Origin of the sequence: Vibrio sp. 1641, assembly GCF_033339995.1 — a bacterium.
In the GTDB taxonomy this organism is placed as follows: Bacteria; Pseudomonadota; Gammaproteobacteria; order Enterobacterales; family Vibrionaceae; genus Vibrio; species Vibrio alginolyticus.
The window spans coordinates 725,786-783,456 of sequence record NZ_JAWOVP010000002.1 but is presented as its reverse complement, the minus strand read 5'-3'; the positions used below and the strand labels follow the sequence as shown (position 1 = coordinate 783,456).

55 protein-coding genes (2 of these 55 running past the window's edge) are annotated in these 57,671 nt (G+C 43.4%); 25 read left to right on the top strand and 30 right to left on the bottom strand.

Annotated elements, in window-relative coordinates; translation table 11 throughout:
• The 6 genes in view from R7Z47_RS07400 to R7Z47_RS07375 are tightly spaced (at most 13 nt apart) and all read left to right on the top strand, a layout consistent with a single transcriptional unit that may run on beyond the window.
• Positions 1 to 42 carry the 3' end of a hypothetical protein gene (locus tag R7Z47_RS07400; RefSeq protein ID WP_005389725.1) on the top strand. 453 nt of this gene lie to the left of the window's left edge, so 42 of the gene's 495 nt are visible here — the last part of the coding sequence; its start codon lies beyond the left edge, outside the window; it ends in the stop codon at positions 40 to 42.
• Entirely contained in the window at positions 39 to 755 is a 717-nt protein-coding gene (locus R7Z47_RS07395; RefSeq protein ID WP_203526793.1) for a hypothetical protein, read from the top strand. The genes R7Z47_RS07400 and R7Z47_RS07395 overlap by 4 nt, the downstream gene beginning before the upstream one ends.
• A gap of 3 nt (positions 756 to 758) precedes the next feature.
• Positions 759 to 1,874 carry a hypothetical protein gene (locus R7Z47_RS07390; protein WP_203526792.1) on the top strand — a complete coding sequence of 372 codons (1,116 nt, stop codon included), beginning with the start codon at positions 759 to 761 and terminating at the stop codon, positions 1,872 to 1,874.
• A 2-nt stretch (positions 1,875 to 1,876) separates the two neighbouring features.
• Complete coding sequence (locus R7Z47_RS07385; protein WP_140109380.1) at positions 1,877 to 2,347, top strand: structural protein; 471 nt, start codon at positions 1,877 to 1,879, stop codon at positions 2,345 to 2,347.
• Between the two features lie 13 nt (positions 2,348 to 2,360).
• A complete protein-coding gene (locus tag R7Z47_RS07380) occupies positions 2,361 to 2,588 on the top strand; it encodes a hypothetical protein (RefSeq protein ID WP_021448529.1) in 228 nt (75 codons plus the stop codon).
• Positions 2,569 to 2,754 (top strand): hypothetical protein, encoded by a 186-nt coding sequence (locus R7Z47_RS07375; protein ID WP_025630574.1) that lies wholly within the window; start codon positions 2,569 to 2,571, stop codon positions 2,752 to 2,754. Before R7Z47_RS07380 ends, R7Z47_RS07375 begins: the two co-directional genes overlap by 20 nt.
• Before the next feature lie 181 nt (positions 2,755 to 2,935).
• Here the strand turns inward: R7Z47_RS07375 and R7Z47_RS07370 are convergent, their stop codons facing one another.
• The 6 genes from R7Z47_RS07370 to R7Z47_RS07345 all read right to left on the bottom strand — a co-directional run bounded on the left by R7Z47_RS07370 (position 2,936) and on the right by R7Z47_RS07345 (position 7,220).
• Positions 2,936 to 3,673 (bottom strand): hypothetical protein, encoded by a 738-nt coding sequence (locus R7Z47_RS07370; RefSeq protein WP_318129928.1) that lies wholly within the window; start codon positions 3,671 to 3,673, stop codon positions 2,936 to 2,938.
• A 92-nt stretch (positions 3,674 to 3,765) separates the two neighbouring features.
• The gene (locus R7Z47_RS07365; protein ID WP_193280849.1) at positions 3,766 to 4,188 is read right to left on the bottom strand and encodes a phage protein; all 423 of its coding nucleotides are present in this window, start codon (positions 4,186 to 4,188) and stop codon (positions 3,766 to 3,768) included.
• Between the two features lie 495 nt (positions 4,189 to 4,683).
• The gene (gene yciH / locus R7Z47_RS07360; RefSeq protein WP_005376292.1) at positions 4,684 to 4,995 is read right to left on the bottom strand and encodes a stress response translation initiation inhibitor YciH; all 312 of its coding nucleotides are present in this window, start codon (positions 4,993 to 4,995) and stop codon (positions 4,684 to 4,686) included.
• A 1-nt stretch (position 4,996) separates the two neighbouring features.
• The gene (locus R7Z47_RS07355; protein ID WP_005376294.1) at positions 4,997 to 5,383 is read right to left on the bottom strand and encodes a DUF3319 domain-containing protein; all 387 of its coding nucleotides are present in this window, start codon (positions 5,381 to 5,383) and stop codon (positions 4,997 to 4,999) included.
• Positions 5,384 to 5,511: 128 nt separating this feature from the next.
• A complete protein-coding gene (locus tag R7Z47_RS07350; RefSeq protein ID WP_017821896.1) occupies positions 5,512 to 6,501 on the bottom strand; it encodes a D-alanine--D-alanine ligase in 990 nt (329 codons plus the stop codon).
• A 149-nt stretch (positions 6,502 to 6,650) separates the two neighbouring features.
• Complete coding sequence (locus R7Z47_RS07345; RefSeq protein WP_262606742.1) at positions 6,651 to 7,220, bottom strand: SPOR domain-containing protein; 570 nt, start codon at positions 7,218 to 7,220, stop codon at positions 6,651 to 6,653.
• Between the two features lie 236 nt (positions 7,221 to 7,456).
• Here R7Z47_RS07345 and R7Z47_RS07340 point away from each other — a divergent pair, with 236 nt between their 5' ends.
• Positions 7,457 to 10,090 (top strand): bifunctional acetate--CoA ligase family protein/GNAT family N-acetyltransferase, encoded by a 2,634-nt coding sequence (locus R7Z47_RS07340; RefSeq protein ID WP_262606743.1) that lies wholly within the window; start codon positions 7,457 to 7,459, stop codon positions 10,088 to 10,090.
• A gap of 77 nt (positions 10,091 to 10,167) precedes the next feature.
• On the opposite strand, the gene R7Z47_RS07335 is transcribed toward R7Z47_RS07340, so the two are convergent.
• Positions 10,168 to 11,055: a LysR family transcriptional regulator gene (locus R7Z47_RS07335; RefSeq protein WP_017634152.1), complete on the bottom strand. Its 888-nt coding sequence runs from the start codon at positions 11,053 to 11,055 to the stop codon at positions 10,168 to 10,170.
• Between the two features lie 231 nt (positions 11,056 to 11,286).
• On the opposite strand from R7Z47_RS07335, the gene R7Z47_RS07330 reads away from it, so the two are divergent.
• On the top strand, positions 11,287 to 13,425 hold the full coding sequence (locus R7Z47_RS07330; protein ID WP_053303617.1) for a TonB-dependent hemoglobin/transferrin/lactoferrin family receptor: 2,139 nt from the start codon (positions 11,287 to 11,289) through the stop codon (positions 13,423 to 13,425).
• Positions 13,426 to 13,759: 334 nt separating this feature from the next.
• On the opposite strand, the gene galE is transcribed toward R7Z47_RS07330, so the two are convergent.
• Entirely contained in the window at positions 13,760 to 14,776 is a 1,017-nt protein-coding gene (gene galE / locus R7Z47_RS07325) for a UDP-glucose 4-epimerase GalE (protein ID WP_005376309.1), read from the bottom strand.
• A gap of 54 nt (positions 14,777 to 14,830) precedes the next feature.
• Positions 14,831 to 16,789, bottom strand: coding sequence for a diguanylate cyclase domain-containing protein (locus R7Z47_RS07320; protein WP_258485505.1), 1,959 nt, complete (start codon positions 16,787 to 16,789; stop codon positions 14,831 to 14,833).
• A gap of 319 nt (positions 16,790 to 17,108) precedes the next feature.
• On the opposite strand from R7Z47_RS07320, the gene R7Z47_RS07315 reads away from it, so the two are divergent.
• From R7Z47_RS07315 to R7Z47_RS07305, 3 genes are read left to right on the top strand one after another with little or no spacing between them, the layout of a single operon-like run.
• Entirely contained in the window at positions 17,109 to 17,864 is a 756-nt protein-coding gene (locus tag R7Z47_RS07315) for a 5-oxoprolinase subunit PxpA (protein ID WP_258485504.1), read from the top strand.
• A complete protein-coding gene (locus tag R7Z47_RS07310; RefSeq protein ID WP_167416031.1) occupies positions 17,864 to 18,547 on the top strand; it encodes a 5-oxoprolinase subunit B family protein in 684 nt (227 codons plus the stop codon). The genes R7Z47_RS07315 and R7Z47_RS07310 overlap by 1 nt, the downstream gene beginning before the upstream one ends.
• On the top strand, positions 18,544 to 19,479 hold the full coding sequence (locus R7Z47_RS07305; protein WP_138940265.1) for a biotin-dependent carboxyltransferase family protein: 936 nt from the start codon (positions 18,544 to 18,546) through the stop codon (positions 19,477 to 19,479). The genes R7Z47_RS07310 and R7Z47_RS07305 overlap by 4 nt, the downstream gene beginning before the upstream one ends.
• 28 nt (positions 19,480 to 19,507) lie before the next feature.
• Here the strand turns inward: R7Z47_RS07305 and R7Z47_RS07300 are convergent, their stop codons facing one another.
• The 3 genes from R7Z47_RS07300 to R7Z47_RS07290 form a co-directional block, all read right to left on the bottom strand.
• Positions 19,508 to 20,947: an FAD-dependent oxidoreductase gene (locus R7Z47_RS07300; RefSeq protein WP_054728965.1), complete on the bottom strand. Its 1,440-nt coding sequence runs from the start codon at positions 20,945 to 20,947 to the stop codon at positions 19,508 to 19,510.
• A gap of 352 nt (positions 20,948 to 21,299) precedes the next feature.
• A complete protein-coding gene (locus R7Z47_RS07295) occupies positions 21,300 to 23,756 on the bottom strand; it encodes an ABC transporter permease (protein ID WP_262606744.1) in 2,457 nt (818 codons plus the stop codon).
• Positions 23,756 to 24,448 (bottom strand): ABC transporter ATP-binding protein, encoded by a 693-nt coding sequence (locus tag R7Z47_RS07290; RefSeq protein WP_005376323.1) that lies wholly within the window; start codon positions 24,446 to 24,448, stop codon positions 23,756 to 23,758. The genes R7Z47_RS07295 and R7Z47_RS07290 overlap by 1 nt, the downstream gene beginning before the upstream one ends.
• On the opposite strand from R7Z47_RS07290, the gene tesA reads away from it, so the two are divergent.
• From tesA to R7Z47_RS07270, 4 genes are all read left to right on the top strand, one after another.
• On the top strand, positions 24,447 to 25,049 hold the full coding sequence (gene tesA, locus R7Z47_RS07285; protein WP_005376324.1) for a multifunctional acyl-CoA thioesterase I/protease I/lysophospholipase L1: 603 nt from the start codon (positions 24,447 to 24,449) through the stop codon (positions 25,047 to 25,049). The two genes, R7Z47_RS07290 and tesA, sit on opposite strands and share 2 nt — an antisense overlap.
• Before the next feature lie 82 nt (positions 25,050 to 25,131).
• Positions 25,132 to 26,331, top strand: a complete 1,200-nt coding sequence (gene fabV / locus R7Z47_RS07280; protein WP_318129926.1) for an enoyl-ACP reductase FabV — start codon at positions 25,132 to 25,134, stop codon at positions 26,329 to 26,331.
• 180 nt (positions 26,332 to 26,511) lie between these two features.
• Entirely contained in the window at positions 26,512 to 28,422 is a 1,911-nt protein-coding gene (locus R7Z47_RS07275) for an EAL domain-containing protein (protein WP_213960962.1), read from the top strand.
• 71 nt (positions 28,423 to 28,493) lie between these two features.
• Entirely contained in the window at positions 28,494 to 30,149 is a 1,656-nt protein-coding gene (locus tag R7Z47_RS07270) for an ABC-ATPase domain-containing protein (protein WP_104976093.1), read from the top strand.
• Positions 30,150 to 30,228: 79 nt separating this feature from the next.
• On the opposite strand, the gene R7Z47_RS07265 is transcribed toward R7Z47_RS07270, so the two are convergent.
• Both R7Z47_RS07265 and R7Z47_RS07260 read right to left on the bottom strand, forming a co-directional pair.
• Positions 30,229 to 30,849: a DNA-J related domain-containing protein gene (locus tag R7Z47_RS07265; RefSeq protein WP_256902698.1), complete on the bottom strand. Its 621-nt coding sequence runs from the start codon at positions 30,847 to 30,849 to the stop codon at positions 30,229 to 30,231.
• Positions 30,850 to 30,977: 128 nt separating this feature from the next.
• Positions 30,978 to 31,817: an isopenicillin N synthase family dioxygenase gene (locus tag R7Z47_RS07260; RefSeq protein ID WP_005376329.1), complete on the bottom strand. Its 840-nt coding sequence runs from the start codon at positions 31,815 to 31,817 to the stop codon at positions 30,978 to 30,980.
• 242 nt (positions 31,818 to 32,059) lie between these two features.
• On the opposite strand from R7Z47_RS07260, the gene R7Z47_RS07255 reads away from it, so the two are divergent.
• Positions 32,060 to 32,656: a DUF2238 domain-containing protein gene (locus R7Z47_RS07255; RefSeq protein ID WP_017821932.1), complete on the top strand. Its 597-nt coding sequence runs from the start codon at positions 32,060 to 32,062 to the stop codon at positions 32,654 to 32,656.
• On the opposite strand, the gene cutA is transcribed toward R7Z47_RS07255, so the two are convergent.
• The 5 genes from cutA to R7Z47_RS07230 form a co-directional block, all read right to left on the bottom strand.
• Positions 32,618 to 32,950 (bottom strand): divalent-cation tolerance protein CutA, encoded by a 333-nt coding sequence (gene cutA, locus R7Z47_RS07250; RefSeq protein ID WP_017634166.1) that lies wholly within the window; start codon positions 32,948 to 32,950, stop codon positions 32,618 to 32,620. The genes R7Z47_RS07255 and cutA overlap by 39 nt on opposite strands.
• Before the next feature lie 14 nt (positions 32,951 to 32,964).
• A complete protein-coding gene (locus tag R7Z47_RS07245; RefSeq protein ID WP_005376334.1) occupies positions 32,965 to 33,216 on the bottom strand; it encodes a hypothetical protein in 252 nt (83 codons plus the stop codon).
• Positions 33,200 to 34,909, bottom strand: coding sequence for an SgrR family transcriptional regulator (locus R7Z47_RS07240; protein WP_053307684.1), 1,710 nt, complete (start codon positions 34,907 to 34,909; stop codon positions 33,200 to 33,202). The genes R7Z47_RS07245 and R7Z47_RS07240 overlap by 17 nt, the downstream gene beginning before the upstream one ends.
• Before the next feature lie 79 nt (positions 34,910 to 34,988).
• Positions 34,989 to 35,222, bottom strand: coding sequence for a DUF3389 domain-containing protein (locus tag R7Z47_RS07235; protein WP_054575175.1), 234 nt, complete (start codon positions 35,220 to 35,222; stop codon positions 34,989 to 34,991).
• A gap of 6 nt (positions 35,223 to 35,228) precedes the next feature.
• Positions 35,229 to 35,663, bottom strand: coding sequence for a hotdog fold thioesterase (locus tag R7Z47_RS07230; RefSeq protein ID WP_005376340.1), 435 nt, complete (start codon positions 35,661 to 35,663; stop codon positions 35,229 to 35,231).
• A 201-nt stretch (positions 35,664 to 35,864) separates the two neighbouring features.
• Between R7Z47_RS07230 and R7Z47_RS07225 the strand changes: the two genes are divergently transcribed.
• The gene (locus R7Z47_RS07225; RefSeq protein WP_258481504.1) at positions 35,865 to 36,653 is read left to right on the top strand and encodes a M48 family metallopeptidase; all 789 of its coding nucleotides are present in this window, start codon (positions 35,865 to 35,867) and stop codon (positions 36,651 to 36,653) included.
• A gap of 75 nt (positions 36,654 to 36,728) precedes the next feature.
• Here R7Z47_RS07225 and R7Z47_RS07220 read toward each other — a convergent pair whose 3' ends face one another.
• A complete protein-coding gene (locus R7Z47_RS07220; RefSeq protein ID WP_054575173.1) occupies positions 36,729 to 37,757 on the bottom strand; it encodes a site-2 protease family protein in 1,029 nt (342 codons plus the stop codon).
• Between the two features lie 422 nt (positions 37,758 to 38,179).
• On the opposite strand from R7Z47_RS07220, the gene R7Z47_RS07215 reads away from it, so the two are divergent.
• The 4 genes from R7Z47_RS07215 to R7Z47_RS07200 all read left to right on the top strand — a co-directional run bounded on the left by R7Z47_RS07215 (position 38,180) and on the right by R7Z47_RS07200 (position 43,046).
• Positions 38,180 to 39,424, top strand: coding sequence for an outer membrane protein transport protein (locus R7Z47_RS07215; RefSeq protein WP_262606746.1), 1,245 nt, complete (start codon positions 38,180 to 38,182; stop codon positions 39,422 to 39,424).
• A 20-nt stretch (positions 39,425 to 39,444) separates the two neighbouring features.
• Positions 39,445 to 41,853 carry a VolA/Pla-1 family phospholipase gene (locus tag R7Z47_RS07210; RefSeq protein ID WP_262606747.1) on the top strand — a complete coding sequence of 803 codons (2,409 nt, stop codon included), beginning with the start codon at positions 39,445 to 39,447 and terminating at the stop codon, positions 41,851 to 41,853.
• 136 nt (positions 41,854 to 41,989) lie between these two features.
• On the top strand, positions 41,990 to 42,199 hold the full coding sequence (locus R7Z47_RS07205) for a YgdI/YgdR family lipoprotein (protein WP_017634171.1): 210 nt from the start codon (positions 41,990 to 41,992) through the stop codon (positions 42,197 to 42,199).
• A 289-nt stretch (positions 42,200 to 42,488) separates the two neighbouring features.
• Positions 42,489 to 43,046, top strand: coding sequence for a PhnA domain-containing protein (locus R7Z47_RS07200; protein ID WP_005376350.1), 558 nt, complete (start codon positions 42,489 to 42,491; stop codon positions 43,044 to 43,046).
• 186 nt (positions 43,047 to 43,232) lie between these two features.
• On the opposite strand, the gene R7Z47_RS07195 is transcribed toward R7Z47_RS07200, so the two are convergent.
• From R7Z47_RS07195 to R7Z47_RS07185, 3 genes are all read right to left on the bottom strand, one after another.
• Complete coding sequence (locus tag R7Z47_RS07195; protein WP_005376351.1) at positions 43,233 to 43,424, bottom strand: hypothetical protein; 192 nt, start codon at positions 43,422 to 43,424, stop codon at positions 43,233 to 43,235.
• 279 nt (positions 43,425 to 43,703) lie between these two features.
• Positions 43,704 to 44,723: a TerC/Alx family metal homeostasis membrane protein gene (locus tag R7Z47_RS07190; RefSeq protein ID WP_154204355.1), complete on the bottom strand. Its 1,020-nt coding sequence runs from the start codon at positions 44,721 to 44,723 to the stop codon at positions 43,704 to 43,706.
• Between the two features lie 622 nt (positions 44,724 to 45,345).
• The gene (locus R7Z47_RS07185; RefSeq protein WP_262606748.1) at positions 45,346 to 47,088 is read right to left on the bottom strand and encodes a bifunctional metallophosphatase/5'-nucleotidase; all 1,743 of its coding nucleotides are present in this window, start codon (positions 47,086 to 47,088) and stop codon (positions 45,346 to 45,348) included.
• A gap of 268 nt (positions 47,089 to 47,356) precedes the next feature.
• Here R7Z47_RS07185 and R7Z47_RS07180 point away from each other — a divergent pair, with 268 nt between their 5' ends.
• Positions 47,357 to 48,991, top strand: a complete 1,635-nt coding sequence (locus R7Z47_RS07180; protein WP_047103581.1) for an ATP-dependent endonuclease — start codon at positions 47,357 to 47,359, stop codon at positions 48,989 to 48,991.
• A gap of 153 nt (positions 48,992 to 49,144) precedes the next feature.
• On the opposite strand, the gene R7Z47_RS07175 is transcribed toward R7Z47_RS07180, so the two are convergent.
• Both R7Z47_RS07175 and R7Z47_RS07170 read right to left on the bottom strand, forming a co-directional pair.
• Positions 49,145 to 49,627: a DUF1097 domain-containing protein gene (locus tag R7Z47_RS07175; protein WP_017634175.1), complete on the bottom strand. Its 483-nt coding sequence runs from the start codon at positions 49,625 to 49,627 to the stop codon at positions 49,145 to 49,147.
• Positions 49,628 to 49,855: 228 nt separating this feature from the next.
• A complete protein-coding gene (locus tag R7Z47_RS07170) occupies positions 49,856 to 50,761 on the bottom strand; it encodes a LysR substrate-binding domain-containing protein (protein ID WP_005376369.1) in 906 nt (301 codons plus the stop codon).
• Positions 50,762 to 51,062: 301 nt separating this feature from the next.
• On the opposite strand from R7Z47_RS07170, the gene focA reads away from it, so the two are divergent.
• Positions 51,063 to 52,514 (top strand): formate transporter FocA, encoded by a 1,452-nt coding sequence (gene focA / locus R7Z47_RS07165; protein WP_262606749.1) that lies wholly within the window; start codon positions 51,063 to 51,065, stop codon positions 52,512 to 52,514.
• A 137-nt stretch (positions 52,515 to 52,651) separates the two neighbouring features.
• Here the strand turns inward: focA and R7Z47_RS07160 are convergent, their stop codons facing one another.
• From R7Z47_RS07160 to R7Z47_RS07150, 3 genes are all read right to left on the bottom strand, one after another.
• On the bottom strand, positions 52,652 to 53,221 hold the full coding sequence (locus R7Z47_RS07160; protein WP_017634178.1) for a YceI family protein: 570 nt from the start codon (positions 53,219 to 53,221) through the stop codon (positions 52,652 to 52,654).
• On the bottom strand, positions 53,218 to 53,757 hold the full coding sequence (locus R7Z47_RS07155) for a cytochrome b (RefSeq protein WP_025767789.1): 540 nt from the start codon (positions 53,755 to 53,757) through the stop codon (positions 53,218 to 53,220). The genes R7Z47_RS07160 and R7Z47_RS07155 overlap by 4 nt, the downstream gene beginning before the upstream one ends.
• A gap of 174 nt (positions 53,758 to 53,931) precedes the next feature.
• Positions 53,932 to 54,174, bottom strand: coding sequence for a DUF2164 domain-containing protein (locus R7Z47_RS07150; RefSeq protein ID WP_005390155.1), 243 nt, complete (start codon positions 54,172 to 54,174; stop codon positions 53,932 to 53,934).
• Between the two features lie 183 nt (positions 54,175 to 54,357).
• Between R7Z47_RS07150 and R7Z47_RS07145 the strand changes: the two genes are divergently transcribed.
• Together R7Z47_RS07145 and R7Z47_RS07140 are read left to right on the top strand one after the other, a co-directional pair.
• Positions 54,358 to 54,990, top strand: coding sequence for a hypothetical protein (locus R7Z47_RS07145; RefSeq protein WP_005376385.1), 633 nt, complete (start codon positions 54,358 to 54,360; stop codon positions 54,988 to 54,990).
• Positions 54,991 to 55,177: 187 nt separating this feature from the next.
• On the top strand, positions 55,178 to 55,966 hold the full coding sequence (locus R7Z47_RS07140; RefSeq protein WP_262606750.1) for an EAL domain-containing protein: 789 nt from the start codon (positions 55,178 to 55,180) through the stop codon (positions 55,964 to 55,966).
• A gap of 27 nt (positions 55,967 to 55,993) precedes the next feature.
• Here the strand turns inward: R7Z47_RS07140 and R7Z47_RS07135 are convergent, their stop codons facing one another.
• Both R7Z47_RS07135 and R7Z47_RS07130 read right to left on the bottom strand, forming a co-directional pair.
• Positions 55,994 to 57,253, bottom strand: coding sequence for a DEAD/DEAH box helicase (locus R7Z47_RS07135; protein WP_005376383.1), 1,260 nt, complete (start codon positions 57,251 to 57,253; stop codon positions 55,994 to 55,996).
• 67 nt (positions 57,254 to 57,320) lie between these two features.
• A protein-coding gene (locus R7Z47_RS07130; protein WP_213867702.1) for an ACP phosphodiesterase crosses the window boundary here: on the bottom strand, positions 57,321 to 57,671 show its 3' portion. It continues 252 nt past the right edge of the window; only the last 351 of its 603 coding nucleotides appear in the window; its start codon lies off the right edge, out of view; it ends in the stop codon at positions 57,321 to 57,323.

Sequence of the window (57,671 nt, the reverse complement as noted above, 5' to 3'; positions counted from 1 at the left end):
CTTGTGTTGGTGCTTGGCTACGTAATGGTGAAGAAACGATGAACACGCAACTTATCGCGGGTCAACCCATCCCGCTGACGCCGGATGGTAATTGGCTGTATCTGAAAGCGGCGCAAGCTGAAATTGAAATCTATCGTGAATCGTCCGGTGAGCGCGTCACGCTTGGCAAGTCGTCGGTGTTTAACGTGGGCGAGGGTAAACACCTTGGGCGTTTGCTTATCTCTAGCCGCACCGACAACGAAATCGAAATTCAGTTTGGTTATGGATCATTTATGCCGCCTGTTGAGGGTCAAAGCGTGGTGGTTCAAGCCTTGCCGAGTGTGGTGATTGAACAGTTGCCCGCGGTGGAAATCGCACCCAATCAACAATTGGCAGTGAATCAGCTTCCCGCGGTTGAATTGGCCGCGAATCAACAGCTCGGCGTCACCACTTTGCCGCCTGTTGAGTTCAAAGCGCCGCAACCCGTGAATGTTCAATCGTTGCCTGCGGTCACGCTCGAAGCGACGCAAGTGGTCAAAGTGGATGAGCAAGTCAGTAGCAACCTTATCACCGAAGCCGTGAGCGTGTTTCCGCACAACATGGCACAAAACGCCACGCGCAAAGCCATCACGATTAAGGCGTCGAAAGCCAACACCGCCTCGGTGTTTGTTGACGCGTTTGAACTGGAAGCGGGCGAGCGCATCACCATTGAAAGCACCGCCGCCATGACATTAACAGGCACGGCGGGTGACGCTGTCACGATTATGGAGATTTAACGCATGGGACAAGTACGTGACAATCTGCCAAACGGCAACCCACGCAACAAAATCGAATACTTGGCCGATTGCATTGATGATGCCAAGGCTGAAGCGAACGGTGTAGAAGTCATTCCCAATCTATTGGTGAACCCTGATTTCTCAGCGGCTCAGCTAGACATCAACTGGCAATCGGCATTCTATGCCCGATGGACAACAGGCGCATTCACCTACGAAAACCAAAGCGCCAGCGAAATGCACCTAGGGCGCAGCTTTGGCCGTCCCGCACCATTTGGTTGGGGCGTTGAAGTCTTTGCCGAAGCGCGCCACTTTCACGCTGCGCACTACAACACCCGAGGCGGTGAAGTAGAAAAGCGCGACCCAACGGCAAAAGCCACGTTCTTTATGATGGGTGGCGATAAAGCCAAGACGCTGCATTTCAGTGTATTTAGCGCACCAATGGAAACCGAAAAGGTACTGGAAGTCGTAGACGGTAAAGGCGTATTGCTTGACCTGTCGTACTCGGTCTATCTGAAAATGCACGACGACACGGTTTATCACCGCTTTGGTGTGGTTGAACTCGATGCAAACGGCGACTTTGTGGATTACGTGGCAACAAGCATGACCGCGCAACCGAAAGCACCGGATTTTGTTCACAGCTGGATTCACGGCGTGAAACTTAAGCCAGGGGGCATTTATGCCTTTTTTGTTGAGTCTGACATGAACAACGGCAGAAAGAGCACCGCGTTTACAGGCGCAGGCGTATTCCTAAACCCAAGCCAAGCGAATGTCGTCCCAGACCTAACACCGAGCCCAGTAGCAAAAGACACGATGCGCTGTGTTGATTCGTTAGGGCGCTTGACGAAAGCAGAGCTAACAGGGGGCGTGAGTGTCGATGTGGGGCGCTATTCAATGCCGTTTGGCATGGAGAAGCACCTGATTTTCTGTAACTGCCAAATCACAGGAACGACAACCGAGGCACCTTACAGTGCATCGACCATTACCAAAGTGAATCACAACACGGTACAGGTGCAAGGTGATACGGCGGGCGGTCAATCACACGCGCATTTGATGGCGTACTACTCGAAAACGCCCGTGCACTTGAATTACTTCAACTCAGTCAACTATCAAGCGGTGTAGTTATGCCGTTGTTTATCTTTGTCATCATACTCTTAGGGATTGGAGCGTTTACCATGACGACATCAACCACATCAAGCGTTCGCGGGGTTCGCATTCATAACCCGCTTAACATTCGCATTGCCTCTAATGCGTGGAAAGGCAAGGTGACGCCGTCACGCGATAAAGCCTTTGAAACCTTTAAAGCGCCCGAATGGGGCTTTCGTGCCGGAGCGATTTTGCTGCGTAACTACCAATTGCGCCACGAACTGCACACACTAACCGAAATCATTCACCGCTTTGCGCCGCCAAACGAAAACCACACCGCCAACTACGCACGCTTTGTTGCGGGTCGCGTGGGCGTCGGTATGGATGAGCGCATTGATTTGGTGAACAACAAACCGCTGTTGGTCGAAGTGCTTCACGCCATGAGCATCATGGAAGTAGGTCGCCACTATAGCAAACACACGGTGCTGAAAGGCGTCAATCTGGTTTAAGGAGAAACACAACATGTTTGAACGTTCCACATTAAAAGGCTTGGCGCTACTGGGTTCCGTCGTCGCGGCGGTCACTGGCTACGGTCATTTATTCAGTGTCGAAATCACCGAAACGGGCGTTAACCTTGGCGGTGCGGTTGGCTTGGCCATTCCCGCCGTGATTGGTGTGTATGAAGCGCTGCCGGACAGCTGGAAACCGACAAAAAGTGTAGGGGGCTTGGATGGAAACCGCCCTAGTTAACGCCTTGTCGGGTCTGGGCTTTTCGTCGGAATCGCTTGTGCTGTTTGCTTTGATGGGGATGAATCTGAAATACCAGATTGCTATCAATAAGCAGTTAACCCAAGGGCTGCAAGAAGTCCGTGAAAGTGTTTTGGTTCTAACGGCTACGCGCAACAATGAAAGCTAAGGCTTAAACCGTGCGAACTGGTTCGAAACGTCATTAATGACGATTTACACAGCGAGTAGGGAGCCGATACTTTGGGCGGGTCGATTGACCTCGACAGGCTTCAAATGATGCCACCAAAGCAGAAGCCTAAAAAAGCCGAACCCTTAGCGATGGGGTTCGGCTTTTTGTTTTAGTCTCATTTCTAGTATAAGGAGTAGGACAAAAGCGCCCCTGCATAGATAATATAAGGGAAGACTTGCTCAAGAAAATCTGGAAGAGAAAAGTAACTCTTTATAGCACAAGTCCGATATATCCTAATGTAGTCCTTAGCAGGTATCGGGTATGTAAGTGACGTAGAGGATGAGTTGTAACCGCCATCTTCCTTTGATTCAGAAAATGTGTAATGAAACAGATAAGTAATATTAACGTTGGTTAGATTCTTACTTTTGCATCGCTCATAAGCGTTAAAGTCTTCCTCAGGATCAGAGGCGGAGCTGAAGCGAAAGGAAGTAAGGTGGTAGCGAGTAATCCACGCATATTTAGGCTTGCTAGATTTTATTGGAATTAAAAGTTGATCTAAATCGCAGTCTAGATACTTATCATGACCAGACAAAACAGCAAGTTTAACTTCTTTTGCAAGCTTCTTCCCGAGACTTGAAAAGTACTGCGCCAAGTAAAACCTCAATAGCTCATCTCGCCTAGAATAATATTCCTCATTGCTTATTGTATAAACGAAAAATTTATATAAAAAATAGGTGGTTACTAATAATATTAGAATGCCTATAGTGTCTTTATCACCGTTGATACTAGCTCCAATAAAGGGTAGTTTATCTAGCTTCAAGATTTCAATTTGATGCAAAAACAGAACTGATGAAGATATGACTAACGCTCTGCCAGACTTGGCTATAGGCTCATTGCTTTGGTAGCTACGTTGCGACATTGCAGACTCTTATGTTTGATAAATAAGGTATTAAACCTTCAAATATACAACATTATTTATATCAAGCACACAGTCCAAACTAACGTTACTATTCATCGGTCCTTAGATGGTATCCATTCGGCGGCTTTCATTCGACGGCCGCCACGAAAAGGCAAAACGTTTTCTTTAGCGGGATAAACCTTGGGATACTCAAAATGCCCGTACATTTCCACAAACTGACGATGTTCGTCACGCCAGAACACAAAACTTTCCAATTCTTTAGGGCTAAACTCACGACCGGATGGCGTGATAAACACCGCGCGTTTCTCACATATACGAAACCCAGACCAACGCAAATCATTAGGCAAATAACCAAGCGCCTTAATCAACAGTAGTTTTTCTGCCATTGGATTGATAGGAACTGTGCCATCGAGCCAACGGGTAATCGTCGGTTTAGACACATGAAAATATTCAGCGCCTTGCTTGATGGAGGTAAACTCGCGCCAAAAGAGTGTGCGGAATGATTCGTGAAACATGACAACGCTCGCATATTGAATAACTGACTAAAATTATTTTTCTTGTTGTTTTGGGCGTTACCGAACGCAACATTATGTGGCGGTCAGGCTTATAGTGGTTTTTCGTTGATTGCACAAAACGAACGTCACGAATAGTACAAGTAACTTGCGTTATGGAAATCGACAAAATAAAAAATTACGGCTTGGTTATCAGACACTTATGAAAGGCTTAATCAAAGAGTTAGCCTTTGTTAACAAATCACCCCTTGGTGCGCATTATGTATATTATGTTAAATTGTATATTGCTGTACGCTAAATGTTGTCTGAGTATGCTCCTATTCCCCTGCAGATTTTAAATTTAAGGGCCTTACTGTGAGCATTAAACATAATGGTTATTTACCATAAAATAGCTAATATCGATCTATCAATCTACGATTGCTTGCTCTTCAATTAGCAACTTATAAAAAATGGCGTCTATTTCTTTAGACGCCATTTTTGTTTACTGGAAATATTAAATTAGCCACCGGCTAATTTGACTGTCATGCCTTTCTTTTCAAGATGTGCCTTGATCTTGTCTCTAGCATCACCTTGAATCTCGATATTGCCATCTTTTACAGAGCCACCACAGCCACAGACTTTTTTGAGTTCTGCCGCTAATAACTTTAAAGGTGCATCATCCAAGTCTAAACCTGTAACAATGCATACGCCTTTACCTTTACGGCCTTTCGTTTGGCGCTGAATCCGAACAACACCATCGCCTTTAGGGCGAGATACTTTTTCTTCTTCCGGTTTAATTCGACCGGTTTCTGTTGAATATACCAGAGTCATTCTATTGTTTCTTTTGTTGTTGAGCTTGCATCGCTTTTTGCTTTGCAACCAAATAAGCTTCGATATGGCGTTGAATAGCGGCTTTACTGCCCTTAATCAGTTTACCATTAAACATACAGTACCAAGAGTTAGGTTGGCCTGTATCGTTTTGAATAGTATAGCCGTTAAAGACCTCTGATTTTGCAACACCAGTTTGCTGCACTCTTTGCCCGAGTGAAGCAAACTCTTTGGGATCAATAATCGATGCGGTGTCACACCACCAATCAATGCTTTTCTTTACCGCCGTCAAACTGCCCTGTAAAACGTGGTTCTTGATTTTAACCTTCCAAACACTGCCATCTGATCCGACTGACTGCAGGTTAAAACCTCTATAATTTGAAATCGCCATACCACTGAGTCATCTGTTTAATGCGTTGATATAATCATAATTGCTACTGAGCAATATTCAAATACGGCTTGAATAATCCTTGCTCTAGAAAACAACTTGTATCATAAAACGCGTCTCGATAACGTTAATCACTTTGCACTGTTTATACAATCTTCCAAGAACTCATGAAATTTGTGCCCGTTGTTTTGAAGCATTTTAGGGAACATTGAGATCGGAGTCATTCCTGGAAATGTGTTTACTTCGTTTAAGTAAATCTCATCATCTTCCGTTAGGAAAAAGTCGATACGAGATAAATGACGAAGATTCATTTGTTTAAATACCGTCTCTGACGCGTGTTGGATGGAATCTAATTGTACTTGAGTTAGATTCTTCGCCTCAACTTCTGTGAGCGAGTGACTTGAACTGCTGTACTTTTCATCGTACGAGTAAAAAGCACCATCAGGCGCGATGACCTCGCCTGGCTTAGTGATATGTAGTTGGCCATTCATCTCATATGCAGCAACTTCAAGTTCTCGAGGTTTTACTGCTTTCTCAACCAACACTTGGTCAGAAAACCCAAAAGCATCATTTACTGCATTAGAAAGCTTGTCTTTTTCTGTGACACTGTAACAGCCAACGGAAGAGCCTTGGCGAGCGGCTTTAACAAAAACTTTTCCCCACTTTTCAAAGGCTTTATGAGCTTGAACGTGAGCTTCTTCATCGTTTCGCGTTAAGAATAAGTATGGCGTATTGGGTATGCCGATAGCGTCGTACCAAAGCTTAGATGTGATTTTATTGAAACTATTGCTACTCGCTTCTGGCCCGCAGCCAAGATAAGGAATACCTGCGATTTCAAACAGAGATTGAATGTCGCCTGTTTCGCCAGGAAAACCATGTATACAAGGCACGATGAAATCAATGGTTTGATTAGATTCACTTGAGCACAACTGCTTGGTATTGAGATCCAAGTAAACCAACTCACCTTGGTTGGTCATCCAACCTTCGTTTTTTATCTCTACGCGTGTAACGTGAACGTCTTCAATAAGATTTAGTTGTTGTTCGACAAAGTTTGCAGACAATAATGAAATCTCGTGCTCAGAAGAGCCACCGCCGCATAGTAAAAGAATATTTTTAATCATGAATCCATCTTTCCGTGACCTACAAAAGATACTATTTATTATGATAAACCTTTGAAGTGTGACGTACAGTAATTTTAGTGTGAGGAATGTTGTTCGAATAGGATTTGAGCAAATAAATAAGGGAGCTATTCGCTCCCTTATTTGATGTGTTAATTTAATTTGTTAAGTGTTGGGTAAGCTGAGTTTTTGATTGCGTCAATGCTTTTAACAAATGGTCTTAACTGCTGAAATTGAGCTGGCAAAGTCGAAATCGCTTGCTTGGCTTCTGCGCTTGTTGCGTAGTCTCCGTACAAAACTGAGAACCACTTAGTACCGTTTACAACTTTGTAGTTTTCCCAAATTGGCTGACCGTTCTGTGGCAGCTTATTTGCAAACTGATCGACTTTAGCTTGGCTACCCACAGCTGCGACTTGAATGGTATAGCCGAATCGTTGAATGCCAGCTTGCTTTTTACTTGGTGGTACGATCTTAACTGGCTTCGCCTGCTCTTTTGGCGTTAGCTTGACTACTTTCTTTTCTTCAGGCTTTGCCGTCATTTTCACAACAGTTGGTTGTACGTCTTTTTCTACTACAGCGTTTCCAGACGCCATAATTGGTTTAGAGATACGATCTGATTTGTAGTCCTCTCGGTAACTTTCTGAGGTCACATCCGTGATGTAAGTTTCAGATGCACAAGCAGAAAGCAGAACTGACAAGCCGATGATTGCGATTTTTTTCATGAAGTAACAAATGCTCTGGATAAATATTACGATAAATCATGCCGATAGCAGGGCCGTTTATCAAGCATCAAATACAATAATCTGTGATTTTGATGTGATGAATAACACAAACTCCATAAGCATCGTACACATTTTCTGCAATGTCTGGTCTGAAGATGTTTTATCAGTAAATTATTCGTTTATGATTGATATGAAACCGAGAAGCCAACGTGACTTACAAACGGCTAGGAGTCAGCATGAATAAACTACATAAACTCTTTAAACCCAACTCTGTGGCCGTTATTGGGGCATCTCAAAAAGCATTGCGAGCAGGACATGTTGTGATGCGCAACCTTCTACAAAGTGGATTTGGTGGCGCGATTATGCCAGTAACGCCGCGATATAAAGCCGTATCTGGCGTGATCGCTTACCCTGATGTAGCTTCCCTGCCCTATACGCCAGATATTGCAATTTTGTGTACGAACGTTTCACGTAACGAGCAGTTGCTTAAAGAGCTAGATGAGAGAGGCACACCGTTTGCGATTGTTATCTCTGATGACCCTAAGCCTTTAGATATTTCATCATTGAACATTCGAGTTTTAGGCCCAAACAGCTTAGGTATCATCCTTCCTTGGCACAATTTTAACTGCACGTTTTCCCCTGTCGCAGCTAAACCCGGAAAAATTGCTTTCATCTCACAATCCGCGGCGGTTTGTACCACTGTTTTAGACTGGGCAAATGATAAGAACATTGGTTTTTCTTCGTTCATTTCGATTGGGCGCGGACAGGATATCGATTTTGCAGATTTGCTCGACTATTTGAGTATGGATGGAAACACAGAAGCTATTCTGCTTTATGTTGATAATATCCAAGACGCTCGCCGATTTATGTCTGCTGCGCGCGCCGCTTCACGTAACCGACGTATATTGGTGCTAAAAGCGGGCCGCTCTAAAGAGATGAATACTTTTGAGCAGCAAGACGGAGATACACTTGACGTAATTTACGATTCTGCTATTCGCAGAACTGGTATGTTACGAGTCAGCAATACGCATGAGCTTTTTGCCGCGGTTGAAACACTCACGCATTCTGTGCCACTTCGTGGAGAGCGTTTAGCGATCATTACCAATGGCGGCGGCCCTGCTGTTATGTCCGTTGATACTTTGATTGAACGTGGTGGCCAACTTGCAACGCTTGATGACGCTTCCATTGAGCAATTACAAGCAGTACTTCCATCCAACTGGCGTGCTCGAAATCCAATTGATCTGTCTGGTGACGCAACCCAAGAACGCTATATTGATACCATTAACGCACTGATGAATAACGACTGTGCAGATGCGATATTAATTATGCATAGTCCTTCTGCTGTTTCTGATCCTCTTGAAACTGCTCAAGCCGTTATTAATTCAATCAAATCTCACCCTCGGCATAAGCATTTTAATATCTTGACCAACTGGTCAGGAGAACAAACGTCGAGAGAAGCGCGACTGGCATTTACTCAAGCAGGTATTCCAACCTATAGAACACCTGAAAGTGCGGTTGTAGCATACATGCACTTGGTCGAATACAGACGAAACCAGAAACAACTAATGGAAACGCCAACGACGGCAGAGCCATTACATTCTGGAAGTGTGAGTTCAGCAAAAGAGTGGGCAAATGAACGACTACTGGATAAAAACACAGTCACCTTAGATACGCATCAAACCAGCCCATTATTTAAGCTGTTCGGGTTTAACGTTTTGCCTACGTGGATTGCATCTGACGACATTGAAGCTGTTCATATGGCAGAAAATATTGGATATCCTGTTGCGGTAAAATTGCGTTCTCCAGACATTCCTCATAAATCGGATGTTCACGGTGTTGCTCTAAATTTAAGAAACAGTCGAGAAGTTTCCAACGCAGCGCTATCCATTTTAGATACCGTAAAGCTCAGTTACCCTTCCGCCAATGTACATGGGCTGTTAGTACAAGGGATGGCAAAGCTCGGCAGCGCTGAAGAGCTACGGATTAGTATTGCAGTAGATAAAGTCTTTGGACCAGTGATCTTGCTTGGTCAAGGCGGCTCTGAGTGGAATATCGCCCAAGATGCCGTCGCTGCACTTCCTCCTTTGAACATGACGCTTGCGCGCTACCTTGTCGTTGTTGCCCTAAAGTCTGGAAAGATTCGCCTGCAGAAACACAAAGATGCGCTCGATATTACTGAGTTGTCGAAGTTCTTGGTTCGTATCTCCCAAATGGCAGTTGAGATACCAGAAATACAAAAACTGGATATCCATCCAGTGCTAGTGTCCGGAAGCGATTTAACTATCCTTGATGCAGATGTCACACTGTGTAAATACGAAGGAGACGCCCAAAAACGGCTAGCGATTCGCCCTTTCCCGGCAGAGTTTGTCGAAACTGTAACGCTTCGAGATGGCCAACCTATCCTGCTTCGTCCTATCTTGCCTGAGGATGAGCCGCTACATGCTCAATTCATTAATAGCGTATCGAAAGAAGATCTCTATAAACGTTTCTTTTCTGAAGTTGGAGAGTTCAACCATGAGGCTTTGGCAAACTTTACTCAAATCGACTACGACCGCGAAATGGCGTTTGTTGCGGTAGCGTTTAATACTGACGGACCGTCTATCATAGGGGTAGCCCGCGCATTGATTACACCAGACAATAGTGACGCTGAGTTTGCTATTTTGGTTCGTTCAGATTTGAAAGGAAAAGGTTTAGGCAAAGTGCTGATGCAGAAAATAATCAGCTATTGCAAAGTTAAAGGCACAAAGCAAATGTCTGGAATGACCATGCCAACAAACAGAGGAATGTTGATGTTGGCTCAGAACTTGGGGTTTGAGATCGATGTCCAGTTTGCAGACGGTACGGCAGATATGGTGCTCCCTTTAAATTGAAAAGCGCAGCATTAGCGATGACTTTTACTTCTTACATTCGATAATCAATGGGAATCTAAGAAGTAAAAGTTACGTTGTTACTTTAGTTTCCAATTCTTTTTTAAGTACTGAATACACCAGGATTTTGCCTCACCCATAGTGTTCCGGCGCCATGCCAAAATAATATCCATCGGCTGTTCTTCAGTGCCTTCGATTCGTTTCAATACACCACTATCAATAAGAGGTTGTGCAATTTGGCTTGGTAATGTACCAATACCTAAACCTGCAGTGAGCGCTTCTACTTTTGCCGTAAAGTTGGTGACGGTCAAGCGAGGCTGTTTTTGAATGATATTAATTGAGAGCGCTGGTTGCTCACGTGCGGTATCTGCAATAGCAATAATCCGATACTTTTCTCGCGCTGCTTCATCGAACTTACCACTACGCTTGTGAACATAGTGATCAGCGGAAGCTACCCAATACATACTCATTTTACCAATTTTTTCTGACTTAACTTCTTGAGGAAGCGTATCCAGTGATGGGCAAATCAGTAAATCAGCTCTCCCCGTATTCAACGACTCCCAGCTACCAGCCAGAATCTCCTCTTGCAGCCTGACTCGAGTTGAGCTGACCTCGGCCAGCGCATCAACCATCGGGAAAAAGTTGGATATAGGAATAATGCCATCGAAGGCAATGGTAATATCCAGTTCCCAGCCATTCGCCAATAACGTTGCATCGTTCACTAACTTTTCACTGGCTTGTAAAATGGCTCTTCCTCTTTCAAGAATAAGCTTACCTGCTTCAGTAAAATGGGCTTTGTGACCAGAGCGATCGAAGATAATAATGTCTAAGTCTTGCTCGAGTTTCTGGATTTGATAGCTCAGCGATGACGGGGCTCTGTCTAACTCATTCGCAGCAGCAGCAAAACTCCCTCTTCGATCAATAGCATCTAGAATATGGAGTGCTTCTAACGTAATTGGACTCTGCACATGGCCTCTCTTAATGTGACATTCATCACATTCGTTGTATTTGGATGAACTTATCAAGAACTAACGACAAATAATATAACATATTGATAACTAAAGACTAGGAATGCTCATAGCCTAAGAAGAAGATTCAATACAAATCAATAAATGACAATGGTAATGATAGTAATTACCATTTAGATCCATTAGTATCCGCGTGTTGTTACCTATTATGGATCTAAGGTATTGAAGCCAATGTATAAAAAATCAATTTTGTCAGCCTCCATTTTAGTTGCCCTTTCCCATACTGCTTATGCGGAAGAAGCTTCTAAGTTTGAAGAAGTCGTTGTGTCGGCCACCCGTACCAACCAAACCATAAACACTGTTGCTGCTTCTGTTGCTGTTGTATCAGAGAAAGACATCGAAGAAAACATGGTAAAGGACTTGAATGATCTATTCGAGTATACGCCAGGTGTTACTGTTAATGGCACTCAACGCCAAGGCGTCCAAAGTATTAACATTCGCGGGATGGAAGGTAAACGAGTTAAAATCTTAGTAGACGGTGCATCTCAACCAGGCGTATTCAGCGGTGGACCATATTCGTTTATCAATTCTAGTGCCGTTACTGTCGACCCCGATATGCTAAAGAGTGTCGAAATTGTTAAAGGAGCAGCTTCTAGCCTACATGGTAGTGATGCAATTGGCGGTGTTGTCGCATTCGAAACAAAAGATCCGAAGGATTTCCTCAAAGATGGTAAAGACTTTGGTGGTCAAGCTAAACTCTCTTATTCATCGGAAGATAACTCTTTTAGTGAGCATGTAGCTTTAGCAAAGCGTTTCGGTAATACAGAAGCACTTATAGCCTTTACACGCCGTGATGGTGCAGAGCTACAAAATTTCTCTAAGGCGCCTTACGATAACTATTCTGTGGACAACCAAGATTATTACAAAAACGATCTATTGGTAAAACTTCAATCTCAATTGAATGACGCTCATCGCTTGGAGTTCTTGGGAGAAGTTATTTACAACGAGACTGACTCAGAGATCGCACATAAAAGTTACAAAAACTTCAACGCTGAAGACACAACCAAGCAAAATCGCATTGGGCTCAAGCACATTTGGTTTGCAGATGCAGCTATCTCGGATACGATCACGTCCAAGCTTACATGGATTGGTAAAGAAGAAAACGGCGTCTCTAATCGCTTTATCGAAGCCAGCCCTGGTTACCCACCTTACGTACCGCCTAGTGGTGACAACCAACAGAAAAAAGATTACGAATATACTGAAGACAAATTTGAATTCGAAACTCAGTTAGATAAAGAGATTCAAAATCACTATATTGTTTACGGAATATCGTACAAACATAGTGACATCAGTAATACCAATCGCGAGTTTAATTCCGATCCTGGCACGCCAGATACTGTTTACGTTTACACACCGGATGCAAAAGAAGAAAGCTTTGGTTTATTCTTGCAAGATGAAATTTCGCTTCTTAATGACAAGCTAATTCTGACTCCAGGTGTGCGTTACGATTACTTCTCTACTAATCCTTCAAATACTTCTGAAGAGTCATTCGAGAAGTTTAGCGACTCTGCATTAACTGGTCGTTTAGGAGCAACTTACTCTGTATCGCAACCTGGCACGATCTTCGCGCAAGTGAGCCAAGGGTTCCGAGCGCCATCGTTCGACGAGCTTTACTACACCTACGATAATCCGGCTCATGGCTATACCAACCGCCCTAACCCAAATTTGGGATCTGAAAAGAGTTTGTCTTATGAACTTGGTTACCGTCATAACACTGCAGCGTCTGCAACTGAAGTAGCGTTCTACTACAGTGATTACAGTGACTTTATTGAGCAAACGTCATCAAACAATGGTGGTTTAACTGAATTCACAAATATCAATATTAGTGAAGCAAACATTAAAGGGGTTGAGCTCTCTAACCGTCTTGATTGGCATGCCATTGCTGGTCTTCCATCAGGCGTGACAACTCGCTTTGTTGCAGCATACACAGAAGGTGAAGATGGTGATGGTAATCCTTTGAACAGTGTAAACCCATGGAATGCCGTAGCTGCTGTAAATTACGATTCACCAAATGCACTTTGGGGGACAAGCCTAAAAGTAAACTACACGGCTAAGAAATCGAACAGTGATATCAACTCTGATGGTGATAAAGGCGGAATCAAAGACCAAGTTGCTTTGCCGTCTGCGACAGTCGTTGACTTAACGGCGTACTACAAACCAATGAAAGATATAACCATTCGTGCTGGTGTTATGAATCTAACGAATGAAGAATACCATCTTTGGAACGATGTTCGCGGTAAGACTGAGTTAAGTCGAGACAAAACGCAAGCTGAGCGTAATTATAACATTAGTGTTAAATACGAGTTCTAAACCTTAAAAACACAAAAGCCAGCGTAATGCTGGCTTTTTTATGGCTTTCATTTCAAAAATGTAAAGAAAAGTATGAAAAATGAAAGTTTACTGTTTTGCCATCTCTTTTTTCACCATTACTGCTGCTGCAATGATGAAAGTGATGATCAGACCGAGTTCCATGAACTACCCCAATAGCTACGAGAAAATTTATAACCCAAATTAAGAGTCGGGCATAGTTTAACAGCTCTGTATATACTTGCTACCTTTTAACCAGTAATTTACGATTTTTTCCGATTTGGATCAAAAAAGACGCAATTATGCGCCTTTTTGTTACTATTGTGTAAATTGAAGATTAGGCATCTGGATAACCTTGAGGGTTAGTAGACTGCCAGCGCCATGTATCGCCAGTCATTTCTTCTAGAGTGCGAGTTGCTTTCCAACCTAACTCATTCATCGCTTTTGATGGATCCGCCCAACACTCTGCAATATCACCTGGACGACGCTCAACAAGTTGGTATGGGACATCTTTACCACTTGCGGCTTCAAATGCTTTCACCATGTCCAGTACACTGTAGCCGTTACCAGTACCGAGGTTATAGATATGAAGGCCAGCTTTGCTACCTACTTTTTCTAATGCAGCAACGTGACCATCGGATAAGTCCATTACATGAATATAATCACGTACGCCTGTGCCATCTTTGGTCGGATAATCACTACCAAACACAGAAAGGAACTCTCTGCGCCCTACCGCAACTTGAGAAACAAACGGCATTAAGTTGTTGGGAATACCTTGAGGATCTTCACCTAGCTCGCCTGTTGGATGTGAACCTACCGGGTTAAAGTAACGAAGAAGTGTAATGCTCCAGTCAGGGTTCGCATTTTGGAAGTCGGTTAAACACTCTTCTACCATTAATTTGCTGCGCCCATATGGGTTAGTTGCGCTAGTTGGAAAGTCCTCTGTGATGGGTACAGATGCAGGATCACCATATACAGTCGCTGATGAACTAAATACCAACGATTTAACTCCGGCTTCACGCATTGCATCAACCAATACTAAAGTGCCATTAACGTTGTTGTCGTAATACTCTAAAGGTTTTGCTACAGACTCACCGACGGCCTTTAAACCTGCAAAATGGATAACAGCTTCAATATTGTGCGACTTTAGTGCTTCTACCATCGCCAATTTATCTCTGATATCGGCTTTAATGAAGGTTGGCTTTACACCACATACCTTTTCAATTCGATCTAATACCGTAGATTTACTGTTGTACAGGTTGTCTAGAATCACTGGCGTCATGCCAGCTTCGATCATTTGAATACACGTATGACTACCGATATAGCCCATACCACCCGTAACGAGTACTTTCATTTTATTATTCCTTCTGACGCGAATTGAGTTAGTTTAAAGCTTTGACGTTACGATTTAAACTGTCTCTTGTAATTCGCCTCCCATTAATATTGCTTGGCCTTTCCCGGCTTTCTTTGCTTGATACATTGCCGTATCCGCACTTTTTAAAACTCGAGTAGCATCGCGCTCATTTACACCGACTAATTTTACGCCGATACTAACGCCAACTTTGAGTAAGTGACCTTTGTACTCAATTGGAGCACATATGCTCTCGAGCAACTGTTCTGCTATTCGGGTGACCACTTTTTGATTGGCGGGATTAACCAACATGACAAATTCATCACCAGAAAGTCTTGCGATTAAATCACTATGTCTCGTCGCAGATGTTAGACGTTCGGAAACTTTTTTCAAAACTTCATCACCTGCATCATGACCGTAGGTATCGTTAACTTCTTTAAATCCATCCAGATCGAGGTACAAAACTGCAAATTCGTCACGCAAGTATCCAGAGCGTTGTACTAGTTGTTCCAACTCTAAATGGAACTTAGATCGATTGGCTAACCCCGTTAAAGCATCGTGATGAGCTAAATGCTCCAATCGTTCCATCTCTTTTGCGCCGGAAAGGTCGGTAAGAACAATAACCAGATCATAGAAACCATAGTCTTCACACTTAACGATGCGATTGACTCGAGCAAACATCGGTACAAACTGACCAATATGGTTCTTCTCGATAACTTCACCTTGCCAAACGCCATAATTTTCTATCGACTCGATGATACTAGGCATCATTTCCTGTAACTTGCGCCACTTTAGCGTTTGGATGAATGACTTCCCAATAAGCTGATCCACCTCTAAGCCGACTAACTTAGTGACGGCAGGGTTTGCCATCGTAATGACACCGCGATGATTAAGAACAATGAGACCATCTTGGCTGCTTTCAAAAACACGTCCCGCAACACGTTGCCGGTTTATGGCTTCTTCAATTTCGGTGATATCTTGAATCGAAAACAGTAAGTATTCATGTGTCGAGAGGCGACGACTGGTTAGGCTCAACTGCTGTTCGTTATCTGCATTTTTGAGGTGAATATCATCGCACTCTAGGCCTCGACTCAGGATCTGACTCAGCTCATTCGGTGTTTTGGTTTTAATTAGATCACGAATATTGGCGTATTTAAGTTCATCTAATTTTTTTTGAAATATTTGCTGGGTCGCCGTATTACAATGAATAACACGTCCGGAATTGTCTGTAATAACTAATGCATGCTGAACAGATTCGATAACCTCTTCTGAAAATGCGCGCTTTTGTTCTAGTGTGTCTAGCGAATGTTGCCGCTGCTTCTCACGTACTGTTAACCTATTCATCATTTGATTGAAAGATCTCGCGAGCTCTCCAATTTCATCGTTGGCGTAATAGCGTGCTTGATTTTCCGTGCTTCGTCCGTGTGTCACATTCTCTATTACGCGGCTAAGCTCCATAACGGGCTTGAGAACAAGCCTCTCGATACTTATGTAAAAAACAGTGCCACCAGCGATCAGAAACAGAAGAAGTAAAGCGCTATCTTGAAGTAAAGATTGCATGGCTTCTACGATTGGACGATGATAAAGCGTGACTCTAATGCTACCAATGACATAGCCATCATGGATAATCGGCTCTAGAACATAAAGAAATTTGGTTGATAAGGCATAGCCTAGAGCGTGCAACCTACTTCTTTCGGTTTGACTGGGAACGGGTGCTAGTGCCCCACTTATCTCCATAACAGCGAATGGTTGGTCATCTTGGTCATAAAGTTTGACCCGCGTTACATTTGGCTGGTTTAAAAAGTTGGCGAGAATAGTTTGAGCTTTTTGCTTGTCCTTTGTCGTCAGCGCATCTTTAATTGAGAAAGAAACGTTGTTAATCAACTTTCTTGTCTGCTCGACCAGTTCATGCTTAGACGATTGGTATACAGTATACGAGGTGTAACCTTTTGAGATAACAAAGATAGCCGTTAAAAAGGCCAGAAGAGGCCAAATAAGCTTCGCTCGTAATGACATATATATTCCTGTCGCAGACAACCACAAAAATGACAGAAGAACCATTATGCAATCTATCACCCATGAAGGGCGACAAGATTAACACGATGCTAATGCAAAATAACCTTAAATTCTCAAAAATTGGATGGAAAAGAAACGAAATACCTTAAAATTCGGATCAACTCAAATAACGGCAACATCTTTATGGACTAACGTGATCTTTTTCGTCAGCTATCTGCTCAAAAAGCTTCGTTTTCATGATAGAAGAATGAAGTGAGTCACTGAACCTAGATGCATTTTCCTGCATCGTAAACCCATTGCTTGTGTAGAAATAAAACGTATGGCATTGAATAAACAGCAACTTACATTGAACTGTGATATGGGCGAGAGCTTTGGCTCTTGGAGTATGGGCGCAGATGAAGAAGTGATGCCCCATGTTGATATGGCGAACATCGCGTGTGGTTTTCATGCCTCCGACCCTAATGTCATGCACGACACCATCACCCTAGCGAATGACAACGATGTTGATATTGGCGCACACCCAGGTTACGCCGACCTACAAGGCTTTGGCAGACGAAGCATAAGCATGACGGGTGATGAAATTACGAACATGGTTATATATCAGGTTGGTGCTTTACAAGCATTATGCCGGGCGCAATACACAGACATCAGTTACATAAAGCCTCATGGCGCTCTATACAACGACATGATGAAAAGTGATGCGATATTTAGAGCGGTAGTAAAGGCGGCAGCACTGTTCAAAGTACCGTTAATGATCCTAGCTTCACAGGAAAACGAAAAATACTTAGAAATCGCAGACGATTATGATGTTCCCTTGCTATTTGAAGCATTTGCAGACCGTTTATACCAAGATGACGGCTTACTGACTCCTAGAACACAGCCCAATGCCGTGTTAAAAAGCGAGCACGCGATACTTGAGCAAGTCCGGACCTTAGCTGACTCTGGGCGTGTCAAAACCGCTTCAGGCGGTTACATATTATTGGAAGCCGACACAATTTGTGTTCATGGTGACAATGAAGAGTCGATCGCGCTGATCCAAAAGATCCGCCAAAGCCTATACGCTGGAGGAAATTAATGCATAAAGAGAAATTTAATATCTCTTTGATCTCCGAGTGCAGTATTTTCATTAAGTTTGATGAGAGTATTTCTGAAAATGCAGTCGGAGAGCTTGCTCGCAGCATAAGAGAAACTTTCGCTTCAATTGTTATGAACGTTGTCCCCTCCTATCAAACTATTCTCATTGATTACTTACCTTTTCGAATCAACGAGAAGAACTTAGTCAATGAGCTGCAACAAATCGTGAGCCAGTTTGATACTCAATCACTTAAGCTTTCCCAGCCGAATCACATTACTATCCCTGTATATTACTCTGAAGAAACCGCGTTAGATCTATCTCGTTTTCAAAAGCGAGGTCTGTCATTAGACGATCTTATTACCCTGCATACGAAAACCGAGTACGCGGTTTCTGCAATTGGATTTGCTCCAGGCTTTGCATTTCTCTCTGACGTTGATACTCAATTGCACATGGCAAGGCTTGCCACACCAAGAACTCAAGTGCCGGCCGGAAGTGTCGGAATCGCAGACTCTAAAACGGCCGTCTATCCATCAGATAGTCCTGGCGGATGGAACATTATTGGTAAAAGCCCGCTTGAGCTCTTCTCCGACTCTCCTCCTTTTATACCGTTTGAAGTGGGTGACAAGGTCACCTTTAATGCTATTTCAAAACAAGAGTTTATCGATTTAGGAGGCGTACTATGAGTTACGGTGGATTACTGGTGGAAAAGCCAGGACCGCTCTCTTTAGTTCAAGACTTTGGTCGTTTTGGCTTAGCGCATGTCGGTGTGACTCAAGGTGGGCCGGTCGACGACTATGCTTACAGCTGGGCCAACCATTTGCTTGGTAACGTAGTCAATTGCGTTGCGATTGAAATTACTTTGGGTAACGCTTGTTTTATTGCCTTGCATAACTGCCACCTTGCTATATGTGGCGGTGATTTAAATGCAAAAATAGATGGTGAACCTATTTCAAATTGGTCTGACTTTACGTTGAAAAAAGGACAGAAGCTTCAGTTCGGAGTCGCAAGGAATGGACTTCGCTCCTACCTAGCGGTTAAAGGTGGATTCAATGTTGCTCAGCACTTAGGAAGCGCATCGACCGTCTCGCGAGAATCTCTAGGTGGTTATGATTCAAATGGTGGCGCTTTGAAAGCTGGCGATATTCTTCCCTTTGTCCCTCATAACTTACCGAAACGTAAACCAAGGCAAATGACGTTTCGTTTTAAGCCAGATTACAACTTACCCATTAAGCTGAGAGTGATTGAAGGCTATCAGAACGAGGACTTTGATGAAGACGCTCGCCAAGCATTTTATAACAAAGCATTCATCATCTCCCCAAATTCGAATCGCATGGGCTACCGTCTTGAGGGCAATAACATTCGTCCACCTTACGAAGGCGTCCTATCTGAGGGAATTGCATTAGGTTCAATTCAAGTACCTAGCGATGGTAACCCTATTGTGCTGCTCAACGATCACCAGACTATTGGCGGGTATCCTAAATTTGGCTGCGTAGCCCGTATTGACTTACCTAGACTGGCACAGGCGAAGCCCGGACAAAAAGTCAATTTTGTGAAAGGAGATAGACTAGGCTTGCAAGAAGTATGGTGCCAATGGGCTCAGTTTTTTGGGTATTAATACAACCACTGAGCCCAAACACAGCCGATTATGTAGGCATACCATAACGCACTGCTAAAGCTTGTGGATAGCCTCGCTCTTGAGTGAGTTTAATCGCGTACTGCTCGACTTCTTGTTCAGACCACTTCACAGCGACCGGATGCTGTGTTTCCACATTTTGGTTAGGATCGATGTCAAACCAGAATTGAAGCATTTTTTGCGCTGCGAGTAGTGTCGATGACGCTTTTACCACCTCTATTCTCGCGTAGTGGTTATCTTCAAAAGTCACATCTGCCGCTCTGAGTACTGGATCTGTGCCGGGAATTTGCTGAGCGCCAAATAATGCTTTTCCTCCTTTTACAGCAGAGTGATAGCCGGGAATAAACTGCGCCATGTGTTTGATGGCGTTGTTCGTTCGCTCTTCTAACACTTCTTCTCTCCAGCCGTAACGGATCTTCGAGAGTAAAGGCATAGGCAGTTCAGGTTGAGCAGATGAGTTCGTGCTCTCCACTAAACCATCTTCAAACAGCGTGATTCCTTTTGTCATACCATGAAGTTGAAAGTAACCATCGCCATAAGGCGTCAATTGAGCCATTCCTTTATCGGTTCCACGCGGGCCATGAAAAATAACTTCTGGCCATTGTTGTTGACAGTCTGCCCACCTCGTAACGTAAGCGGCTTTAAACTCCACCAACCTGTCTCGCTTGGCACCAACTGTGTTGTCAATTGAGCCTGTTTCAAAGCCACACGCGTTAACCAAGTAGTCGCATGTCATCAGGTAATCGATACCTTCACGTTCATAGCCAAGTTGCCAGTGTTCCCCCATCCAATCGGCTTGCTTAAACGTTGCTTGTGTGAAGACCGAAGCATTAGGAAGCGTATCTAGTGTTAAGTTGGCAATTGCGGCGAGGCGAAAAACACTCCAACCATATTCTTGAACTGCGACAACCGGATACTTTAGCGCTTCAAGATCAGCATGTTGAGCAAAAGGAATGCACCACTCATCGAAGTTTGTAGGATGACTTGGTTGAGTACGTTGCGCGAGAGCTTCTAGCTCCGCTTTTGAATACAGTTTGTAGTATTCGCTTGGCTCGCCGAGCACTTTATTACTCTCATCTTTATCAACGAGCGTCTGATAAGCACTTTTCACAACCTCTAATCGCGGAATTAGTGTGGATGGGTCTCCACCATCGGAATGAGGAACCGCGATGATTGTCGGACGAATATTCAGTGAAAGCGGATACAGGCGAACAGTATCGATAGATTGTGCTAACAAGTCTAAGCATTGTTGCTGGGAAATCTCTCGATATAAATTACCACCAGCATGCAAATGACAAATGGGTGGACCATTTACTAGTGATACGCCCTTCTCTATTACGGAAACTTTAAAACCCAGCTCCGCAAAATGAATTGCTGCTGTTGCACCTGCTACACCGCCACCAACAACAGCGATATGCTTATCTTTATAACTTGGAAACTCAGACTTCATTGCTTCACTAAAAATTTTATAAGGAAAATTCTTTACTAACGGTGAATTCTACTCGTGTTTGGACTTGATTAAAATCACAAAAAGTTCATGGGTTTGCGAAATATCCAACAGCGCCTGTAAAGTGCATTAAAGTAGAAAAAATTTGCGAAAAAGTACTTGACGACATGGTTAAGAAGACACTTTTTTGTGTCTATGTGAATAAGAATTTCACTGTAAGACCCATGGCGCAAAGCCTGCAGAAACACCCCACTTTTTACCCCATTTAGTTATCCCAAAAGTTATCCACTGTTTTTGTGGATAACTAAAATAAAAGTGTCATGGAGTGTTCCAAACTTGATAACACTCGCTGCGATTAAGTGTTTACTGGAGTTAACAATCTTTTCAACAAACTCATCACTACAAGTGCCAACGTAACAAATGTTGCAAGCGGTAAAGCTATCCACAATTCGGGGTGAATTTGTGCATTGAGATCGAATCCATATGTCATGACTGCGGCCACACAAACTTCCGCAGCGAATACCGCAACACCACTAGCAATCAACGCCATAATTCCGTACTCGGCCCACAGGGTTGTGTTGATCCGTTTCTTACTTGAACCTAATGTGCGATACAAACGAATCTCTTGTTGTCGTTGGGACAAGCTTAACCTCAGTAGCGTAAAGATGAGCAGCAGACCAGCAACAACGCCTAAAAGAGCAAGGATGGTGATTGCTGATACGATTTGCTGAATCAAAGCCTGAATTTTCTCGCCCATAGTTCGGATATCTAAAACAGAGACCGTTGGGTGAGCACGTGACATTGACGTCAACAACGCTTCATTTCCTTCTTCAATCCTATAACTGATGAGGTAAGAACCAGGTAAATTAGCCATCACGTCAGATGAGAAAATAAAATAAAAGTTAGGCTTCATGTCACGCCATTCGACATAACGGATGGTATCTACTACTGCATCGTAATTCTGGCTGTTTATTACAAAGCGCAGCGTATCACCGAGTTTTATGCCTAAGTCATTTGCTACATCCGCTTCTACAGATACACTCCCTTTGTTTGTCCATTCACCCGAAAGTACATCATTATATTCTGGTAGGGTATCTCCCCATGTCAGGTTTAGCTCTCGACGTATCGCGTCAGAACCTTCTCCTTCGTAATCAATCTCTTTGACGTTTTGACCGTTAATCTCTGTTAGTCGTCCACGAATTATTGGATAAGCTTGTGACCGCGTAACTCCATTTTTATCTAGGGTTTCTAGGTAGTTATCGAGCTCATAATCACCAATGTTCAAAGCGAACACATTTGGCGCGTCTGCAGGTAAGGTTCTCTCCCAATCCGCGAGAATATCGCTGCGCACAAGCCAAATGATAGACAGCAACATCAAAGATAATGCCAAAGCACCAAACTGTAGACCGCTGGTTACTGGCGTCCGGTTGATACGACTCAACGCAAGCTTCATTGCAGGATGGGTTGAAACACGTGCAAACAGTTTTGTGAGTATGACGCTAACTGCTGCGAGTACCACAAACAGTACCGCTATACCAGTGAGCACGATCCAAACTAAGGTGTTGTCTGCATACAGTAAAAGCAATGGAACAACGGGAACTAGAACAAGTAACATTCGCTTCCAAGAACGTTGCGCTTTGCCCTGCTGTAGCACTTCTAACGCGGGAGTTTTAATCAAGCCTAACAATGGTATACCGAGAGCGGGCACCGTAATCAAGACTGCTGAGATAAATGCCACCAAAAATGGTGTGACGCCGTAACTAGGGAGTGGATCGGGTAATAAGTCTTTGAGTGGAATGCGTAATAAATACTCCAGCCCGCTCCCTAGCAGTAGACCGACGACACTGGCACTAATGAGAAGGATTGTGACTTGAATAAATAACCACTTTTCAATCCATCGGCGACTCGCACCAAGACTTTTCAACATCGCGATAGTTTGTGTCCGGCTGTTCACGTAATTTTGACAAGTAAGAACCAATGTTGTCGCCGCCATAATGATGACAATCGCTACGGTCAACGACAGATACTGCGTCGTGCGTTCAAAAACCTCCTTACTACGACTGGCAGTATCTTGCGTGCGCCAGCGATCGCTCGGAGAAAGCCGCGTATCATCTTGTAAGCTATTTAGTGTTTTATCATCGGCTTGTAAAAACAGACGGTATTGAACTCGGCTCCCAACTTGAATTGCTCCTGTTTTATCTACGTCACTTTGATGAATGTATGCAGAAGGCATTTGTTGAAATGGATTAAAGCTCAAGCCTGGTTCCATCAATACTGCGCCTGATACAGTAAACTCGGCATCGCCTATCGTGACGCTGTCACCTGACTTTACGCTTAGTTGAGTCATAATCCGCTCATCAAGCCAGAGTTGGTTCTCTTGAACGCGACCGGCTGGATTATTTTCAAGAACGAGCTCTCCCATTAAAGGGTAATTATCATCCACCGCCCTTACAGAAATAAGCTGCATACCATTATCGCTAAATGCCATAGTGGCAAAGCGTGTCATCGTCGAACGGTCAAGGCTTTCAGTCGAGGCTAACAACGTGTCCGGAATGGGATTAGCAGACACAAACACCGCATCTGCCGTTAATGCGTCCTTCCCCTGCTTGACGATCACCTGCTCCATTCGTTCTGCTAATGCAGAAAGCGCAAAGATACTCGCAATCACGAGAATAAGAGCAACGCTAATAGGCCAAAGATTCCCCTGCCTTATTTCGCCGAAACTCCAGCGTATCAAACTTTTATTCGACGAGTGCTGTGTTGTACTGTTTTGCTCTGTGGATGTTGCTTCACTTGATGATACTGCAGACATTATATCTCCTCCTTAAGCTCACCCGCCTCCATACGATAGATACGGTCACATCGGCTTGCTAGATGACCATCGTGTGTTACTAAAATCAGAGTTGTCCCGTGCTGTTCATTAAGATCGAATAGCAGCTCAATCACTTTGTCTGCGGTTTGATGGTCAAGATTGCCGGTAGGCTCGTCTGCGAACAACAGCTCAGGCTGTGTCATAAATGCACGCGCTAGCGCAACTCGCTGTTGTTCACCACCAGATAACTGGCTTGGTAAATGGTCGACACGTTTTTCCAATCCAACAGCAGCTAATAATTCCGCTGCTCTTGCTTCATCTTCGGCTTCACCACGTAAAAGACAAGGAAGTGTGACATTACGTAATGCACTCAAACTCGGGATTAACAGGAAACTTTGGAAAACAAAACCTAAAGAGTCAGCCCGAATTTTCGCGCGTGCTTCATCGTCCAGTTTTGATAATTCATGACCTAATAAAGTAATTTCGCCTGATGTCGGCGTATCAAGACCAGCTAGCAACGTCATCAATGTTGACTTACCTGCACCGGAAGTTCCGACGATGGCGATTTTTTCTCCTTTTCGGATGTCAACATTTACGTCTTTGAGGATTGTTAATTGTTCTTGATTAGTAGAGACTTGTTTAGAAACCAAATTGGCTTGAACAATAGGTGCATTAAGTACAGGTGTTTGCATGATTCGTATACTTTCCTTAGTTCTATTTTTTTGTTTTTCCGCTACTGCACATGCGAGCGAAAAGCTACTTGTCTTGGGTGATAGCTTGAGTGCAGGCTATCAGATGCCGATCGAAGAGAGTTGGCCTAGCTTACTCCCTGATGCGTTGTCAGAACATGGTCAAGATGTAACAGTTATTAATGCCAGCATTTCTGGCGATACAACCGGCAATGGCTTAGCACGGTTACCTCAGTTGCTAACTCAGCATAGCCCTGACATGGTACTTATTGAGTTAGGTGCCAACGATGGCCTAAGAGGTTTCCCTCCTAAACTTATTACGTCGAATCTTTCAAAAATGATTACCATGATAAAAGATTCTGGTGCGGACGTTGTCATGATGCAAATTCGGGTTCCACCTAATTATGGTAAGCGCTATAGCGATATGTTTTACGATATCTACCCTAAGCTTGCACAGCATCAACAAGTTGCCTTGATGCCATTCTTCTTAGAGCATGTTGTCACCAAACCAGAATGGATGATGGATGATGGCCTTCACCCAAAACCAGATGCACAACCTTGGATCGCTGATTTCGTTGCTCAAGAATTAATTAAACATCTCTAATTTTAATGGTCTAGCTCAATAAGTTTTACGTAACTTTACGTTAATCTATTTTCAATTCCACTCATCGAGGATAGATAACAACATGCGAATAGAACCGTTAATTCAAGGTGTTGTTGCTCGCTCTGCGCACCCCAAAGGGTGTCATGCATCTATTAAAGAGCAAATTGAATACGTAAAGCACGCCCCACAGATCAAAAAAGGCCCAAAACGGGTTTTGATTATTGGTGCCTCCTCTGGTTTCGGCCTAGCGGCACGAATAGCCCTAACGTTCGGTGGCGCTAACGCCGATACCATTGGCGTCTCATTTGAGCGTGGCCCTTCAGAGAAAGGGGTTGGGAGTGCGGGTTGGTATAACAACGTCTTTTTTAAGCAAGAAGCAAATCAAGCCGGGCGTACCGCAATAAATATTGTTGGCGATGCATTCTCTGGTTCGGTGCGCAATCAAGTGATTGAAGCCATTGAAACGTACTTTGAGGGTGAAGTTGACTTAGTCATCTATAGCTTGGCAACCGGTGTTCGACCTAAACCTGAATCTGATGAGTTTTGGCGCAGTGTCATTAAACCGATTGGTGAGCCTGTCACTGGCGCTTCTATCATGCTGGAGAACGATAAGTGGATAGAAACCATCTTAACGCCTGCAACAGAAGAGGAAGCCAATGCCACCATTAAAGTAATGGGCGGCGAAGACTGGGAAAGTTGGATTGACACACTCATCAATAACGACTCTATTGCACACGGCGGCAAAACCATCGCCTTTTCTTACATGGGCCCTGACATTACGCACCCAATTTATCTCGATGGTACGTTAGGTCGAGCGAAAATCGATTTACACCAAACCAGTCATTCATTAAACCTCAAACTCGCCAACTTTGACGGCGGTGCTTACGCAACCGTGTGTAAGGCGTTGGTGACGAAAGCCAGTGTATTCATACCTGCTCTAAGTCCTTACCTGTTAGCGCTTTATAGAGTGATGAAGGAAAAAGGTACTCACGAACGCTGTATTGAACAAATGCAGCGACTGTTTACTACGAAGTTATACGATCAAGAGAAAGTGCCAGTTGACGGTGAACGCTTGATTCGAATAGATGACTTGGAACTTGAACCGCAAGTTCAACAAGAAGTCCACGCTCTTTTAGAACAGATGAATGCTGATAACTTTAAAGAGATTGGTGATTACCAAGGTTTTAAAGATGAGTTTATGAAGATCAATGGCTTTAACTTTGAAGATGTTGACTATTCGCAAGACATTTCTATTGAATCGTTAATGTCGCTTAAGCCTTGATGCTTGTTATCTGTTTCAAGGATGAGATATGTGACAACTATTCCTAGTCCTGAACACTTTTCAGGACTTTTTTTTGTTTCGAGCCCTAGCCACCCTATACTTAATTAAAAAGCGAGAACAAAATAGAGCAGTCTGCATTTTTAATTCACAGGAAGTGAAACCACGTAAAGGATGACCTATATGGGGAGATTGCAAACATTAGACTACGAAATCCCTGAGTCTATGCGAAGAAGTTGGCAGGAAATCGTCAACTTACTGGCTCAAATAACGCACGTACCCACCACATTAATTATGCGTATCCATCCAGATCGCATAGAAGTAAACACATCCAGCGAAACTCTAGGTAATCCTTATCGTACTGGCGATACTGAGCTGCTTGGCAACGGTTTGTATTGTGAGCATGTCATAAAACACAAAAGTGAACTTATTGTCCCAAACGCGCTTGAAGATGAAGAGTGGCAAAATAATCCTGATATCAAACTAGGTATGATCTCTTATTGCGGCTTACCGCTATTCTGGCCAAATGGAGAGACGTTTGGAACTATTTGCATGCTTGATTCTAAGGAGAATGAATACTGCGACACTTACCGGCAATTGCTTGGGACTTTTAAAGATTCAATCGAAGCGCAGCTTTCCATCGTGCATCAGCAACACAAACTTCAGCGTCTTAACAACGAACTCAAAAATAGAGTTGAGAATCGCACTACAGATTTGGCGCAGTTAAGTTATTCCCTAACGCAAGAGATTGATCGTCGCAGAGCCGCTGAAAAGCAGGTGAGCTACCAAAAAACACACGATCAAGGAACTGGATTCCTAAACCGAGCAGCACTCGAAAATATAGTCAGTGACACACTCAGAACGTTAGATCACAGTCAGCAATCATTAATCGTAATAAACATTGGTTTTAGCAATGCACGCAGTATCCAAACCCGTTATGGCTTTGAAGCTTTCGACGAAATATTGAAAGAGTTTCGGTATCGTCTTGGTAAGCGGGAGTCCAGACATTTTGTTACGGGGAGGCCTAGCTCCAATGATCTCGTATTGCTCGTTTGGGGCACAGACATCGATATAAAATTGCATCAGCTACTGAATGATATTACCGATATTGGTATGGGAAGTTTTTATGTAAAAGACACAGAGGTTCACCTAAACTCTTACATTGGTGTTGTACAAGCTCACCGAACCAGCAATGCTAAACAACTACTCCAGAACGCATGTTATGCCATGCTTTTGTGTAAAGAATCTGGCGAAGCGTATAGTTATTTCTGTGAAAGCCATTCAAATGAACTCAACAACCACAATCAACTGGAAAGCTACTTATTGCAAGCGGTAAGAAACGATGACCTAATGCTCTACTTTCAGCCCAAAGTACACCCTCAAACCCACAAGTGGATTGGCGCAGAAGCGTTACTACGCTGGAGGCATCCAATACTTGGCGACGTATCCAACGAAGCATTAATACATATGGCTGAACAAAACGGGCTTATCTTTGAAGTTGGCTCTTTTGTTCTTCGAACCGCGATAGACAAAGCAAAACAATGGTCTGAGTTAATTGATAACTTCAAAATGGCCGTCAACGTTTCTCCCATTCAATTACAAAACGTAAATTTTGCAGAACAAGTGCAACACCTACTCGAGTCTTTTCATTTGCCAGCACACTTTCTCGAGCTCGAGGTAACCGAAAGCGCCTTAATTGCCGATGAGGTCGTAGCACGCACTACATTAAATAAACTGCACAAACTAGGCGTGACATTGTCACTTGACGATTTTGGTACAGGATATGCCTCGTTCAGCTATTTAAAGAAATATCCATTTGATGCCATCAAAATTGATAAAAGCTTCGTCCAGCAAATGGAAAAGTCGGACGATGATCGCGCGATAATTTGTTCTATCATACACATCGCGAAAAAACTGGAACTCCAAGTCGTGATCGAAGGCATTGAATCTCCCCAACAAGAACAGTTTCTCATTGGTGAGGGCTGTGATATCGGACAAGGTTTTCTTTATGGTAAACCTATGCCTTGTAATGAATTTGAGCAAAGTTTGTTTAATCAGCGCCTTTCTGGCGGGCAATACGCCTACTCTTCCTAAGCATTCTCTTTACTATGAGGGCGGTGGTTTCTATAATCGCCGCCCGCTTCTATTAAAAGGCCAATATCTTCATGGATCAGTTGACTGCCACGCTTAAGAAAATTGAAAAGCAGAACTACCGAGCTTATCAGCAAATCAAAGGTCGATACGACTTCACTGATTTCACTTTGTTTATCGATCATGTACAGGGTGACCCTTATGCATCGGCGTCACGTTTTCGTGCGACTCGCGCATGGTCTTTGACTGGTCTTGAGTGGCTAAGAGACGAGTCTCCTGCATTTCAAAGAGCTGCACGTGATTTTATTGCGCGTAGTTTTGAACAGTTTGCTAAACAAGAAAACTCAGTATCAATTTCACTGACAGGCCAAACTGTACTGGATAGCACCGCGGTGTTGTTTACTGAAGAAGGTATTGAACTGCGTTTTCGAGTTAACTTACCAGCCGAAGGTCGTTCAGTATTGGGGAAAAAAGCCAACAACATACTGACTTTCCACCTGCCTAAGTTTATCCGTCGAGCAACTTTAGAGCGTGAACTCGACAAAGCCGCTTTAATTAAGCACTGCCAAGTTGTTGAAGACCAAGATGCCCTACGAGAACAGTTAGAGGCCAATAACTTAGTCGCGTTTGTCGCAAACGGCAGTATTCTTCCTCGAATTGCAGGTAATTGCGACCTTCCTATGAAAGAAGCCGTTGAGTTTAAAGCCCCTGAATCTCTACAAGTCACTTTACATGCGCCAAACAAGGGCCATGTCACAGGATTAGGAATTCCAAAAGGTATCACACTGATCGTAGGTGGCGGCTTCCACGGTAAATCTACCTTATTAAATGCAATAGAGCGTTCAATTTACGATCATATTCCAGGAGATGGCCGCGAATACATTGTTGCCGATAACAAGGCTATGAAGATTCGTGCCGAAGATGGCCGATGCGTACACCACTTGAACCTGTCGAACTACATCAACCATTTACCGATGGGTAAAGATACGGCGGACTTTTCTACTCAAGACGCATCAGGCTCAACGTCGCAAGCCGCTTGGCTTCAAGAGTCTATTGAAGCGGGTGCAAGCACATTATTGATTGATGAAGATACTTCTGCTACCAACTTCATGATTAGAGATGAGCGTATGCAGGCATTGGTGGCAAAAGGTGATGAGCCAATTACTCCTCTCGTCGACCGCATTGGTCAATTACGAGATGATCTTGATATCTCTACCATTATCGTTATGGGTGGGTCGGGCGACTACTTAGACGTTGCCGATACCGTCATTCAAATGCACGACTACCAAGCCGTTGATGTGACTGAAAAAGCGAAAGAAGTTATCGCTCAGCACCCTACTCAACGCCATAACGAGTCAGAAGAACGTTTACAGACCTTCCCACCTCGAGCACTGAACCGCGTTGCGTTGATGAATATTCTGACTGACGGCAAGTTCCGTGTGAATGCGAAAGGCAAAGAGTCACTTCGATTTGGTAAAGAGTTTACTGATCTTAGCGCTTTGGAACAGATAGAGTCAGCCGATGAAGTCAACACAATTGGCTGGTTATGGTTCCAAATTGCTCAACTTCCAGGTTGGTGTAATCATCCGGCGAAGGAGATTGAAGAAATGCTGTCTGGTGAGTGGCATGCCGCTCTTCCTAAACAAGGCGACTTAGCCAAACCACGCACACTAGACGTTATGGCTGCCCTCAACCGCATGCGAAAATCTCAGTTTAAGTCATCATGCTAGTTTTGATACGCTGACAGAGATAGTTCAATCAAAAGGCAGCTATAGTTAGCTGCCTTCCTTTATCTTTATTCTTAGTGAATCATTCGTTTCTCAGTACATTCCACGCTTCACAAAGAACTCTAAATCTTTCTGCATCGCCATTTTCTCGATCAGGATGCCAACGAAGCGCGAGTTTTCGCCATTGTTTTCTAATTTCCGCAGGCGTAGCGTCAGTGTTAAGTTCAAATAGTGACAGTGCCTTTGTCTTATCTACGCTAGCTACTGATGAACCACCGATGAACTTTTGATAAGTTGTCCAAAATTCATTCAACAGTCGACGCACTTCATCTTCGTCCGCTTCGTAATTGCGCCAATCTAAGTAATACTCACGCAAAGGATCATGAATATCGATCTTATGCCTCAAAGCTTCCATCGAAGACATGAGCTGAATATCCATGGCTTCGACTTGAAGCCAACTATCCGGATACAGAGTGTCTTGCAGTTGATATAATGCATTCATGATCAGGAAATTTCTTTTGAATAAATCCTTATCGGGAGAGTCGTCCAGCTTTGAAATATAACCTTGTTCACCCAACGAGCTTGCCAAGGTGTGCACTTTCCAATTGGAGGGCTGTTTTCTCAGAATTTCTAGCATTGGCCAAAGCAGCGGATTTTCTATTGCATGAGGCTCAATACTACTGACAGTACGTTGTCCTTCCATTCATCCTCTCTGACACGAGCTTAGGGCCCCATTCTCGGCACAAAAAACATAGTTTCCACTTTGTAGCATAAATGCAAAAAGGCCGATAGTCATTCACCATCGGCCTTTGTAAGGAGATCACGTAAAGGTTAAATAACCCCTAGCTCACGTAAACGTTCCATAAGGTAGCTATGTGCAGTGTAGCGCTCAGATAACACCACTTCCGGCTTTGGATGCAGGAACAACGGTAATGAGATACGTGACTTTTCTTGACGGCCACCCGTAGGGTTGATTACACGGTGAGTCGTTGAAGGGAAATAACCACCTGACGCTTCTTGAAGCATATCACCAATGTTGATGATTAAGTTTCCGAAGTCACATGGTACATCGATCCAATCACCCTCTTTACTCTTTACTTGCAGTCCAGGCTCATTGGCAGCAGGCAAAACCGTTAGCAGGTTAATGTCTTCATGCGCAGCAGCACGAATAGCGCCTGGCTCTTCTTCGCCTGTCATCGGTGGGTAGTGAAGCACGCGTAGTAATGTTTTGTCACTGTTATTGATCATTTCTGACAACGCGATAGAGAACTTCTCTTGAACGTCCTTAGGTGCGTACGCTTCAACCCAACCTAATAGCTCTTGAGCAAATGCATTGGCACGCTCGTAGTACTCTAAGATTTCAGCTTTAAGCTGCTCTGGTATCTGCCCCCAAGGGTAAACATGAAAGTACTCTTTGATGTCTTTCACTTTGTGCCCTTTCGCCACTTCAGACACTGAAGGTGGGAAATAGCCATCTTGGGTGTCTACGTTAAAGTGAAAATCATTCTTTTGATCTGAACAGAAAAACTCATGCCAGTTTTTGTAAATTGACTCTACAAGCTCTTGTGGAATCGGGTGGTTTTTCAACACACCGAACCCCGTTTCGCGTAGAGAGGTAACGAACTGTTGAGCAGCATCGTCAGCAAGATAATCGACAGTTTCCAGTTTCATGGCTTTACTTCTTTTTTATTAGACTGAATCATGGATTCTATGGATGGGCATGTTGTAAATCAAACTTTAATGAAAAGTGCACGCGCAAACGTTTTAATGTTGAGCAGTTTGCCAATAAATCAACATTTTCAGTGATCAAAAAACCCATTAAAATATCAATTGCACACCGTTCAATTAAGTGTAATCATTAACACAATCTATGGAGTCCCACTGTAAGATAAATTGAAGGATCAAATAACTCTATGAAAAGCACCTCGACACTCTTAGGATTAACGATTTTTTATGCCATCGTGTTTTTATTTTCTGCGTTGGAACCTAACTCACGTGCAGTTTGGTTTGCGGAGATTATCCCGGCGATTGGTATTCTTGTTGCTATTTGGGCGATTTCGATTCGCTATCAGTTCAGTAATACGGCTTACTTTTTAATGTTCATCTGGCTCTGTTTGCACACTATCGGTGCGAAATATACGTTCTCCGAAGTGCCGTTTGACTGGTTTAACGACATGATTGGTTCAGAGCGAAATAATTTTGACCGCATTGCGCACTTTTCAATTGGCCTTTACGCATATCCGATCGCTGAATACTTGATAAACAAAAAACGGTTCAACAAAGCGTTCTCTTGCTGGTTTGCTTTGTTTGCTATCATGTCACTTGCTGCTGGCTATGAGATTATCGAATGGTGGTATGCGGAATTGGCTGGTGGCGATGAGGGAATTGCCTTTCTGGGCTCGCAAGGTGACATATGGGATGCCCAGAAAGATATGTTGTGCGATACCGTTGGTGCAGTGTTGTCGTTATTCTTAATGTCGGCTCAACGTCGATTCTCTCAACCATTCTAAATAAGGGTTAAACCCATCAACAATTGGAACCTGTACGATTTGAGCGACCTCGTATTCGTGCAGGTTTTCTATTTTCTCTTCCACCAATTCATAGAGCTCTCGACGAGTTTTGATCACCAGCAACCATTCGTTGTCAGTACAAACCTCCCCTTTCCAAACGTAGTGGCTTTCAATAGGCATTGTTTGAATACACGCGGCTAATTGTGCATCTAGCAAACCTTTAATGATCTGATCTCGATTTTTTTCATTACTGGTTGTACTTAAAACCATGCAATAGTCATGTTTCATACTCATTTTCTAGCCCTTTATTATTTCATCGTCACTTTGCCGCCAATCATTTTGTAAGCGGGGGTTCCTCTTACTAGGGTATCTCTTGCAAACTCTTGTCCGCAAGCGGGGCAAATACATGGGGTTTGTGTGAAATCGTCAACAATGCGCTCTTTGAAGCATTTAACCAGTGCGCCTTTCCCGCCTTTACGGTACTTAAATAGTTGAGTTTTACATTTAGAGCAAAAGATATCGACGGTTTTCGTCGGTTGTTTTTTATTCGGTTTCGCCATGGTTACTTTCTATATCCGGTTTGACCCATACATTATTAAAATCAAACCAACCTAAGGCATTACACTTTGCATTTTGTAACGCACCGCTGTGGTCTTTATTCACGCCTAGCCAGCAGTGAAACATAGGAATCACCTGACAGCTTTTTACTAACTGTCGTCCTAGCTCACGCGCAGGAAAGTCTGTGTGCATGCCGGCACGCCATTGATCGACAAGTTTAGCCCATTCACTAAAATCGTAACCTGAACTGAACTTCTCAATATCACTGTAATCCAGGAGCCAGCCCGCCAACGCGTCATTTCGGTTCGTTGCAATGCCCATAGCTTTCACCCAGATATCCACTTCCTCCGGTGCGGGCGGTTGAGAATCATAACGAATAAACTCAACCTCTATACCGTGCGGTTTTAAGAGTGTCTTGATGGCCTTGGCAACTACTGGAAACATCGGATGCTTTTTCTGATACGCTACGGAAATTACCTTATTAGCCTGTGGTACGCTGCCCGCTTCTGCTGGCCTAAGATCAATCCAACCGGGCTTAAGGCCAAACGCTTGCAATACTCCCAGTTCCATCACTTTATCTTGTGGAACATGCGCGTAAATCTGGTGACTGTTGAGGGTTTGCGAGAGGAACTCTGCCCAACGAGGATCTTTTGCAATCCCAGTGTTTTTGTTTAGTAATAGGAATGTACAGCCAGGGTCCAGCTCGACTTCATCGGATGAACCTTGTTTATCCATCTTCGGTTTTGACAGGCTTGGATAAACCATTGAGGAATAGGCTTCATCGATTACCCACACCTCCACTTGGTCAAGTAAAGGGCGAAAACCAAAGTAGCCATCAAAAGCAGTCAAAATAAGACGCTTATCATCATTCATTTTAACTTGGAACGGCCCTGTCCCTATCGGTTGTCTATCGAAGCTTTCAGAACGCAAAGCACTCGGTAGCAAAATTTTTGCTTGCGACTCACTCAGAGCCAGAGGCAGGTAGCGATCAGGACGGACGAGCTCAATATCAACGGTCCACTCTTGTGGTGAAGACACCCGCTTTATGTGAGAAAACAAGTTCAAGCTATTTAACGCAAGTACACTTTCAAGAACACAACTGGTTGTTAACGGTTCACCATTATGAAAGCGTACTCCACGACGAAGATAAAAACGCCAATGTGTATCAGAAATTGCTTCCCACGTGTGGGCTAAATCTGGTTGAAGTTGTTCATTTTCATCAAGGCGAGTGAGTCCGCTAAAAATTTGTCTGGCGATGTGCTGTTCAGAACGCCGCATCGGTTTCTGCGGGTTTAACATCGACAATGGTCGATAATAAGGCAAACGCACGACCTGCTCGCCCTGTCGATGTTGAAGCCCTAAATAACCTTGGATAACCTGCGTCAATCGTGCCGCATCGTTATCAAGCGCATCTAGAGCCTGACCGATTTTCCCTTCATCGAGATAACGCCTGGCGAGGTTTTCGCTGACGTCGCTTCGATTACGTTTAAAAACGAGTTTCGAAAGTTTTCCTCGACCCGCTGCCGGATGCCACTCAATCCAGCCCTCTTCTTCAAGTTTATTTAGAACAATACGAGCATTACGACGTGTACAAAACAACGCTTCGGTGATGTCTTCGAGCTGAACGTCCGTATCGTGACCGGAAAATTTTTCAAACAGTGTTTCGAACTGAACACGTAAACGAGGGCTACTCATAAAGAGGAAATTCTTATCTTGTTGTCGATAAGCTAAGTTTCCTCATTTTTACCAAAAAGTGCAAACATCACACTATAAATTATTGAATATCGATACCAATTTCTCGCGAAAGTTCGGCCAGTTGTTCCTCGCTATCCAGCTTGATAGACCATTTGCACTCTGCTCCATGAGATAAAACAACGTTCGCTCCTCTACCCAGCAACTGAATTGCATCGGTTTGCGCTTGCAAGGTTACCATTGCGCTGCCGGAGATCTTAATCACTATTTCACGCTGGGTTGCAATGATTTTTCCTAATGAAAACTCAATCACCATCTTAGTTTATACCGACTTTGTTTTATGTTGTTTCACAGCGATGGTCAAGCGACTGGTACACACTAAACGGCCTCGCTCATCAGTGATATCGATTTGCCACACTTGCGTTGAAATACCCAGATGAAGCGGTTTTGCCGTACCAATCACATGACCACTTCGCATGGCTCGCACATGGTTCGCGTTAATATCTAAACCGACGCAGTAGCTGCCCTCATCGACAGAGAAGTTTGCAGCCAATGAGCCTAATGTTTCTGCGAGCACGACTGATGCACCACCGTGAAGCATTCCTAAAGGTTGATGAGTAAAGCTGCATACGGGCATGGTTGCTGTAAGGGAGTCGTCAGTGAAATCTGTATATTTAATTTGTAGGTGCTCGATCAGGGTATTTTTTGACGTGGCATTCAGAATCTCTATGCTTACGGGCTTTTTCCATATACTCATTGCTTTACTCTTAGTTTCACAAACTGGTTTGTTAGGTTGTAACGATATGCTAGGAAGCTAGCATAGACGCTACTTGGGCATAACTTCAAGACGTAACATCTCACCTTCTTTATTAATCAGATGAATAACTTGATCCATGCATCATGTTACTATTTGGGTATATACTATTGCTTCAAAACAAAAAATTAAATGGAGCCTGTTATGAAGGTATGGATGAAAGCCTCTGCTCTTTTAACTATCGTGGGTTTAACAGCGTGTAGCGCATCACCGACGGGTCGCAACCAGATCCTGATGTTTTCAGATCAGGAAATGTCATCGCTTGGCGCTAAATCTTTCGAACAAATGAAGAAAGATATCCCAATCAGCAAAGATCGCAAAACGAATGCCTACGTTCAATGCGTTGCCAAACACATCACTGACACCATTCCCGCTCAATCTGGATTTAAAGACTGGGAAGTCGTTGTTTTTGATAGTGAACAAGTCAATGCGTTTGCTCTACCAGGTGGGAAGATCGGCGTGTATACCGGGCTTTTAGATGTCGCGAAAAACCAAGATCAGTTGGCAACAGTCATTGGTCACGAAGTCGCTCACGTCCTCGCTGACCACAGTAATGAACGTCTCTCACAAAGTCAGTTAGCAAATGCCGGGTTGTCTCTAGCAAACGTTGCCATTGGCGCTTCCGAGTACAAACAGTATCAACAAATGACGATGGCGGCACTTGGTGTCGGTGTTCAATACGGTGTTATCTTGCCATACGGTCGTACTCAGGAATCCGAGGCTGATATTGTCGGGCTGGAATTCATGGCAAAAGCAGGTTTCGACCCACGTCAAAGTGTCGATTTATGGAAAAATATGAGTGCTGCATCAGGTGGTTCTCAACCACCTGAATTCTTCTCAACCCACCCATCGCACAGTACGCGCATTAAAGATTTACAAGCAACCATAAATAAGCTGCCTGCGTATAACGCGAAAGCACCAAGATGTGGCTAATTCATTGCTACTATCGTCTACTACTTAAGCTTGCCAAATAAAAAAGCTCCCTAGGGAGCTTTTTAATGATTCTAATCAAGTGCCCAATATCTGTAGCGGCAAACTTAACAAACTATCTCCGAGAGTGGCAAAATACCAGATGATAGAAACAAAACCTCCGACAGAGACCAAGTACCAAGCAAGTGAAAATAGTTGCCCATAACGGGTTAATGGCAATAAATGGCTTTGATGTCGAGCTCTCCATTCCATCACCACTTCCAACATTCCCATTAACAATAAAAACCCTAGCAACGTCAGACCGAAATAGTAACTGATAAAAATGCCTAATAAAGCGGTCGCAATACTGCCAACTAACCCGACCCAAGTATTCATTGAGAAGGTAATACTTTTGAGCACATGGCCACCATCTAATGGTAAAATAGGCAGCAGATTAAATAGGTTTAGCAAGGCGTTAAACACAGCAAGCCCAGCGAAGATCACCTCACCAGTCATCCAATAAAGCAAAGTAAAAACAATACTAAGTACTAAACCGAAAAATGGTCCCATGATTGAGATAACCACATCCTGCCAGCGCGTGTTTATCTTTTCGTCACTTAGCGCCAAACCACCTAGGAATGGAATCAAATAGATCCCTTTGGTCTTCATTCCAAAATACTTCATCGCTCTAATGTGACCATATTCATGAAAAACCAAACAAGCGATCAACGCTAGCGCGAACTCGATGGAAAATAGCCAAGAATATGCAGCGAGACTTGCAGACGCTAACGCCACTTTAATAACTTTCGCACTTTTAAGTGCTTTCATCCCAAGAGATACGAGGCCTATTACACTTAAACGCTTTTCGGATGGTGGCGTAACTTCTGGCACTTGGCGCTCGATGTCTTTTTCATTTCGACAACCTTCATTGATGAGCTCACCGTTAATTGTGACCTTGTAACTCAATTCAAACGGTTGCCATGTTAAAGAACACTCTAAATGACAGTTCAGGATTTCCTCACCCGCAGAGAGCCTAAACTGATGTAGACAAGTCTCTGCGGTATTGTCACTGGCATCGATTTGAGACACCAACGTATTATCCCAATATAACTGCTGCCACCCAGCCATCGATCCTTCGAGCCTTAGCGAACGACCTAAAAATTCAACATTCAGTAATTCCAATGCGGTTCCTATTGCGTCTATTGAATAACTACATAGCGAGCGCGAATTATGCCTGTGAAGTGAAGAAACAGCAAAGCGAGCTATCTCTTGATTTGATCGTCATTTAACTATAAAGCTCGCAAAACAATTCTGGTCGTACCATTCTCTTCAAAAATATAACGATAATACATGCCCTTACAAGCCATCGTTTGACCTATGCATCATATTTAAAACGCAAAATACGCTCAAACTTTGACAAGTTATTAAACATACAATTAACATTACATTTACATCACCGTTGTATTTCGCGTATTAACAATTGGTGTAAGTACCACACAACAATTACAAGGACTTCGGTCCAGCATTATGACACCCTAGGAGGGTCAAGGATGAACAAGAAGCACTGCTCTCTGCTTACAATTTCAATATTGTTTGCGTGTAATGCCCACTCAGCGGGCTTCCAGGTAGCTGAACATTCGGCATCTGGTCTTGGTCGAGCATTTTCAGGTGAAGGGGCTGTCGCAGATAATGCCAGCGTCCTTGCTCGTAACCCTGCAGCAATGACACTTTTCAAAGAAGCTCAATTTTCGGGCGCGTTATCTATCATCGACCCTGAAGTCGATGTGTACGACACTGTAAACAATGAACACGCGAAAGATGTCGCTCCTTTACAGATCGTGCCAGCAGGTTATTACATCAGCCCTATCAATGATAGCTGGGCTTGGGGTATCGGTATGTTCACAACATATGGTGTTGCCACTGACTATCCAAATGATATTTCCGCAGGTGATATGGCGGGTGACACTTCCCTACTTTCAGTAAACATCAACCCTAATGTCGCTTACCGTATCAACGAGTCTTTCAGTGTCGGTGGTGGTATCAACCTAGTTTACGCTGAAGCAGAGCTGACTCGCCACAAAGGCGCACTCGCCCGTATTTTAGGTGGTAATAAGTCCGATAACCTTGTCGGCATGGAAGGCGAAACTTTTGCTTGGGGTTGGAATATTGGCGCTTTGTACGAGCTAAATGAAAACAACCGTTTTGGCTTTGGTTACCGTTCTAAAGTTGATCTAGATTTTGACGACGGTGAGTTTAGTAGTTACGACTCAGGCCGAGCTCCATCACCAAAAGTGGATGGCCGTTTAAAAATCTCTCTCCCTTCAATTATCGAATTATCGGCTTTCCATCAACTGAATGAACAATGGGCAGTACATTACGGCTGGCAACAGACCGATTGGAGCACATTTAAAGAACTGAAAGCGACGAGTCCTCAATGTAATGATGGAACTGCTGGTCAATGTTTCTACAAACCAGAGAAATACGAAGACAACAACCGTTATTCTATTGGTGCAACTTACACCCTCAATGCGGATTGGACATTCCGTGCAGGCTTTGCGTACGACGAACAAGCAGGTGAAGCGACATTGAGTATCCCTGACAGTGACCGTTTTTGGTACAGCGCGGGCCTTACTTACGCAATGAGTGAGAATTTAACTTTCGATGCAGGCTTTGCACTTGTTAAGAGTAAATCAGGCTCTTTCACTGAGACAAATGCTCTGGGTGAAGAGATTAAGTTTGACTCAGAAGGTACTGCTTACATCAGCGCGGTACAGATGAACTACACCTTCAAATAATGGGATTACGGAGTAAACCAATGAAACACACGTTTAAATTATCAATGCTTTGTTCTGCAATCCTTCTTGCTGGTTGTGGTGATGATACCTCCAGCTCTGGTACTTCCGACAAAGTTCAATTTGAAGATGAAGTCCAAGCATTGCTTGATCGCGAAACATCCATCAGTTTTACGCTTCAAGGAGCGAACGCAGATGTACCGGCACCGTCTTACTTATTAATGGACACAAGCGATGGTACGCTTGGTCTGCCAACTGATGGCGATGATGCTTTAACCAACCCTAGAGCCTCAATGAACACGATGGATGGATGGTCAACGTCTATGCCAATCGTTCTTAACTTCAACGGCGACGGTTTTGCAACGGGCATGCTGTCGTCTGGTGTTAAAGTCATCAAGATTAACCAACGCTTAACCGAGTGGGACGGTAAATCTAACCCAATCGAAGAGGTACTCGTTCAGAATCAGGACTACGTAGTTCAAGCAAAAGGTAACTCTCTATACATCCAGTTCTTGGCTTCACTTGATGAGTCAAGCGAGTACATTTTTGCGGTTACACAAGATGTTACTGACGTGAATGGTGAGCCAATCGGTACATCAGCCAGTTACGCGACAGGTAAATCGAAAGAAATCGTTTATGAAACTGGTGCTCTTGCTTCTGTTCAAGCGGTGACACAAGCGGTTGAAGGCATTTTTGGTTTAGCTCAAGTTGACCCTAACGACATCGTTTACTCCTCATGGTTCAGTACCCAGTCTGTAGGTGATACGTTAGCGGCAGTCAAAGGAGTAACCGCTACTGGTTTTTCTACCGGCGCAAACACACTAAATACCGTTTACAAAAATGACTCAAACGAAGGTTCAGTTGACTTATCAACGGCCTACACAATAACGCTCGGTGAAACCCAAGACTTTAGCACTGCGCTAGACTCTGACGATGACTTTAGTAAATACATTAGCGATCTAGACGCAGCTAAAACGGCAATTAAAGGCCTTTACATGCAATCAGGTGCCGATGTAAGCGTGACACAAGGTGTGGTAAGACTGCCTCATTATCTGGAAAAAGGCACAAGCTGGAACATGCAACCAATGGTATCTGCGATGCCAAGCCTAGCTAAGCTAAGCGCAGCATTAGCGGATCCGAACGAGCAAGCAAACATGGTTCAGCAGCTATCAACAGGCGTTTTTGCAAATGATCCTGTTGATGTGACAAAGCTTGCTACAGATCCTACAGAGCAGCTAAAACTTGTTGGAGCTAAGCTTACTCTTACCGATGGTACCCAGCTTGATAGTGAGCGTATTATTACTCGCTACTCGCCTGTTCCCGTAGTGAAATCGGTTGAAGATGTCGAAGTACTGGTCTTCACACCTAAATCTGGCGTCGCGACAGACGTTGTGATTTATCAACACGGCATCACCTCAGCGAAAGAGAATGCGTACGCGTTCGCGTTCAATATGGTAAAAGCAGGTGTGGCAGTTATCGCTATTGACTTACCTATTCATGGTACGCGCAGCTTAGATGAACAACGTTCCGCAAATGCGAATGTACTGGCTTATCTAAATCTTTCCAACTTAGCCGTTGCGCGTGACAACCTACGTCAGAGTGTTCTGGATGTGTTAGGCTTGCGCGCTAGCTTGGTAGTATCTGCTCAAGGCGGTCTTTTAGCTGGAGGTCCTCTGCAAGGCTTCAACCCAATGACGGGTTCAAAAGTCAAAATGCTAGGTCATTCACTTGGCGGTATTGTCGCTACATCTGCCGTCGCAGCAGCAAACAATACATTGGGCAGCCCTACTGCGGATGCACTGTACACCTTTAGTTCTGCATCAGTACAGAACTCTGGTGGACAAATTGGTAATTTGTTACTGGGTTCAGACAATTACGGCCCTCAGATCAAACATAACCTCGCTTATGCAGCATCTAAAGACTATGCGAGTTACGCTGATGCATCATGTGCGGATCTAGAAGATAAAACATGTTACGAAGCATTTGAGGCTGCGGCAACGGAAGCTCAAGTAGCAGCGCTAGAAGCAGGTTTTTCACAATTTATCTATGCAGCACAGACTACACTAGACACTGTCGATCCGTTCACAAACGCTTCAGATTTAGTGGCATCTGGTTCGCTAACGACACCATTCTTTATGACAGAAGTGGATGGCGATAGCACAGTACCAAACAGCGTTCCAAATGCACCATTCGCGGGTACTGAACCGCTCGCTAATAAGCTAGGGTTGAAGACTGTGAACAGTACGGACACTACTGTGAATGCAACTGCGAGCTTTGTACAGTTTAATGCTACTGCATCGCACAGTACTTTTGCTTCGCCAAATGGCACTTTGTCTGATATTGATCATCATGTAGAGATGCAGATGGAAAACACTGACTTCTTAATGGATGACGCATTAACAGGTGTCACTAACACTTCTGTTTTGAAGTAATCGCAACATCCTTCCTACCAAAGCCCAGTTTCTACTGGGCTTTTTCATTTCAATTCTATTCAAACCCACTCATATTTCCTCTGCTATAGTTAAATCGATGTCTTTGCCTAACTCACTTGTTTAAAAGGAAAACTCTATGCGCGTATTGACTGTTATTGCCACTGTATTACTTCTTTCTGCATGCGGAAGTAGCCAATATCTGATGTCGACAAATGAAGGGAAAATTATTACCTCTTACGGTAAACCAGACCTGAACGAGGAAACGGGTATGTACGAATATGAAGACATGGATGGTAAAGAAATGAGTATTTCAAAAGAGCAAATTGTCCAGATTGTCGAACGTTAACGACAGGCCCTCTGTAAATTAGAGGGCTATGTTCTAGCCACCCTCTCTCTACATTTACCTCTTTTAGGCTTGTAATCGTTGTAGAAATTGACACAACTAATTCATAAGCCAAAACAATTAATAGTGTCTTTTATACTTCCGTATTATTTATTTAGCGAATATTTTACATCTTCACCTTAATCAGGTTGGAGTATTGTAAAATCTAGTCTTTAATTCGCTAACACCCTTTTATTTCTCAGGATAAAGTGGATAATACCGCCACAAAATAACATTACTAAGGTGAGTCCTTATGTCTATTGAAGCTACTCTGCTTGCGCGCTGCGAGTCAAAATGTGAACTGTGTTCTTCTGAATCTCAACTAACTGCATACGCTGTCCCACCTCACGGTAATGTGACGGTTGATACTGCCATCATGGTTTGTGATAAGTGTCTGGGTGAGATCGATGAGCCAAAAGACATTAACCACTGGCGTTGTCTAAACGAAAGCATGTGGAGCCAGGTTCCTGCTGTACAAGTGACTGCATGGCGCCAACTCACTCGCCTAAACACAGAAAGCTGGGCTCAAGATGCTCTTGACATGATGTACATGGAAGAAGAGCAAATGAACTGGGCAATGAAAGGGATGTCTGCTGACGATAAAACGGTTGACTGTAACGGCACTGAACTTAAGAAAGGTGACGATGTAACAGTAATTAAAGACCTACCAGTAAAAGGCACTAACCAAGTAATCAAACAAGGTACAGTGATTCGTGGTATTAGCCTTGGCGATGATCCAAAGCTAGTTTCGGGTAAGGCAAATGGTGGTCAGTCGATGTACGTGATCGCAGAATACTGCCGCAAGAAGTAATATCGCACTTCAGTCATGTCAAAACGGGGCACTAATGGTGCCCCGTTTTTCTATACAACACTTAATCTACTATCATGTCTACCTCCTCTAGAGTGTTTCTTTTCTAGGGCGTAGGTTGAGTAGGCATGTTTTACAAATAAAAAAAATACCGGCTCATAGGCCGGTATTTCTTACACTATTTCAATATTAACGGTACATACCGATGTCTTTTTGAATATGTGCTGACAAGTCTTCTGCGTAGTAACTGCGTGGCGCAGTGTTATCTACAAATAGAATGTCCAGTAAGTGAGCAATCAGTCCTTTGAAGTTAACCGCGTAGGTTTTCTTATCCATAGAGGTTGGTAAAGCTACATTTGTCATTTGCATTGCTTGTGCCATGATTGCCTCTCTTTAAAAGCAGTAGTCTGTTTAGTTGGTTGTATATTAGTCAGTTTCTTATTGTTTAAGAAATGACAAATTTTACCCATTCAAATTAGAATTTCTAATAAAACAAACTCATTACAAAACTCAAAAATACAAATGAATAATAACGGCATAAATAATCACAATTGCTGTAATTACATTGAATAACTGAACATTACCTGCATAATCGCCCCTTAATCAACAACATATATTTAACAATATTTTTCGTTATTTCTTTTGATTTTAGTGCTTACTTTATATTTTTTGATTAGTAATATTAACGCTAGTTTGACGCTTCGCTTTATTTTTTAGGAGTGATGCCACCACTGCCGATGTCATCACAACAACTAAAAATGTGAGAGACCATGTTGTCGGAATCTCATATTCTGTTCCAACCAATAGCATTTTTACCCCGATAAACATCATGATTACTGATAATGCTGGTTTTAAGTACACAAACTTGTCTAACATTGCTTGAAGAACAAAGTACAGCGATCGCAAACCCAATAATGCAAATACGTTCGCGGCTAAGACTAAAAATGGCTCTCGCGTTACCGCGAATATAGCTGGTATAGAATCCAACGCAAACATAACGTCCATTACTGCAATGACACCGACAACGATCAGCATCGGTGTTGCCACCCACTTACCAGTTTGCTTTAAGATTAAGTAATTTCCTTGGTAGTCATCTGTAACTGGCAATACCTTTCGAATCAACTGCTCAGGATATGGATTAACCTCTTCTGCTTCGCCTTTGTCGCGAGCTAACTTAACACCCGTCCAAATAAGGAAAGCAGCAAATAAGTACAATACCCAGTGATACTGTGCAAGTAACTGAGCACCAACCGCAATCATGACAGCGCGTAAAACTAGCGCACCTATCACCCCCCAAAGCAATGCTCTCGGACGCAAGTGCTCCGGCACACTGTATTGTGCAAAGATGATGGCAAACACAAACAAGTTATCCACGCTTAGCGACTTCTCTAGTAAGTAACCAGTTAAGAATGAAATCGTTGCTTTGTCGTTCGTATAAGCGCTATGTGGCGCGTAAAAGTCCCAGAATAAATAAATAGAACCTGCAAAAACAAAGGCAAGCAAGAACCAAAAAACACTCCAAACGATGGCTTTTTTCATCGTGATAATGCCACCACGTGTTTGATAGATATCAAGCGTAACAAGAACAAGGGTAAATAAACCAAAAGCACCATACATCGCTAATGATTCTTGAAGAGGCACCGATTGGCTCAATTGGGTGGTATTTTCGATAAGAGACATATTTCCTCCCATGGCGGAAGGACTTCGTTTGGTGACCTTCCGCAGACAATAACAACCAACAGCCACATAACGATTATGTGCTGCTAGTCAATGAATGCGTTGGTCTCGTTGAAGTGTTGACGTGAATGAACCACGTAACACCTTTACTTACCGGATAAGCTGATGCTTAACGAGATGACGATAAGTAAACTTGCGCTAACTACTCCCCAAACGCCGACATAATAACGCCGAGCGTCAGGCTTTCCAACAAAAAAGCCTTGTCTTATCGAAATAAAATTCTTATCAAAAATCAGGAAGCACTATAAAAAGAAAGAAATGGATTCAACCACCTGAACTTTAGTAAACAGACAAAAAGCAGCAAATGGCTCAAGACAAACTCTTCATTGGTTAGAGCCCTAACGGGGAAGATAGATACAAAAAAGGAGCATTACTGCTCCCTTTTGTAACATCCACATTCTTAGCAATTCAAAAGCCGCTTAGAGGCACAAAGTAGACCAGTGTTGACCAAATTGCGATCCAGGCAACCACGACTGCCGTATCTGCCCAATCTTTATTCCACATACTGCCATCCTCATCAACCCATGTAGTAAGTGGAGAGCAGCAAAATCAATACCAGTATCTATTATCGACGTCGCTTTGTGTAAAGTTTGTGACTTTGATTCAAACAGTTTGGCTCATCGGTCAGGAGTTCAATAAAACAATCAGCCATGGACAAACTGGTCACACGCCCTTCTCCTTTCATCTCCTGCAATGCATCATACCCCTCTTTCCCTTTCATCGTATAGGCAGAAGAAGTCCCTCGATACCAAACATCATCTTGAACACCTACCCATTGTTTGCCATCAAAAATCACTAATGATTGAACTCTTTCACCTTTTGGGGCATCTGCGTGGTACTCGAAGTTTAAATTGTAAGTGTACGGATAACTGCCAGATCCAGTGCCTTCTACGCCATTGTTGAGTGCATTATTTATCGCGCCTTCAAGTGCACGGCGAATAGCGCTGCCTTTTACATCGTAAAAGCCGATAGGAACGGCAAAAGGCAACAGTCGTCCGGCAATGTCTGCCACTGTGATGTTGCCAGGGTTCAAAGAGGTTCGCACGCCACCCGCATTATGAATTGCAAATTGAACGTCATATCCACGTTTGTTTAAACAGTGCAGAAATGAGCGGGCAACGGAGGAAGCCAACTCACTCTCACCAAATTCATCGGGAATTCTCACATGACGCTTTTTGGTGTCAACACTAGCAATGACTTGTGACTGTAACTGCCTAACCTGAGGAATATATTTATCGCTCAGGATAGCTTGAGTTTCCGGGTGTTTCTTACAAACCACGACATTCGGTTGACCATGGATGAAGTCGCACGCGGTTTCGAATACACCTTGGTCGAGCTGTTGGTTTAGCGTCGAGTCCCAAAAAATACGTCGGCCAAGCAACAGTTCATTTTGTCCACTCAACATCGTTGCTTTACCGTGTTCATCAAACTCAATGACGCAGTGCCCCATTGTCAAAGCATGGAAACCCGCTTGCACCACATAGGTATCATTAACTTTGATACCGTAGGGATCGTCTTGTCCTAACCCTATTGATGAAAAATCACCTTGCAACCGGTGGCTGTGTCCACCAACAATTATACCAATACCTGCGACTTGCTCAGCTAACTCTAAATCACCTTCATAACCTAAGTGGCTCAGAAGAATAATATTTTTTATACCTGATGAATGGATTTGTTTTACGGTCGCCTTGGCGGTTTCAATTGCTGAGTGAAAAGGCGTGTCTGCATCAGGGTTTGCGATGTCGCTCATTTTATCTATGGATAATCCGAAAATCGCGACCCGCTCACCATGGAATTCTTTAACAATGTATTGTGCGCTCTGTGTATCCGGTTGGTAACTATATACATCCTTGCAATCACTGATACGGTGAGGTTTTTTAAGTGATTCATTGGATAAATCCCAGTTGCCAGCAAGCAATGGGAACTGAGTACGTTGGCAAAACAACGCAACTGGCTCATTCCCCATATCTAATTCATGATTGCCTAACGCCATTGCATCAATCTTTAATGCGTTCAATAAGTCGGCATTGGCTTTGCCTTTAAATAGTGAGAAATACAGCGTGCCTTGGAAGCAATCTCCGGCATGGAGGAACAACATCCCGTGACCTTGGCGCTGAGCATCATCTCTTAACTGCTCGACTCGGGTTGCGATACGAGAAAAGCCGCCAGCACTGACATAAGGCTCTAGCGTGAGTTCATTGTTTATCTTAAGCTTTAACTGTAATGACGTTGGTTCAAAGTAGGAATGTGTGTCATTGATGTGTGCCAGTTTGATTCTCACTGGCTTATGATTGTTATTCATCTTCATCTTCTCTTTTTTCATTCCTTATAATAATAAGAAGTGAATCATGACAGAATCATGAATTTTATGAAACTGCGATTTAGGATTTCATGTTTAAGTGATCACGATGCTGTCCCCCGGCTTTGAAAGCAAGCCTCGCTTGTAACGGTCTCTATTCAGTAAGAGGCTCTCGTAATTTTGTGAACTGAGCTTAACTCAAAAATTTCGAATTCATATATGCTTAGGAGTAGCAAAATAACTCTCGATAATTCAAATAATTACAAGGAGGATTGAGATGAGACTAGAACGCATCGAAATCTCCGGGTTTAGAGGCATCAAACGCCTTTCACTCTCTTTTGACGAACTCACCACGCTTATCGGTGAAAACACGTGGGGCAAATCATCATTACTCGATGCCCTTTCCATCGCATTACCTGCCAATGGCTCATTGTATCAATTCAAACTGAAAGATTTTCACGTTGACTACTCAATTTCTCATCCACAAACACAACACTTACAGATCATTGTTTGTTTTAAAGCACAGGATAAAAACGAAGTAAAAGCGGGACGCTACAGACGCATAAAGCCTACATGGTGCACCAACGAAGATGGTGAGCAAGTCATTTACTATCGTATTAGTGCGTCTCGCGATGAGCACGGCATTAATACAGAGTACGCGTTTTTGGATCATAACGGCAAACCCAAAAAACTTCACCACTCAGAGAAACTCGCTATTGAGTTAATGACACTTCATCCTGTAATCCGACTACGTGACTCCCGACGCTTCCCAGATTTAAACCATGTCAACGGCGATGGTAAAAATGCTCGGATTGAAAAACGAATCAACAACACCTGTCGACGCTTATTGGCTATGCCTGGCCATGTGAATAAAGGTGAGATTCGTAGTAGCCTCGACTCAATGCAAACGCTTGTTGAACACTATTTTGCGTTCAGAAGTGTCAGTAAAGGTAACCCACGCAAACCTCGTGATGGTCTTTTCTATACAAGCCCTTCCTCTGATAAAGGTTTGAGTCAGTTCTTGAAAGAAACCAATGACAAACAAAGCCGTTTGCTTTTAATGGGGTTACTCAATGCCTATCTTCAAGCTAAGGGTCCCACCGATTTAAGGCGCTGTGCGAGACCAATACTGATCATTGAAGATCCAGAAGGTCGACTGCATCCAACTCATCTAGCGAGAGCGTGGTCCTTATTGCAATTGTTGCCAATGCAAAAGATATTAACCACCAACAGTGGCACGTTACTCGGTTCTGTTCCACTGTATTCAATTCGACGTTTAATTCGGCTATCAGACAGAACCATCGCTAAGAGTTTAAACTCAACAAAGTTTGGTCGAGATGAGTTGCGCCGAATTGGTTTCCATATTCGTTTTCATCGTTCAGGAGCATTATTTGCGCGGTGCTGGTTACTTGTTGAGGGCGAAACCGAAGTTTGGCTTTTTCATGAACTGGCTCGTCAATGCGGGTATGACTTGGCTGCCGAAGGGGTTCAAATCGTTGAGTTTGCTCAATCAGGTCTAAAATCACTCATCAAAGTAGCAAAAGAGTTTGGTATTGATTGGCATGTCGTTACCGATGGCGACCCAGCAGGGAAAAAGTACGCGCATGCAGTGCGAGCACAGCTCGACCATGATCAGGAAAGGCATCGACTTACGGAGTTACCCGACCGAGACATCGAGCACTTTCTGTACAACAATGGTTTTGAACTTTTCTTTAAGGACATCATCAAAGTTCCTCATGACCACCCTATCCCTGCTAAAAAAGTCGTAAATCGTGTTTTGAAAAAACATGCAAAACCGGACTTAGCTTTGGCTATTGTTTCTCATTGTGAAGAGAAAGGCATGGAGTGTATTCCTGTTCTTCTGCGCTGGACACTTAAACGCGTTGTTACCATGGCCAACGGCAATACATGAGTTAGACGTATTTTACACTCAGCGTATTGTCTTGTAATACAAAAAAAGCACACCAATTTGGTGTGCTTGTATCAAACATCATTAATTTTGATTAAGGGTATTGAGAGGGATAAAACTCAATACACAGTGGATACCAATAAGATCGGGGGTTCACTACTGTGCTTGCTCAGCAAGCGAAGAAGAAGTAGCGGTTGATTTCGTATGCAACCATAGCCCTGTCGCTTTCATTAGATAGCCAAACACACCACCTAGCAACAACGATGGAATGACAAGTTGCCAGTTTCCGTCAGCCGCAAATGTTGCGCATGAACCAATAAAAGTACCAGGGATGTACGCGAGCCAAGCCTGTTTAGCTTGAATACACATGAAGAATGCCACAATAGCGGTAATCACATAGCCAATAATTTCCAACCCCACGTAAGTGGAACCGTGAATAATTACCATTGCCCAGAATACGCCTGTCATATTGGTGATTAAGCTGATGCCTAGTCCTTTCAATCCGCTCGTTGGCGCTGCAAAGTAGCTCGTGCAACCTAAAAAACCAGCCCAAGAAAGCAAACCTAAAGAGATGGCGATCCAACCCCATACGCCAGATAAAATTCCAGTAGTGATAGAAATAGCTAAAAGTGTCGTCATGGTAGTCATACCTGCTCGGCTATTATCGTACCTATATGGTTCAATAACTGCCTTCATACATTGAAATCAAGGACACATGTTAGATACATCAGCTCAGCTTATCGGTGATACCGATCACAATAAGATATTATTATTTTCACAATTTACATTAAAAGTTTGACGCAACCGATAAATCAACAGATTTGGGGAATAAACCCAACTCATCTCGTAGGCATGTTTAATCAACCTTTAAAGAACTGAAGGCTTCCCTTTCATCATTCGCAGCCCCTCTCTTTTAATGCAGTCGACTAATGGGTTTTCTGCCATATCTGAGCGCCATATAAATGAAAGCGTCCTTTCCATTTTTAACTCAGGTACATTTAATGCCACAAGATGACCTGCTTCTATATATCGCTCTACATCTAAATACGGTAAGCAAGTAAGGTACTGACCATTAGCAACTAAACTACGTAACACCGGAACGTGTTCATACTCGCGCCACACATCCAAATCTTCAATAAGGTGGTGAATGGAACTATCAAATGTTTTTCGTGTGCCAGAGCCATGCTCTCTTAGTACCCACTTCGCTTGCTCTAACTGCGCAAGGCTAACAGACTGATTACGCGCAAAAGGATGATGAGAAGCTGCGACAACAGTAAGATGATCACGACACCATACTTCTTGGTGTAAACGGTTATCATCACAGCGCCCTTCAATAATCCCTAAGTCATACTTGTAATCTAATACCCCATCAATCACCCCTTTTGTACTTTGTACACCGAGGGAAATACGCATTTCTGGAAAGTCATTATCAATGATACTGATAAGGTCGGGAACTAAGTGCTCTGCTGGGGTTTGACTAGCTCCCATACGAATCTCACCGCTCAATAAATGTTGCTCATAGAAGCCCATTTCAATCTGCAATGCATCTTGTAGCAAGCGTTTTGCTTTTGGTCGTAACCACATCCCCCAATGGGTTAACGCCATTTGCTTGCCTTGCCTCTCAAACAACGGCCTGCCAAGCATCTTCTCTAATTGCGCAAGCGACATACTCGTCGCTGATTGTGTTAAAGCCAATTTTTCTGCGGCTTGGCTTACACTGCCGGTATCTGCAACTGCGTCGAAAACCGCTAATTGCTTAAGTGAGTAGCGCAAAGTGTCCTCCATTATTAGTGGGTATTTCCCAATCCCCACAATTGTTAAAGCATGCCCCAATAAGCAATAGAGTTCATTTTACCTAGCCCCGTAAAGTTATCAATTAATTTGATGAGGTTTCTAAATATTATCAATTTTACCTTACTAACCGTTCTCCCTATTCTGAGTACGCGGTTCGGGAACACCGCAAGCCTCAATGGTTTTGAAACCGAAGTCATTGAGGCTCTTAATAAAAACAACAATTTCATTTTTGAGTTAATAACCAAGGATTTTTTATGCGATTACAAATTAAGGAGTCAATATGGCGGTGACCAGTTCTCAAAATCACCAGTATTTTTCTCCAAAAGAGATGATGGTTGAAGCGGAAAAATTTGCGTTAAGTAAGGCAAACAAAACCAGCAGTATGACATTAAGCCTCGCGATTATGGCCGGCGCGTTCATCGGGTTAGCATTCTTGTTTTACATCACGGTGACCACCGGCAGTACGGGCGCTGGTTGGGGCTTGAGCCGCCTAGCTGGTGGACTCGCATTTAGCATGGGATTGATCCTCATAGTGATCTGCGGTGGTGAATTATTTACCAGCTCCGTCCTATCCAGTATTTCTTGGGCCAATAAGCAAATCTCGTTCGGTAAGATGCTTTCGATCTGGGGCAAAGTTTACGTTGGTAACTTTATTGGTGCGATGTTCCTACTTGCTCTGGTTACTGCTGCTGGTCTTTATCAGATGGATGGCGGTCAATGGGGATTAAATGCGCTTAACATCGCACAACACAAACTTCACCACACTCTCATTCAAGCGTTTGCACTCGGTATTCTCTGTAACCTGTTGGTCTGCCTAGCGATTTGGCTGACATTTAGTTCTGCAAATGCAATGACAAAAGCAGCAATGACAATTTTGCCTGTGGCAATGTTTGTCAGCAGCGGTTTTGAGCACTGTGTTGCGAACATGTTTATGGTTCCACTTGGTATTGTTATCGCGAATTTTGCACCTGAATCTTTTTGGGCATCTGTCGGTGTGCCCGCGTCACAATACACAGACCTAAACATTAGCCACTTTATTACCGCTAACTTAATTCCTGTCACGCTTGGCAACATCGTCGGCGGAGCGGTATTAGTTGGCCTTTCAAACTGGTGTATTTTTCGCCGACCAGAACTAAAAGCAGCGAATATTTCTTCTATCACTACAACTACAACACTGTCGTCAGTTAAGGATTTCACCATGAAAAATGCTTCTTTTGTTAAAGACATTATGAACCAAAAACCAGTCACCATTCGTGCAGAAACGCCAATTGCAGCCGCGCTGGATGTGTTACTTGATAATCACGTAACGAGCGCACCTGTTGTAGACGTACAAAATCGATTAGTTGGCTTCTTCTCTGCTCACGATGTGATGGTAGAACTATGGTGTGAGGACTACATTCCGGTGAAAGACCAAAAAGTCGTAGACATCATGAGCCGAGATGTGGTCGCAATTGACGCTGGTGATCGCCTCGTTGATGTTGTGGAATTCCTATGTATCGATAAAGAGCAGTTGTACCCAGCGAGCAGTATGGGTATTGCCACTCGCTTGACGTCTTTGTCTCTCGAAGAACGCGCTAAAAGTATCAAAGTAAGTAAGCCACAAGTGCTTCCTGTGCTTGAAAATGGGCAGATGGTCGGGGTGGTTACTCGTACTGAAGTATTAAAAGCACTACGCCCGATTTTTGGTGAGCGTTTAAACCTAGTGGAAAAAAGCGAGTTAGAAACAGCGTAATTCGCTAAACATTTACAACGTCTATTGGCTTTCAATCGCTATCACTGACGGGTTTATCGATGTTAGTGATATGATTAAGATAATAAAAAAGCGCTCTTCAAGTGAAGAGCGCTTTTAGTGTATCTAAAAGGAACTAATTACTTCTTAATACCTTCGATATGAAGTTCCATATCGACGTAGCTTGAAGCACCCATTACTGGGATGTCAAAGTCAGCAAGCTCTAGGCGAGTGTTGCCAACAAAGCCAGCGCGCTCGCCGCCCCATGGGTCACTGCCAGCACCAACGAATTCAGCCTCAATAGTAATAGGCTTAGTAACACCGTGTAGCGTTAGATCACCAGTTACATCTAGTTTGCCATTGCCTTTATCAACCACTTTTGTGCTCGTAAAGGTTGCTTCACTGTATTTACCAGCATCGATGAAGTCACCACTACGAATGTGTTTGTCACGTTCAGCATGGTTTGAATCTAGGCTGGTTGTATCAACAACAACATTTACTTTTGAGTCAGCAATGTTGTTTTCATCAAAAGAAAAGTCACCAGAAAATGTATTGAAACGACCTTTGATGAAACTGTAACCCAAGTGGCTAACTTTAAAGTTGATTGAAGCGTGAGCACCTTTGGTATCGATGACATAATCTGCAGCTTGCGCACCAAATGGCAGTGCCATAGCGATAGCTAATCCTGTAGCGAAAAGTGACTTTTTCATTTTGAAGCTCCTAACATTTTTCTTAATGTGTTGTCTTTATCGATAAAGTGGTGTTTTAGTGCAGCAATAGCATGTAAGCCTGCAATCAGGATGACTGCCCAAGCTGCATAGAAGTGAATCTCACCTGCAATATCTGATTGGCCTGGGAATAACTCTCCCGCTCCTGGCACGGTGAACCAATTAAACACTTCGATGCCGCGTCCATCAGACGTTGAAATGAGGTAACCTGAAACAAAGATGGTGATCAATAGTAGGTACATGACACCATGCGCTGCTTTAGCAGCAAGCACTTCGTAACGTTTGCCTTCTACCTTTGGTGACGCCGTCACATGTTTCCATACGATGCGTGCCAAAGTTAAAATAGCGAGTAAAATACCGACAGAGCGATGGTAATGCGGCGCAGTTCGATACCATTCGCTGTAATAGCTAAGGTCGACCATCCACAAACCCACTGCAAATAGACCAATAATGCACAGCGCTGATAACCAATGCATCACGCGTGCAGTAAGGTTGTAATTCTTTACCAGTGTATCCATCTCAAGTTCCTAGATATATTCCTAAGTTAATGCTGAGCAAGAAACACTACATTAACCTATTTACGTCATATGAAACAGATTATTTACCATCATTTACATCCAGCCAATGGTACCGTATCTATCAAGTTGTTCGAATTTTTTGAAGGAACTTTAAATCGTTTGTAAAACTGAAACTTACAGCTTAACTTCTTGTTCTATCTCATACAGCTCTTCGGAAACTTCTAACATTCTGCGTTCAACCAGTAACTTAGCATCTTCAACACCCTTGTTATAATAAATTGGCCCTAGTTTTTCTGTAATAAAATCAATTAGAAACTCACTATCGAACTGGCCAATTTCAACATCTAGCTCGTCTTGCATGTAATCTTGAATGGCGGTGGCCAACGCCTCTTTTTGTGCGCGTTCTAGCTTTATCATTTTTTCCCTTTCAAATTTTTGTTCAACTTCTGCTTCTTTCGTGTTGCTCTATTAAAGATTAGACACGGTCATTTGTGAGAAATTTGGTGTTTAGATCAAGAAGTTGCCGAAGTAAATTAGTCTATTCTCAAAAGACTATGCTAACCTTTTGCAGTTCGTTTTGTAATTATTAAGGGATATTCTTTGCTACTCGACCTAGTTATTCAAAGTGTTAATGATTTTCAAGACGACTGTCTTAAGCTGTGTGAAAAGCATTACCCTGCGGTGCATAACCAAGGCATGAGTGAGCATCATCTTGGTCTCGCTTTTTCAAGAAGGATGGAACATACTTTTCGTCACTTTGGATACAACTGCGTGATAAAGCCAATCGAAGTGTTGGATTCTCCAGACCTTCCCCATCACTATCGAATTTCATCCGACATTGGCACTGTCTGGGTTCTGAGTCACCATATGGTCAGTGCCGGAAAATCTTGCCGGGAAAACTTACTCTCATCAATTACGGAATGGCAGAGTGAATATGGTTATGCCTTACAGCCTAATGACCTACTCTTTTTGGTTTGCGATCATTGGATAAGTCGCAGCAAAACGAGCCGAGAATTGCTTCATTGGTGGATGGGGGAACTACCCGATCAGATCAACGAATACACAGAACAAGGAATCACACTGTACACCAGCGAGTCGCAACTCACGCAATCTTTGGACACTCGATTCGGTATTAGCCCTTGTTACATTAAGTTTGGGCATCCTTTACGGCGTTCGAACAAACAGCAGTTAGTCAGAAAATATTTGCAGTTGTATGCCGTACTGCAATGGTAGCATCAAATTGAAGTGCTGAGATTATCAATTATTTCATCAATTTGTTTGATATCACTCGACAAAACTACCCATCCATTACCATCGTTCTTGCTTGAGTTAATGAGCACACTTAGATTCATTGCCAATGAAATAGAAAAATTAGCGCGATAACGCTGATGTTGAGACATTGATTTAGGTTGTGGTAACAATGATGAACATCTCGCAACTACTTAGTTGCATCCGGAAAGAAGCCGACGGGCAGTATATTGCGAAATACGCGAACTTCACTCTCCGCAGTGTCTTTCAACCCATATATAAGAACGATATTTCCATCGTTGGCCTTGAAGCACTGGTAAGAATTAGCAATGCCAATGGCACCATGGTTAGGCCAGATCAGTTTTTCCAATCCAAAGCGACTCCCACTCAAGATTTGCTCAATGTTGAACGCTTAAGTCGCCTAATCCATATCAAAAATTTCTCTCAGTCTCGCTTTCACACAAAACAATTGTTTCTCAATGTATTACCGGTAGCGGCAGAGATACTAGTCAAAGACATCACTTATAACCGACTGCTAAAACAAACCATTTATGAATCGCATTTGATGAATGAACAAATCGTCATGGAGTTACTTGAATTGAAGGTGGAGGATGAACTCTCTTTGTCTCAAGCTGCTCGGGAGTTAAGTCTTGAAGGATTTAAATTAGCGATTGACGATTATGGCGTCAATGCATCGACAACTGAGCGAGTGAGAAGCGTTTGCCCAGATATAATCAAGATGGATCGCTCTTTATTGCTAAGGTATGAAAACGGTGAATTTAAAGCGCTTAACGATGCATTATCACTCGCAAAAGCGTTATGCTCTAAAACCGTTATCGAAGGAATTGAAACCGAGCATCAACTTCGCTTAATGAAAAAGCTCGGTTTCGATATGTATCAAGGGTACCTACTTGCTATCCCCCAAACGTTAGACGTCTATGAAGAGGCAAAAACAGCCTGATTATGTAAGAACAAAAGTTTGCGCGGTTTAGCGAGAGCTACGTGATTTACCACGATTCTTATGAATCGCCAATTTTGCTTTTAGCTTACGCTTCTCTGATGAACGGCTACGACGGCGCCCACCCCCATTTTGTTCAGGCTCAACTTCTTCTACAAGACTTGGTTCGAAACCTGCCAGCCATTCTTGGGGTAAGCGTTGATCAAGCAGGTTCTCGATAGCTTGCAACAAGTACTCCTCATCTCTACTCATCAGAGAAACCGCCAAACCTGACTTTCCTGCTCTTCCAGTGCGGCCAATTCGATGGACATAATCTTCTGCTTTGAATGGCATATCAAAGTTCACGACTTGTTCTAGCTCTTGAATATCTAACCCTCGTGCTGCCACATCGGTTGCAATCAAAGCACGCACCTTACCTTGTTTAAATTCATCCAAAGCTCTTTGGCGGGCGCCTTGTGATTTATCGCCGTTGATAGAAACCGCTTTGATGCCATCTAACTTGAGCTCTTTCGCTAACTCATCACTACCTTGCTTCGTTTTTGTAAATACAAGCACTTGCTGCCAATTCCGCGAGCCAATTAAGTACGCTAGCAATTCACGTTTCCGTTTTTTATCCACTGGATAAACCATTTGTGTTACCGTTTCAGCAGTCGTATTTGCTGGTGAAACTTCGACTTCAACTGGCGATTCCATGAGTTTATACGCAATAGTTTTGATTCGCTTCTCAAATGTCGCAGAGAACAATAGGATCTGTTTCTCAGCAGGCAAACGTCGGAAGATGCGCTGCAAGTCAGGCCAAAATCCCATATCTAACATACGGTCGGCTTCGTCTAACACGAGCATACCGGTTTTAGAGATGTTTACGTTACCATTAAACAGGTGATCCAAAAGGCGGCCTGGCGTGGCAATCAAAATATCAGCGCCCTCTTCTAACTTTCTCTTTTGTACGCCAATGCTTGTACCACCATAAACACACACAATGCGAAGTTCTGTTTCTGCCGAGTACTGATTCAAATTATCAAATACCTGCTGTGCAAGCTCGCGTGTTGGAACCAAAATCAATGCTTGAGGTGTGCCATTAAGTTTCTTTTGCTGAACGGTTTGTATGATAGGTAAACCAAACGCAGCCGTTTTTCCCGTACCAGTTTGTGCAGCAGCAAGTAAGTTTTTTCCTGCAAGGACGTGTGGAATTGACTTTTCTTGCACTGGTGTTGGCGTCACGATATTTAGATTGCCTAGCGTCTCGATTAGCTTTTGTTCGATGCCTAAATCAGCAAAATTAACAGACATGTGTAACCTCATTATTTTTGGAGCGCAGAGTTTACCAGAGCCCCTAAAGCCATACTACTTTTCTATCTCATTGAGTTGAGTCATTAAGCTGTTGCTGAAAATCATACGACTGGCGCAAAACATCTCGATAAAGTGACGAGAACTTCTCTTCTAATTCGGTGTAATCACTTTCAATCACTTTAAATGTTGTGGTTAAGTCTGCCATTCTAGGACTTCTTTGCGACATCCGATGTAGTGCAAATTCTATATTGTCTAGATCTTGATAGGATTGAAGCCATCGGCCATGCCACATTCTGCTGTGGAGCACCAAAAAACGTGGCGGCAAATGTTCATGAACCTCTCGGTTTACTCTCTCGTATGCCGTTTTTACAAAGTGTTCGAGAGGCACGGAATGAAAGTCGTTCCAGTGTTTTGCGAG

Excerpts from the sequence above, each read along its gene's own strand:
- R7Z47_RS07190 (WP_154204355.1), bottom strand. The coding sequence starts at position 44,723 with ATGTCTCTTATCGAAAATACCACCCAATTGAGCCAATCGGTGCCTCTT.
- R7Z47_RS07320 (WP_258485505.1), bottom strand. The coding sequence starts at position 16,789 with ATGTCATTACGAGCGAAGCTTATTTGGCCTCTTCTGGCCTTTTTAACG.
- R7Z47_RS07345 (WP_262606742.1), bottom strand. The coding sequence starts at position 7,220 with ATGAAAAAAATCGCAATCATCGGCTTGTCAGTTCTGCTTTCTGCTTGT.
- R7Z47_RS07140 (WP_262606750.1), top strand. The coding sequence starts at position 55,178 with ATGATGAACATCTCGCAACTACTTAGTTGCATCCGGAAAGAAGCCGAC.
- R7Z47_RS07340 (WP_262606743.1), top strand. The coding sequence starts at position 7,457 with ATGAATAAACTACATAAACTCTTTAAACCCAACTCTGTGGCCGTTATT.
- yciH (WP_005376292.1), bottom strand. The coding sequence starts at position 4,995 with ATGACTCTGGTATATTCAACAGAAACCGGTCGAATTAAACCGGAAGAA.
- R7Z47_RS07290 (WP_005376323.1), bottom strand. The coding sequence starts at position 24,448 with ATGCAAACACCTGTACTTAATGCACCTATTGTTCAAGCCAATTTGGTT.
- R7Z47_RS07315 (WP_258485504.1), top strand. The coding sequence starts at position 17,109 with ATGGCATTGAATAAACAGCAACTTACATTGAACTGTGATATGGGCGAG.
- R7Z47_RS07245 (WP_005376334.1), bottom strand. The coding sequence starts at position 33,216 with ATGGCGAAACCGAATAAAAAACAACCGACGAAAACCGTCGATATCTTT.
- R7Z47_RS07225 (WP_258481504.1), top strand. The coding sequence starts at position 35,865 with ATGAAGGTATGGATGAAAGCCTCTGCTCTTTTAACTATCGTGGGTTTA.
- cutA (WP_017634166.1), bottom strand. The coding sequence starts at position 32,950 with ATGAGTATGAAACATGACTATTGCATGGTTTTAAGTACAACCAGTAAT.
- R7Z47_RS07205 (WP_017634171.1), top strand. The coding sequence starts at position 41,990 with ATGCGCGTATTGACTGTTATTGCCACTGTATTACTTCTTTCTGCATGC.
- R7Z47_RS07180 (WP_047103581.1), top strand. The coding sequence starts at position 47,357 with ATGAGACTAGAACGCATCGAAATCTCCGGGTTTAGAGGCATCAAACGC.
- R7Z47_RS07305 (WP_138940265.1), top strand. The coding sequence starts at position 18,544 with ATGAGTTACGGTGGATTACTGGTGGAAAAGCCAGGACCGCTCTCTTTA.
- R7Z47_RS07230 (WP_005376340.1), bottom strand. The coding sequence starts at position 35,663 with ATGAGTATATGGAAAAAGCCCGTAAGCATAGAGATTCTGAATGCCACG.
- R7Z47_RS07195 (WP_005376351.1), bottom strand. The coding sequence starts at position 43,424 with ATGGCACAAGCAATGCAAATGACAAATGTAGCTTTACCAACCTCTATG.
- R7Z47_RS07370 (WP_318129928.1), bottom strand. The coding sequence starts at position 3,673 with ATGTCGCAACGTAGCTACCAAAGCAATGAGCCTATAGCCAAGTCTGGC.
- R7Z47_RS07350 (WP_017821896.1), bottom strand. The coding sequence starts at position 6,501 with ATGATTAAAAATATTCTTTTACTATGCGGCGGTGGCTCTTCTGAGCAC.
- R7Z47_RS07365 (WP_193280849.1), bottom strand. The coding sequence starts at position 4,188 with ATGTTTCACGAATCATTCCGCACACTCTTTTGGCGCGAGTTTACCTCC.
- R7Z47_RS07235 (WP_054575175.1), bottom strand. The coding sequence starts at position 35,222 with ATGGTGATTGAGTTTTCATTAGGAAAAATCATTGCAACCCAGCGTGAA.
- fabV (WP_318129926.1), top strand. The coding sequence starts at position 25,132 with ATGCGAATAGAACCGTTAATTCAAGGTGTTGTTGCTCGCTCTGCGCAC.
- R7Z47_RS07210 (WP_262606747.1), top strand. The coding sequence starts at position 39,445 with ATGAAACACACGTTTAAATTATCAATGCTTTGTTCTGCAATCCTTCTT.
- R7Z47_RS07215 (WP_262606746.1), top strand. The coding sequence starts at position 38,180 with ATGAACAAGAAGCACTGCTCTCTGCTTACAATTTCAATATTGTTTGCG.
- R7Z47_RS07300 (WP_054728965.1), bottom strand. The coding sequence starts at position 20,947 with ATGAAGTCTGAGTTTCCAAGTTATAAAGATAAGCATATCGCTGTTGTT.
- R7Z47_RS07380 (WP_021448529.1), top strand. The coding sequence starts at position 2,361 with ATGTTTGAACGTTCCACATTAAAAGGCTTGGCGCTACTGGGTTCCGTC.
- R7Z47_RS07200 (WP_005376350.1), top strand. The coding sequence starts at position 42,489 with ATGTCTATTGAAGCTACTCTGCTTGCGCGCTGCGAGTCAAAATGTGAA.
- R7Z47_RS07185 (WP_262606748.1), bottom strand. The coding sequence starts at position 47,088 with ATGAAGATGAATAACAATCATAAGCCAGTGAGAATCAAACTGGCACAC.
- R7Z47_RS07135 (WP_005376383.1), bottom strand. The coding sequence starts at position 57,253 with ATGTCTGTTAATTTTGCTGATTTAGGCATCGAACAAAAGCTAATCGAG.
- R7Z47_RS07155 (WP_025767789.1), bottom strand. The coding sequence starts at position 53,757 with ATGGATACACTGGTAAAGAATTACAACCTTACTGCACGCGTGATGCAT.
- R7Z47_RS07255 (WP_017821932.1), top strand. The coding sequence starts at position 32,060 with ATGAAAAGCACCTCGACACTCTTAGGATTAACGATTTTTTATGCCATC.
- R7Z47_RS07160 (WP_017634178.1), bottom strand. The coding sequence starts at position 53,221 with ATGAAAAAGTCACTTTTCGCTACAGGATTAGCTATCGCTATGGCACTG.
- R7Z47_RS07375 (WP_025630574.1), top strand. The coding sequence starts at position 2,569 with ATGGAAACCGCCCTAGTTAACGCCTTGTCGGGTCTGGGCTTTTCGTCG.
- R7Z47_RS07260 (WP_005376329.1), bottom strand. The coding sequence starts at position 31,817 with ATGAAACTGGAAACTGTCGATTATCTTGCTGACGATGCTGCTCAACAG.
- R7Z47_RS07355 (WP_005376294.1), bottom strand. The coding sequence starts at position 5,383 with ATGGCGATTTCAAATTATAGAGGTTTTAACCTGCAGTCAGTCGGATCA.
- R7Z47_RS07240 (WP_053307684.1), bottom strand. The coding sequence starts at position 34,909 with ATGAGTAGCCCTCGTTTACGTGTTCAGTTCGAAACACTGTTTGAAAAA.
- R7Z47_RS07310 (WP_167416031.1), top strand. The coding sequence starts at position 17,864 with ATGCATAAAGAGAAATTTAATATCTCTTTGATCTCCGAGTGCAGTATT.
- R7Z47_RS07270 (WP_104976093.1), top strand. The coding sequence starts at position 28,494 with ATGGATCAGTTGACTGCCACGCTTAAGAAAATTGAAAAGCAGAACTAC.
- tesA (WP_005376324.1), top strand. The coding sequence starts at position 24,447 with ATGATTCGTATACTTTCCTTAGTTCTATTTTTTTGTTTTTCCGCTACT.
- focA (WP_262606749.1), top strand. The coding sequence starts at position 51,063 with ATGGCGGTGACCAGTTCTCAAAATCACCAGTATTTTTCTCCAAAAGAG.
- R7Z47_RS07265 (WP_256902698.1), bottom strand. The coding sequence starts at position 30,849 with ATGGAAGGACAACGTACTGTCAGTAGTATTGAGCCTCATGCAATAGAA.
- R7Z47_RS07175 (WP_017634175.1), bottom strand. The coding sequence starts at position 49,627 with ATGACGACACTTTTAGCTATTTCTATCACTACTGGAATTTTATCTGGC.
- R7Z47_RS07295 (WP_262606744.1), bottom strand. The coding sequence starts at position 23,756 with ATGTCTGCAGTATCATCAAGTGAAGCAACATCCACAGAGCAAAACAGT.
- R7Z47_RS07275 (WP_213960962.1), top strand. The coding sequence starts at position 26,512 with ATGGGGAGATTGCAAACATTAGACTACGAAATCCCTGAGTCTATGCGA.
- R7Z47_RS07150 (WP_005390155.1), bottom strand. The coding sequence starts at position 54,174 with ATGATAAAGCTAGAACGCGCACAAAAAGAGGCGTTGGCCACCGCCATT.
- R7Z47_RS07390 (WP_203526792.1), top strand. The coding sequence starts at position 759 with ATGGGACAAGTACGTGACAATCTGCCAAACGGCAACCCACGCAACAAA.
- R7Z47_RS07220 (WP_054575173.1), bottom strand. The coding sequence starts at position 37,757 with ATGGCTGGGTGGCAGCAGTTATATTGGGATAATACGTTGGTGTCTCAA.
- R7Z47_RS07385 (WP_140109380.1), top strand. The coding sequence starts at position 1,877 with ATGCCGTTGTTTATCTTTGTCATCATACTCTTAGGGATTGGAGCGTTT.
- galE (WP_005376309.1), bottom strand. The coding sequence starts at position 14,776 with ATGAAAGTACTCGTTACGGGTGGTATGGGCTATATCGGTAGTCATACG.
- R7Z47_RS07395 (WP_203526793.1), top strand. The coding sequence starts at position 39 with ATGAACACGCAACTTATCGCGGGTCAACCCATCCCGCTGACGCCGGAT.
- R7Z47_RS07330 (WP_053303617.1), top strand. The coding sequence starts at position 11,287 with ATGTATAAAAAATCAATTTTGTCAGCCTCCATTTTAGTTGCCCTTTCC.